The organism is Pseudomonas sp. EU05-FHT14B02 (assembly GCF_058791055.1).
The window spans coordinates 1-56,914 of the sequence record NZ_JBYTDD010000030.1 but is presented as its reverse complement, the minus strand read 5'-3'; the positions used below and the strand labels follow the sequence as shown (position 1 = coordinate 56,914).

General features: G+C 59.9%; 52 protein-coding genes (1 of these 52 cut by a window edge). 22 read left to right on the top strand and 30 right to left on the bottom strand.

Features of this window, described 5'->3' with window-relative positions; all coding sequences use genetic code 11:
- Positions 1-535: the end of a putative porin gene (locus AC3WTM_RS23730; protein ID WP_102671262.1), read on the top strand. Its footprint begins 797 nt before the window's first position; only the last 535 of its 1,332 coding nucleotides appear in the window; its start codon lies beyond the left edge, outside the window; the stop codon is at positions 533-535.
- Between the two features lie 175 nt (positions 536-710).
- Here AC3WTM_RS23730 and AC3WTM_RS23725 read toward each other — a convergent pair whose 3' ends face one another.
- From AC3WTM_RS23725 to aceK, 3 genes are all read right to left on the bottom strand, one after another.
- Positions 711-1,832, bottom strand: coding sequence for a beta-ketoacyl-ACP synthase III (locus tag AC3WTM_RS23725; RefSeq protein ID WP_057715981.1), 1,122 nt, complete (start codon positions 1,830-1,832; stop codon positions 711-713).
- Positions 1,833-2,153: 321 nt separating this feature from the next.
- A complete protein-coding gene (hrpA, locus tag AC3WTM_RS23720; protein WP_102671263.1) occupies positions 2,154-6,065 on the bottom strand; it encodes an ATP-dependent RNA helicase HrpA in 3,912 nt (1,303 codons plus the stop codon).
- A 178-nt stretch (positions 6,066-6,243) separates the two neighbouring features.
- The gene (gene aceK, locus AC3WTM_RS23715) at positions 6,244-7,962 is read right to left on the bottom strand and encodes a bifunctional isocitrate dehydrogenase kinase/phosphatase (protein WP_102671264.1); all 1,719 of its coding nucleotides are present in this window, start codon (positions 7,960-7,962) and stop codon (positions 6,244-6,246) included.
- 159 nt (positions 7,963-8,121) lie between these two features.
- Here aceK and AC3WTM_RS23710 point away from each other — a divergent pair, with 159 nt between their 5' ends.
- Positions 8,122-9,030, top strand: a complete 909-nt coding sequence (locus tag AC3WTM_RS23710) for a DMT family transporter (protein WP_102671265.1) — start codon at positions 8,122-8,124, stop codon at positions 9,028-9,030.
- A 139-nt stretch (positions 9,031-9,169) separates the two neighbouring features.
- Here AC3WTM_RS23710 and AC3WTM_RS23705 read toward each other — a convergent pair whose 3' ends face one another.
- From AC3WTM_RS23705 to AC3WTM_RS23680, 6 genes are all read right to left on the bottom strand, one after another.
- Positions 9,170-10,750, bottom strand: coding sequence for an aldehyde dehydrogenase (NADP(+)) (locus AC3WTM_RS23705; RefSeq protein ID WP_102671266.1), 1,581 nt, complete (start codon positions 10,748-10,750; stop codon positions 9,170-9,172).
- Positions 10,751-10,824: 74 nt separating this feature from the next.
- The gene (araD1, locus tag AC3WTM_RS23700) at positions 10,825-11,820 is read right to left on the bottom strand and encodes an AraD1 family protein (RefSeq protein WP_102671267.1); all 996 of its coding nucleotides are present in this window, start codon (positions 11,818-11,820) and stop codon (positions 10,825-10,827) included.
- Positions 11,821-11,872: 52 nt separating this feature from the next.
- A complete protein-coding gene (locus AC3WTM_RS23695) occupies positions 11,873-13,048 on the bottom strand; it encodes an L-rhamnonate dehydratase (protein ID WP_007972458.1) in 1,176 nt (391 codons plus the stop codon).
- Between the two features lie 267 nt (positions 13,049-13,315).
- Complete coding sequence (locus tag AC3WTM_RS23690) at positions 13,316-14,320, bottom strand: 4-hydroxythreonine-4-phosphate dehydrogenase PdxA (protein ID WP_102671268.1); 1,005 nt, start codon at positions 14,318-14,320, stop codon at positions 13,316-13,318.
- The gene (locus AC3WTM_RS23685) at positions 14,317-15,276 is read right to left on the bottom strand and encodes an amidohydrolase family protein (protein WP_102671269.1); all 960 of its coding nucleotides are present in this window, start codon (positions 15,274-15,276) and stop codon (positions 14,317-14,319) included. Before AC3WTM_RS23685 ends, AC3WTM_RS23690 begins: the two co-directional genes overlap by 4 nt.
- The gene (locus AC3WTM_RS23680; protein WP_102671270.1) at positions 15,269-16,609 is read right to left on the bottom strand and encodes an MFS transporter; all 1,341 of its coding nucleotides are present in this window, start codon (positions 16,607-16,609) and stop codon (positions 15,269-15,271) included. Before AC3WTM_RS23680 ends, AC3WTM_RS23685 begins: the two co-directional genes overlap by 8 nt.
- Before the next feature lie 444 nt (positions 16,610-17,053).
- Between AC3WTM_RS23680 and AC3WTM_RS23675 the strand changes: the two genes are divergently transcribed.
- The 4 genes from AC3WTM_RS23675 (at position 17,054) to AC3WTM_RS23660 (ending at position 21,190) form a co-directional block, all read left to right on the top strand.
- Positions 17,054-18,067 carry a Bug family tripartite tricarboxylate transporter substrate binding protein gene (locus tag AC3WTM_RS23675; RefSeq protein WP_102671271.1) on the top strand — a complete coding sequence of 338 codons (1,014 nt, stop codon included), beginning with the start codon at positions 17,054-17,056 and terminating at the stop codon, positions 18,065-18,067.
- A gap of 52 nt (positions 18,068-18,119) precedes the next feature.
- On the top strand, positions 18,120-18,653 hold the full coding sequence (locus AC3WTM_RS23670; RefSeq protein WP_102671272.1) for a tripartite tricarboxylate transporter TctB family protein: 534 nt from the start codon (positions 18,120-18,122) through the stop codon (positions 18,651-18,653).
- A complete protein-coding gene (locus tag AC3WTM_RS23665; RefSeq protein ID WP_102671273.1) occupies positions 18,650-20,179 on the top strand; it encodes a tripartite tricarboxylate transporter permease in 1,530 nt (509 codons plus the stop codon). The genes AC3WTM_RS23670 and AC3WTM_RS23665 overlap by 4 nt, the downstream gene beginning before the upstream one ends.
- Positions 20,180-20,248: 69 nt before the next feature.
- Positions 20,249-21,190 (top strand): LysR family transcriptional regulator, encoded by a 942-nt coding sequence (locus tag AC3WTM_RS23660; RefSeq protein ID WP_102671274.1) that lies wholly within the window; start codon positions 20,249-20,251, stop codon positions 21,188-21,190.
- A 46-nt stretch (positions 21,191-21,236) separates the two neighbouring features.
- On the opposite strand, the gene AC3WTM_RS23655 is transcribed toward AC3WTM_RS23660, so the two are convergent.
- From AC3WTM_RS23655 to cysK, 4 genes are all read right to left on the bottom strand, one after another.
- Positions 21,237-22,100 (bottom strand): DMT family transporter, encoded by an 864-nt coding sequence (locus AC3WTM_RS23655; RefSeq protein WP_102671275.1) that lies wholly within the window; start codon positions 22,098-22,100, stop codon positions 21,237-21,239.
- A gap of 113 nt (positions 22,101-22,213) precedes the next feature.
- Positions 22,214-22,378, bottom strand: coding sequence for a hypothetical protein (locus AC3WTM_RS23650; protein WP_162842363.1), 165 nt, complete (start codon positions 22,376-22,378; stop codon positions 22,214-22,216).
- Positions 22,379-22,598: 220 nt separating this feature from the next.
- Positions 22,599-23,537 (bottom strand): aspartyl/asparaginyl beta-hydroxylase domain-containing protein, encoded by a 939-nt coding sequence (locus tag AC3WTM_RS23645; protein ID WP_102671276.1) that lies wholly within the window; start codon positions 23,535-23,537, stop codon positions 22,599-22,601.
- Positions 23,538-23,798: 261 nt separating this feature from the next.
- Entirely contained in the window at positions 23,799-24,773 is a 975-nt protein-coding gene (cysK, locus tag AC3WTM_RS23640) for a cysteine synthase A (RefSeq protein WP_102671277.1), read from the bottom strand.
- Between the two features lie 99 nt (positions 24,774-24,872).
- Here cysK and AC3WTM_RS23635 point away from each other — a divergent pair, with 99 nt between their 5' ends.
- The 3 genes from AC3WTM_RS23635 to AC3WTM_RS23625 all read left to right on the top strand — a co-directional run bounded on the left by AC3WTM_RS23635 (position 24,873) and on the right by AC3WTM_RS23625 (position 28,157).
- A complete protein-coding gene (locus AC3WTM_RS23635) occupies positions 24,873-25,976 on the top strand; it encodes a DUF748 domain-containing protein (RefSeq protein ID WP_492574092.1) in 1,104 nt (367 codons plus the stop codon).
- Positions 25,977-26,121: 145 nt separating this feature from the next.
- Positions 26,122-26,967 carry an AAA family ATPase gene (locus AC3WTM_RS23630; RefSeq protein WP_025110627.1) on the top strand — a complete coding sequence of 282 codons (846 nt, stop codon included), beginning with the start codon at positions 26,122-26,124 and terminating at the stop codon, positions 26,965-26,967.
- A gap of 11 nt (positions 26,968-26,978) precedes the next feature.
- Positions 26,979-28,157 (top strand): vWA domain-containing protein, encoded by a 1,179-nt coding sequence (locus tag AC3WTM_RS23625; RefSeq protein ID WP_008055445.1) that lies wholly within the window; start codon positions 26,979-26,981, stop codon positions 28,155-28,157.
- Between the two features lie 99 nt (positions 28,158-28,256).
- Here the strand turns inward: AC3WTM_RS23625 and AC3WTM_RS23620 are convergent, their stop codons facing one another.
- The 4 genes from AC3WTM_RS23620 to AC3WTM_RS23605 form a co-directional block, all read right to left on the bottom strand.
- Positions 28,257-29,183, bottom strand: coding sequence for a 5-oxoprolinase subunit C family protein (locus tag AC3WTM_RS23620; RefSeq protein ID WP_102671279.1), 927 nt, complete (start codon positions 29,181-29,183; stop codon positions 28,257-28,259).
- On the bottom strand, positions 29,180-29,884 hold the full coding sequence (locus AC3WTM_RS23615; protein ID WP_102671280.1) for a 5-oxoprolinase subunit B family protein: 705 nt from the start codon (positions 29,882-29,884) through the stop codon (positions 29,180-29,182). The genes AC3WTM_RS23620 and AC3WTM_RS23615 overlap by 4 nt, the downstream gene beginning before the upstream one ends.
- Positions 29,881-30,633 (bottom strand): 5-oxoprolinase subunit PxpA, encoded by a 753-nt coding sequence (locus tag AC3WTM_RS23610; RefSeq protein WP_102671281.1) that lies wholly within the window; start codon positions 30,631-30,633, stop codon positions 29,881-29,883. The genes AC3WTM_RS23615 and AC3WTM_RS23610 overlap by 4 nt, the downstream gene beginning before the upstream one ends.
- A 73-nt stretch (positions 30,634-30,706) precedes the next feature.
- On the bottom strand, positions 30,707-31,993 hold the full coding sequence (locus AC3WTM_RS23605) for an MFS transporter (protein ID WP_102671282.1): 1,287 nt from the start codon (positions 31,991-31,993) through the stop codon (positions 30,707-30,709).
- Positions 31,994-32,139: 146 nt separating this feature from the next.
- Between AC3WTM_RS23605 and AC3WTM_RS23600 the strand changes: the two genes are divergently transcribed.
- The 3 genes from AC3WTM_RS23600 (at position 32,140) to AC3WTM_RS23590 (ending at position 35,601) form a co-directional block, all read left to right on the top strand.
- Positions 32,140-33,069 carry a LysR family transcriptional regulator gene (locus AC3WTM_RS23600; RefSeq protein ID WP_102671283.1) on the top strand — a complete coding sequence of 310 codons (930 nt, stop codon included), beginning with the start codon at positions 32,140-32,142 and terminating at the stop codon, positions 33,067-33,069.
- Between the two features lie 114 nt (positions 33,070-33,183).
- Positions 33,184-33,321 carry a hypothetical protein gene (locus AC3WTM_RS23595; protein WP_158247454.1) on the top strand — a complete coding sequence of 46 codons (138 nt, stop codon included), beginning with the start codon at positions 33,184-33,186 and terminating at the stop codon, positions 33,319-33,321.
- Between the two features lie 168 nt (positions 33,322-33,489).
- Complete coding sequence (locus AC3WTM_RS23590) at positions 33,490-35,601, top strand: TonB-dependent receptor (protein WP_102671285.1); 2,112 nt, start codon at positions 33,490-33,492, stop codon at positions 35,599-35,601.
- Positions 35,602-35,645: 44 nt separating this feature from the next.
- Here AC3WTM_RS23590 and AC3WTM_RS23585 read toward each other — a convergent pair whose 3' ends face one another.
- From AC3WTM_RS23585 to AC3WTM_RS23575, 3 genes are read right to left on the bottom strand one after another with little or no spacing between them, the layout of a single operon-like run.
- On the bottom strand, positions 35,646-36,188 hold the full coding sequence (locus AC3WTM_RS23585; protein ID WP_102671286.1) for a DUF2937 family protein: 543 nt from the start codon (positions 36,186-36,188) through the stop codon (positions 35,646-35,648).
- A gap of 11 nt (positions 36,189-36,199) precedes the next feature.
- Positions 36,200-36,976: a class II glutamine amidotransferase gene (locus AC3WTM_RS23580; protein WP_090453698.1), complete on the bottom strand. Its 777-nt coding sequence runs from the start codon at positions 36,974-36,976 to the stop codon at positions 36,200-36,202.
- A 32-nt stretch (positions 36,977-37,008) separates the two neighbouring features.
- Positions 37,009-37,506 (bottom strand): MFS transporter, encoded by a 498-nt coding sequence (locus AC3WTM_RS23575; protein WP_102671287.1) that lies wholly within the window; start codon positions 37,504-37,506, stop codon positions 37,009-37,011.
- 213 nt (positions 37,507-37,719) lie between these two features.
- On the opposite strand from AC3WTM_RS23575, the gene AC3WTM_RS23570 reads away from it, so the two are divergent.
- Positions 37,720-39,774: a S9 family peptidase gene (locus AC3WTM_RS23570; RefSeq protein WP_102671288.1), complete on the top strand. Its 2,055-nt coding sequence runs from the start codon at positions 37,720-37,722 to the stop codon at positions 39,772-39,774.
- A 214-nt stretch (positions 39,775-39,988) separates the two neighbouring features.
- On the top strand, positions 39,989-40,462 hold the full coding sequence (locus AC3WTM_RS23565; RefSeq protein WP_102671289.1) for a cyclic nucleotide-binding domain-containing protein: 474 nt from the start codon (positions 39,989-39,991) through the stop codon (positions 40,460-40,462).
- Here the strand turns inward: AC3WTM_RS23565 and AC3WTM_RS23560 are convergent.
- Positions 40,459-40,749 (bottom strand): hypothetical protein, encoded by a 291-nt coding sequence (locus AC3WTM_RS23560; RefSeq protein ID WP_102671290.1) that lies wholly within the window; start codon positions 40,747-40,749, stop codon positions 40,459-40,461. The genes AC3WTM_RS23565 and AC3WTM_RS23560 overlap by 4 nt on opposite strands.
- A 95-nt stretch (positions 40,750-40,844) precedes the next feature.
- Between AC3WTM_RS23560 and AC3WTM_RS23555 the strand changes: the two genes are divergently transcribed.
- From AC3WTM_RS23555 to AC3WTM_RS23540, 4 genes are all read left to right on the top strand, one after another.
- Positions 40,845-41,531, top strand: coding sequence for a spermidine synthase (locus tag AC3WTM_RS23555; protein WP_102671291.1), 687 nt, complete (start codon positions 40,845-40,847; stop codon positions 41,529-41,531).
- Positions 41,532-41,581: 50 nt separating this feature from the next.
- Positions 41,582-41,953, top strand: a complete 372-nt coding sequence (locus tag AC3WTM_RS23550; RefSeq protein ID WP_007898702.1) for a YajD family HNH nuclease — start codon at positions 41,582-41,584, stop codon at positions 41,951-41,953.
- A gap of 193 nt (positions 41,954-42,146) precedes the next feature.
- Positions 42,147-42,617 (top strand): RNA methyltransferase, encoded by a 471-nt coding sequence (locus AC3WTM_RS23545; RefSeq protein ID WP_007993783.1) that lies wholly within the window; start codon positions 42,147-42,149, stop codon positions 42,615-42,617.
- 80 nt (positions 42,618-42,697) lie between these two features.
- On the top strand, positions 42,698-43,102 hold the full coding sequence (locus AC3WTM_RS23540) for a YgaP family membrane protein (RefSeq protein ID WP_102671292.1): 405 nt from the start codon (positions 42,698-42,700) through the stop codon (positions 43,100-43,102).
- A gap of 57 nt (positions 43,103-43,159) precedes the next feature.
- Here the strand turns inward: AC3WTM_RS23540 and AC3WTM_RS23535 are convergent, their stop codons facing one another.
- Together AC3WTM_RS23535 and AC3WTM_RS23530 are read right to left on the bottom strand one after the other, a co-directional pair.
- Complete coding sequence (locus tag AC3WTM_RS23535; protein WP_102671293.1) at positions 43,160-44,389, bottom strand: hypothetical protein; 1,230 nt, start codon at positions 44,387-44,389, stop codon at positions 43,160-43,162.
- A 35-nt stretch (positions 44,390-44,424) separates the two neighbouring features.
- Complete coding sequence (locus tag AC3WTM_RS23530; RefSeq protein WP_008015986.1) at positions 44,425-44,874, bottom strand: YcgN family cysteine cluster protein; 450 nt, start codon at positions 44,872-44,874, stop codon at positions 44,425-44,427.
- 164 nt (positions 44,875-45,038) lie between these two features.
- On the opposite strand from AC3WTM_RS23530, the gene AC3WTM_RS23525 reads away from it, so the two are divergent.
- Positions 45,039-45,632 (top strand): nitroreductase family protein, encoded by a 594-nt coding sequence (locus tag AC3WTM_RS23525; protein WP_102671294.1) that lies wholly within the window; start codon positions 45,039-45,041, stop codon positions 45,630-45,632.
- A gap of 126 nt (positions 45,633-45,758) precedes the next feature.
- Here AC3WTM_RS23525 and AC3WTM_RS23520 read toward each other — a convergent pair whose 3' ends face one another.
- From AC3WTM_RS23520 to AC3WTM_RS23500, 5 genes are all read right to left on the bottom strand, one after another.
- Positions 45,759-46,691: a D-2-hydroxyacid dehydrogenase gene (locus AC3WTM_RS23520; protein ID WP_102671295.1), complete on the bottom strand. Its 933-nt coding sequence runs from the start codon at positions 46,689-46,691 to the stop codon at positions 45,759-45,761.
- Positions 46,692-46,810: 119 nt separating this feature from the next.
- On the bottom strand, positions 46,811-47,104 hold the full coding sequence (locus AC3WTM_RS23515) for a YcgL domain-containing protein (RefSeq protein ID WP_057716006.1): 294 nt from the start codon (positions 47,102-47,104) through the stop codon (positions 46,811-46,813).
- Positions 47,101-48,234 carry a ribonuclease D gene (rnd, locus tag AC3WTM_RS23510; protein WP_102671296.1) on the bottom strand — a complete coding sequence of 378 codons (1,134 nt, stop codon included), beginning with the start codon at positions 48,232-48,234 and terminating at the stop codon, positions 47,101-47,103. Before rnd ends, AC3WTM_RS23515 begins: the two co-directional genes overlap by 4 nt.
- A 232-nt stretch (positions 48,235-48,466) precedes the next feature.
- The gene (locus tag AC3WTM_RS23505) at positions 48,467-50,116 is read right to left on the bottom strand and encodes a phosphoethanolamine transferase (RefSeq protein WP_102671297.1); all 1,650 of its coding nucleotides are present in this window, start codon (positions 50,114-50,116) and stop codon (positions 48,467-48,469) included.
- 190 nt (positions 50,117-50,306) lie between these two features.
- The gene (locus AC3WTM_RS23500; protein WP_102671298.1) at positions 50,307-51,689 is read right to left on the bottom strand and encodes a glutamine synthetase family protein; all 1,383 of its coding nucleotides are present in this window, start codon (positions 51,687-51,689) and stop codon (positions 50,307-50,309) included.
- Between the two features lie 498 nt (positions 51,690-52,187).
- On the opposite strand from AC3WTM_RS23500, the gene AC3WTM_RS23495 reads away from it, so the two are divergent.
- From AC3WTM_RS23495 to AC3WTM_RS23485, 3 genes are all read left to right on the top strand, one after another.
- Positions 52,188-53,372 (top strand): cyanate transporter, encoded by a 1,185-nt coding sequence (locus tag AC3WTM_RS23495; protein WP_102671299.1) that lies wholly within the window; start codon positions 52,188-52,190, stop codon positions 53,370-53,372.
- A 13-nt stretch (positions 53,373-53,385) separates the two neighbouring features.
- Positions 53,386-54,303 carry a DMT family transporter gene (locus AC3WTM_RS23490; RefSeq protein WP_102671300.1) on the top strand — a complete coding sequence of 306 codons (918 nt, stop codon included), beginning with the start codon at positions 53,386-53,388 and terminating at the stop codon, positions 54,301-54,303.
- Positions 54,304-54,415: 112 nt separating this feature from the next.
- Entirely contained in the window at positions 54,416-55,345 is a 930-nt protein-coding gene (locus AC3WTM_RS23485) for a LysR family transcriptional regulator (RefSeq protein WP_102671304.1), read from the top strand.
- Between the two features lie 12 nt (positions 55,346-55,357).
- Here the strand turns inward: AC3WTM_RS23485 and AC3WTM_RS23480 are convergent, their stop codons facing one another.
- Both AC3WTM_RS23480 and AC3WTM_RS23475 read right to left on the bottom strand, forming a co-directional pair.
- Entirely contained in the window at positions 55,358-55,723 is a 366-nt protein-coding gene (locus tag AC3WTM_RS23480; protein ID WP_102671301.1) for a 5-carboxymethyl-2-hydroxymuconate Delta-isomerase, read from the bottom strand.
- A gap of 57 nt (positions 55,724-55,780) precedes the next feature.
- Complete coding sequence (locus AC3WTM_RS23475; RefSeq protein ID WP_102671302.1) at positions 55,781-56,707, bottom strand: LysR substrate-binding domain-containing protein; 927 nt, start codon at positions 56,705-56,707, stop codon at positions 55,781-55,783.
- Positions 56,708-56,914: the final 207 nt, after the last annotated feature.

Below are 56,914 nucleotides of genomic sequence, written 5' to 3'. Positions count from 1 at the left end.
CATCACCGACAGTATGAAAATGACCTTGGGCGGCAGTCTCTACGCCTACGACAACGATGACAGCAGCGCCTGTCCTACCAGCGGCACCGTCACCACGCCGTGCGCACTGGCCGTCAACGGCAACAGCCCAGGCGAGCAGTTCAAACTGTACGAAGGCTTTGGTCAGCTGGACTTCAGCAACCTCCCAGTTCCGCTGTCGATCTACGGTCAATACGTCAACAACGCCGATGCCAGCAACGACCAGGACACTGGCTGGTTGGCCGGTGTGAAGTCCAAGCTCTACGGCTTCAACGTGGACTACAACTACCGCGACGTACAGCGTAACGCCGTGGTGGGTGCCTTCACCGACTCCGACTTCGCCAACGGCTTCACCGGTTCGCGCGGCAGCAAGCTGAAAGTGAGCTACGACCTGGACAAGAACTTTGCCCTGGGCGCGACCTACTTCATGGCGACCTCGGACCAGACCAACGCCAACATCAAGAAAACCGATTCGGACATCAACACCCTGCAACTGGATGCCGAAGCCAAGTTCTGATTCACCCTGCTACACGACTTGGGCAAGGAAGCCCGGGACGCTTTTACAGCCTGTCGTTGTTATCTCGGTCCCCATCATCCTCCGATATAACAACGCCAGGCTGTTTCTATTTTCTCGTTGTACTTGCGCAAAAAAAATCGCAGCCATTGGCTGCGATTCCTTTACGCGAACAATTTCAGCGCTTGCGCAGCAATACGCTACCAATCGAATAACCGGCACCGAACGAGCTGAGCACGGCCAGCGAACCGGCGGCCAGATCGTCCTGGTTCTTGTGGAACGCAATCACCGAACCGGCGGAACTGGTGTTGGCGTAGGTGTCGAGAATCACCGGGGCTTCCTGTTCGGTGGCGTCGCGGCCCAGCAGTTTCTTGACGATCAGGTGGTTCATGCTGAGGTTGGCCTGGTGCAGCCAGAAGCGCTTCACGTCACTGACGTTGAGCTGGTTCTCCTGCAGATGCTCACCGATCAGCTCGGCAACCAACGGGCAGACTTCCTTGAACACCTTGCGGCCTTCCTGCACGAACAGCTTGTCCTTGGCACCGATGCCCTCCTCCGCCGCGCGGTTGAGGAAGCCGAAGTTGTTGCGGATGTTGTTGGAGAACTTGGTGAGCAGCTTGGTGCTGACGATGTCGAACTGGTACTTGGACGTCGCCAGGTCAGCACGCTCGATGATCACCGCGGTGGCAGCGTCACCGAAGATGAAGTGGCTGTCGCGGTCACGGAAGTTCAGGTGGCCGGTGCAGACTTCAGGGTTGACCATCAGGACCGCCCGAGCCTGGCCCAGTTGCACGCTGTTGGCGGCGGTCTGGATACCGAAGGTCGCCGAGGAACACGCCACGTTCATGTCGAAACCAAAACCCTGGATGCCCAGCGCTTCCTGGACTTCGATGGCTATGGCTGGATAGGCGCGCTGCAGATTGGAACAGGCGACGATCACGCCGTCGATATCCGCAGCGGTCTTGCCGGCGCGCTGCAAGGCTTGTTCGGCCGCGCCGATGGCCATCTGGCACAGCACCGACCACTCGTCGTTGGAGCGCTCCGGCAGGCGCGGGGCCATGCGCTGCGGGTCGAGGATGCCATCCTTGTCCATGACAAAGCGGCTCTTGATGCCCGAGGCTTTTTCGATGAACGCGGCGCTGGATTCGGTCAATGCCTCCACTTCACCGCGCGCAATGGCATCGGCGTTGTCGGCGTTGAATTGCGCGACGTAAGTATTGAAAGACTGCACCAGCTCTTCGTTGGAAATGCTATTGGCCGGGGTGTACAGGCCGGTGCCGCTGATGACGACGTTATGCATGGTCGTGTCTCTAATCTGTTCAGGCAGAAAGTATTGGCACCGTCGTACCAACACGTAAAGGGTCTATTCCCGTCCGGGGGACGCAAACCTGGCATCGCTTTATTCCTGCTCGCAACCGGTCGAAGGCTCTAGGTCGCGAAACTGGCGTTTATGGCCGCGAAGTTTGCCATAAACCTCGGGTTTTGGCGCCTTTTGCGAGAGTAACGCAATACTTGTAGGAGCGAGCTCGCTCGCGATGGACTAGGGAACTCCGTGGGGTGTCAGGTTCCCAGCGTTATCGTTGACGACCATCGCGAGCAAGCTCGCTCCTACAGGAGTGTGTCAGGGCTCTACCTGACTCCACTGCTTGTTCAGCCGCTTGTCGGAGATCGGCACCTTGGTTCCCAGTTGCTGGGCAAACAACGAAACCCGGTATTCCTCCAGCCACCAGCGATACAACTCCAGCTGCGGATCGCGTTTGCCTTCCTGGGCGTGTTTGCTGGCGCGGGTCTGGTATTGCGTCCACAGGCCGCTCAGTTCGCCGCTCCAGACCCGGTCGCGCTGCACCTGGGCACCGATTTTTTCAAAGCGCTGTTCGATCGCCTTGAGGTAACGCGGTAACTCCTTGAGCCACTGCATCGGCGTTTCCCGGACAAATCCCGGATAGACCAGGTAGCTGAGCTGCTGCTTGATGTCGTTCAGGGCCACGGCTTGGGCGAGATCAATCTTGCCCTTGAAGCGCTTTTGCAGGCCATGCCAGAGCTTGAGGATTTCCAGGGTCAGCTTCGCCACACGTTCGGCGTGCTCGGTCCAGGCGCCACGCTTGCGCTCGGCCAGGGACGCCAGAGCGGCGCCGTCACGGGGCAGCGGGTCTTCGCCCTCAAGAATGCAGCTGTCGAGACTGGCCAGCAGAATGTCTTCCACCAGCGCATCGACGCGCCCCATGTCGCGGTACAGCAGGCCCAGCTCGGTCAGGCCCGGCAACTTGCCGCGCAGGAACTTCGCAGGCTCAGCCAGTTGCTGCATCAGCAAGCGTTGCAGGGCACGGCGATGCTGGAACTCGGCTTCGGCCGGGGTGGAGAAACGCCCTTCCTTGACCGTCCCGGCTTCCTCCACCAGCGCCGGGTAGACCGTCATCGATAGCCCGGCGATCTTCTGTTGGGTTTTCTCGGCCACGGCGGCGAACACTTTCGGCTCTACCGGCTGCTGGCTTTTCGCGGTCTGCGGCACCGCCAACGCTGCCTGGCTGGCCTCGGCGAAACGCGCGGTGAGCTCGGCCAGATCGCGACCTTCGCCGAGGAACTTGCCCTGGGCGTCGACGATTTCCAGGTTCATCCGCAGATGACTTTCGACCTGCTGCGCGGCCTCGCTCCAGGCTTCGTCGCTGACCCGCGCACCGGTCATGCGCAGCAGTTCGCGACCCAAGGCCTGAGGCAGCGAGCCCTCGGCAAAGGTCATGCGCTGCAAGGCCGCCTTGACGAAGTCCGGCACCGGTACGAAATTCTTGCGCAAGGCCTTGGGCAGGTTGCGCACCAGGGCAATGCACTTGGCTTCGATGACGCCCGGCACCAACCATTCCAGGCGTTCCGGTGGCAGCATCGGCAACAGCGGTGCCGGCACGCGCAGGGTCACGCCGTCGCGCGGGTGATTCGGTTCGAAGTGGTAGCTGAGGGCTAATTCCAGATCGCCGATATGCAGCGTATCCGGGTAATGCTGGGCGGTGACTTCACTGGCTTCGCGGGCCAGCACGTCTTCTTCGCGCATGATCAGCAGCTGCGGGTCTTTCTGGCTGTTGATCCGGTACCAGCTGTCGAAGGTCGCGGTCTGATGGATCTCCGCCGGCAGCCGTGCGTCGTAGAAGGCATACAGGGTTTCTTCGTCGGCGAGAATATCGCGACGGCGGGCCTTGGCTTCCAGTTCGTCGAGTTGTTCCAGCAGCTGTTTGTTGGCGGTCAGGCACTTGGCTTTCGACTGGATCTCGCCGCGCACCAGTGCTTCGCGGATAAACAACTCGCGTGAAACCACCGGATCCACCGGGCCGTAATGCACCGGCCTGCGCCCGACCACGATCAACCCGAACAGGGTGATCTGCTCGAACGCCACGACCTGACCGCGCTTCTTCTCCCAGTGGGGCTCGAAGTGGTTCTTCTTGATCAAGTGCCCGGCCAGCGGCTCGATCCAGTCGGCATCGATCTTGGCGACCATACGCGCGTAGAGCTTGGTGGTTTCCACCAGTTCGGCGGTCATCAACCATTGCGGGCGTTTTTTGCCGATTCCCGACGACGGGTGAATCCAGAAGCGCCGCTGACGGGCGCCAAGGTAATCGCCCTCTTCGGTTTTCTGGCCGATCTGGCTCAGCAACCCCACCAGCACCGCTTTGTGCAGTTTCGGATAGTCCGCCGGCTCTTTATTGAGGCTCAGCTGCATGTCGCGGCAAATCAGGCTCAATTGGCGATGGGAGTCGCGCCACTCGCGCAGGCGCAGGTAATTGAGGAAATTCTTGCGGCACCAGTTACGCAGCGGACTGGCCGTCAGCGCCTGGCGCTGCTCTTCGAAACCACGCCATAGATTGACCAGCCCGGCGAAGTCCGAGTCGGCGTCTTTCCACTGGGCGTGGGCCTGATCCGCCGCTTGCTGACGCTCCGGCGGACGCTCGCGCGGGTCCTGGATCGACATGGCGCTGGCGACGATCAGCACTTCCTGCAGGCTGCCGAGCTTCGCCGCTTCCAGCAGCATGCGGCCCATGCGCGGGTCCACCGGCAGCCGCGCCAGTTGGCGACCGAGCGGAGTCAGCTGGCTGTTGCGGTCCACCGCCGACAGTTCTTGCAGCAGGTTGTAACCGTCGCTGATGGCCTTGCCATCCGGTGGTTCGATGAACGGGAATGCGGTGACCTCGCCGAGGCGCAGATGCAGCATCTGCAAGATGACCGCCGCGAGGTTGGTGCGCAGGATTTCCGGATCGGTAAATTCCGGACGTCCGAGGAAGTCTTCCTCGCTGTAGAGGCGGATGCAGATACCCGGTTCGACCCGCCCGCATCGTCCTTTACGTTGGTTGGCGCTGGCTTGGGAAACCGCTTCAATCGGCAGGCGCTGGACCTTGGCGCGGTAGCTGTAGCGGCTGATGCGCGCGGTGCCACTGTCGATCACGTAGCGAATGCCCGGCACGGTCAGCGAGGTTTCCGCGACGTTGGTCGCCAGAACCACGCGACGGCCTGGGTGAGACTGGAAAATCCGCTGTTGCTCGGCCGGCGACAACCGCGCGTACAACGGCAGGATCTCGGTGTGCTTGAGCTGAGCCTTGCGCAGCATGTCGGCGGCGTCGCGAATCTCGCGCTCACCGGGCAGGAACACCAGCACGTCACCGGGGCTGCGGCGTTCGCTGCGCTCGTAGGCGGCGATTTCGTCGAGGGTGGCGAGGATCGCCTGATCCACCGTCAGGTCGTCCTCGACGCGGTTGCCCTCTTCGTCCTGCTCAAGCGTCAGCGGGCGATACCAGGTGTCCACCGGATAGGTGCGGCCGGATACCTCGACAATCGGCGCGTCATCGAAGTGCTTGGAGAAACGCTCCAGGTCGATGGTTGCCGAAGTGATGATGACTTTCAGGTCGGGACGGCGCGGCAGCAGTGTTTTCAGGTAGCCGAGCAGGAAGTCGATGTTGAGGCTGCGTTCGTGGGCTTCGTCGACGATGATCGTGTCGTAGCGTTCCAGATAACGATCATTCTGGGTTTCCGCCAGCAGGATGCCGTCGGTCATCAGTTTGATCAGAGTGCTGGAATCGCTCTGATCCTCGAATCGCACCTGATAGCCGACCAACGTGCCCAGCGGTGTACCGAGTTCTTCGGCGACCCGGCTGGCGACGCTGCGCGCAGCGATCCGGCGGGGCTGGGTGTGGCCGATCAGGCCGTGCTGGCCGCGGCCGATTTCCAGGCAGATCTTCGGCAGCTGGGTGGTTTTACCCGAGCCGGTCTCACCGGCGATGATCAGCACCTGATGCTTTTCCAGCGCCTTTTTGATTTCGTCGCGCTTGGCGGCGATCGGCAGGCTGTCGTCGTAACGGATCACCGGCAGGCTGGCCTTGCGCGCCAGTACCTGCTCACAGGACGCCTGCATCCGCGTCACCCACTGGCCCAGCCTGGCCTCGTCGGGTTTCTTGCGCAGCTCAAGCAACTGCCGCCGCAGCCGGTGGCGGTCGGCGAGCATGGCGTGATCGAGGTTTTTCAGCAGTTTGTCGATGGAGGGCGATTCGTCGGTCATCGGGTACGCAATTCAGTCGTCTAGTGGCGCAGGGTGGCGATTGTCGCAGATTTTACGACCGCTGCGCGGCCGATCGCGAGCAAGCTCGCTCCCACACTGGATGTATAGCGACCACAAAATCAGGGCACACTGCAGTCAAATGTGGGAGCGAGCTTGCTCGCGATGGCGTCAGTGAGAACTACTCGTTGTCCAAGCCTTTACGCCGATACGGAAACACATCAATCACCTTCCCCGCCCGAATCGCTTCCTGCAGGCTCTTCCAGTAATCGGCGTTGTACAACTCGCCATGCAACTGATCGAACAACTTGCGTTGTCCCGAATCGGCAAACAGGAACGGTGGAAACTCTTCCGGGAACACGTCCAGTGGCCCGATCGAGTACCACGGTTCGGACGCCATTTCATCTTCGGGTGTACGTGGCAGCGGGATGTGGCGGAAATTGGCCTCGGTGAGGAAGCAGATCTCGTCGTAGTCGTAGAACACCACCCGACCGTGACGGGTCACCCCGAAGTTCTTCAGCAGCATGTCGCCGGGAAAGATGTTGGCCGCCGCCAGTTGCTTGATCGCCAGCCCATAGTCTTCCAGGGCCTCGCGCACCTGCGCCTCGTTGGCGTTCTCCAGGTAGAGGTTCAGCGGGGTCATGCGGCGCTCGGTCCAGCAGTGGCGGATCAGCACCGTATCGTCTTCCACCGACACTGTGGACGGTGCGACTTCCAGCAGTTCCTCCAGACACGCCGGATCGAACTTGCTCAGGGGGAAACGGAAGTCGGCGAACTCCTGGGTATCGGCCATGCGCCCGACCCGGTCGACGCTTTTCACCAGACGGTACTTTTCGATCACCGTGGCGCGGTCGACGTTTTTCGAGGGCGAGAAACGGTCCTTGATGATTTTGAACACGGTGTTGAAACCCGGCAGGGTGAACACGCTCATGACCATGCCGCGCACGCCGGGGGCCATGATGAACTGATCGTCGGTATTGGCCAGGTGATTGATCAGTGCCCGGTAGAACTCCGACTTGCCGTGCTTGTAGAAGCCGATCGAGGTGTACAGTTCAGCAATGTGCTTGCCCGGCAGGATGCGCCGCAGAAAGCCGATGAACTCCGCCGGCACCGGCACATCCACCATGAAATACGAGCGGGTGAACGAGAAGATGATCGACACGTCTGCTTCATCGGTGATCAGCGCATCAATCTGGATGCCGCGACCCTCCAGGTGCAGTAATGGAATTGCCAGCGGCCATTGCTCGTCGGCGGTGTAGATGCGCCCCACCAGGTACGCGCCTTTATTGCGGTACAGCACCGAGGAAAACAGCTCGACGCTCAGCTCCGGATCCTTGCACACCCAATCCGGCAGGTTATCGCGCAACTGTGCTTCGAGGCGCTTCAGGTCACCGGCCAGGTCGGCGTAATCCTCACTGAAGCGGTAGTCGGCGAAGATGCTGGCGAGCATCGCCGACAATTGGCCTTGCGGCTTGTAGGTGCGGGTTTGCGCGGCCCGGGCACGGCGCAGGCTCGGCCGGGTGGTGTGGATGAACATGCAGCCGTCACTGATCAGGTCATGGCTGAACAGTCCGCAGAAGATCGAGTTGTACCAGGTCTCGGACAGTTCATCGTCGAAGCGCAGGTCGATCAGGCTGATGTAGGCGTTTTTGACCAGCGGCCAGCAGCTGACGTCCAGGGTGTCGGCGTCAAACGCGGTGCGCAGTCGCTCCACCGTTTCACCGACCTTGTCTTCATACAGATTGATCCGTGCCGCCGACGCCGTCTGCGTTTCCTGCCACTTGGCCTGTTCGAAGCGGGCCCGGGCGCCGTCGGTGATCTGGCGAAAATGCTCGCGGTAATCGTCAAAGCCATCGAGGATCAAGCGGGCGATGTCGGCGGCTGGCCATTGCTGCGGCATGTTGAGACCTCTGCGGGAATTCGGAAGGCTTGAGCTTAGCCAGTGAACCGGGTGCAGGAGAAGCGTAATTTTGCGGGTGAATTAAATGCCCGGTTTTCGGTTGCCATCGATCACACACTCAGCAACACTTTCGCCCCTCCCCCAAGGAAGGACTGCTCTGTGAACCCCGTCGATATTTTCCGTTTACTGTCCCTGGCGGCCATTTGGGGGGCCAGTTTTCTGTTCATGCGCATCATCGCCCCGGTGATCGGCAGCATTCCTACCGCTTTTTTCCGTGTATCGATCGCCGCTGCCGGACTGCTGGTGATTCTCGGCCTGATGCGCATCAGTTGGGACTTCAAGGGCAAACTCAAGACCGTGATGCTGCTCGGGGTGATCAACTCCGGAATTCCGGCGACGCTCTATTCGGTGGCTGCGCAGGTGCTACCAGCCGGTTACTCGTCGATTTTCAATGCCACGACACCCTTGATGGGCGTGCTGATCGGCGGCCTGTTTTTCCATGAAAGGCTCACTGGCGCCAAACTCGGCGGCGTGTTCCTCGGGCTGTTCGGCGTGGGCGTACTGACCCGTGCCGGTCCCGTGGCGTTCGATTTGGAACTGCTGATGGGTGCCGTCGCTTGCCTGCTCGCGACCACCTGCTATGGATTTGCGGGGTTTCTGGCCCGCCGCTGGCTCGATCAGGCCGGTGGTCTCGACAGCCGTTTGTCGGCAGTGGGCAGCATGCTTGGCGCGACGTTGTTCCTGCTGCCGCTGTTCGGCTACAGCGTGATCAGCCAACCACCCGCGACCTGGGGCGGCTGGAGTGTATGGCTCTCGTTGCTGGGGTTGGGTCTTGGATGCACGGCGTTTGCGTACATTATTTACTTCCGCCTCCTGAGCTCGATTGGCCCGGTGAAATCGATGACTACGACCTTTTTGATCCCGCTGTTCGGCGTGCTGTGGGGGGCGTTGTTTCTCGATGAGCCACTGTCGATGGCGCATATCTATGGCGGGTTGTTGATTGCACTGGCGTTGTGGTTGGTGTTGAAGCCGGCTGCGGTGAAACCGGGTTTAGTGGCTGGCCGGTAGTGTTGTGGCGTTGCGGATGACGCCTTCGCGGGCAAGCCCGCTCCCACATTTGATCAGAGTGTTCACAAATTATGCGTTCACAACAGATCCAGTGTGGGAGCGAGCTTGCTCGCGATGGCGTCAGCCCAGGCACCGACAATCACAAGGCCGAAGCACTCACCTCCCCATCCACCAACCGCCGAATCCCCAGTGGATTGCCGTTCTGCAACGCCTCGGGCAGCAATGCATCCGGATAATTCTGGAAGCACACCGGCCGCAGGAAGCGGTCGATAGCCAGGGTGCCCACCGAGGTGCCCCGCGAGTCGGATGTCGCCGGATACGGCCCGCCATGCACCATGGCCTCGCAGACTTCAACCCCGGTCGGATAGCCGTTGAGCAAGATCCGTCCGACCTTTTCTTGCAGCAATTCAGCCAGCCAGCGGTGCTCCAGTAATTCGTTCGCCTCACCAATCAGCGTCGCCGTCAATTGCCCGCGCAGGCCCTGTAACGCTGCCGCCAACTGTGCCTGGTCCTCGAGCTCAATGACGATGGTAGTGGGCCCGAACACTTCCTCCTGCAGCAACTCATCGCCCTTGAGCAACAGGCTGACATCGGCCTTGAACACCTGCGGCTGCGCCTGATTACCCTGTTGCGGCCGGCCCGCCAGGTGGGTCAGGCCCGGATGCTCGTGCAGCTCACCAAGGCCTCGACTGTAGCTGGCCAGTGCACCGGCGTTGAGCATGGTTTGCGCCGGTTGTTGGCTCATGTGAGCGCAGAATGTCTCAAGAAAAGCACTGAACTGCGGCGAGCGCACAGCAATGACCAAGCCCGGATTGGTGCAGAACTGCCCGCCGCCCAAGGTCACCGAACCGGCCAATTGCGCCGCGATCTGCTCGCCGCGCACCTTGAGGGCTTCGGGCAGCAGGAAGACCGGATTGATACTCGACATCTCGGCGAACACCGGGATCGGTTGTGGCCGGGTCGCCGCCATGTGGCTCAGGGCATTGCCGCCCTTGAGCGAACCGGTGAAGCCCACCGCCTGAATCGCCGGATGCTTGACCAGCCATTCGCCGACACCGCCACCATAAATCATGTTGAACACACCGGCCGGCATAGCGGTTTTTTCCGCCGCGCGGATGATCGCGTCAGCCACCCACTCGGCGGTTGCCATGTGCCCGCTATGGGCCTTGAACACCACCGGGCAACCGGCGGCCAGTGCCGAGGCGGTATCGCCACCGGCGGTGGAAAACGCCAGCGGGAAGTTGCTGGCACCGAACACCGCTACCGGTCCGATGGCGATGCGGTACTGGCGCAGATCCGGACGCGGCAACGGCTGACGATCCGGCAATGCCCGGTCAATGCGCGCACCATGGAAATCGCCGCGACGCAGCACCTTGGCGAACAGGCGTAACTGGCCGCTGGTGCGTCCGCGCTCCCCTTGAATACGCCCGGCCGGCAACGCGGTTTCGCGGCACACGGTGGCGATGAACTCATCACCCAGCCCGTCGATTTCATCGGCAATGGCATCGAGAAACCGGGCACGTTTTTCCACACTCAGGTTGCGATAGACCGGGTACGCCGCAGCCGCAGCCTTTACCGCTGCATCCACTTCGGCTTCGCTGGCCTGGAAGAAGGTTTGGGGCAACGGCTCGCCAGTGGTGGCGTCGAGGCTTTGCAGCTGCAGCGTACCGTTGGCACTGCGGCGACCGCCGATGTAGTTGTGTCCAGATAATGTGGTCATGAGTGATTCCTTGATCGTCTGGCTAGCCGAAGATTTGTGCGGCGCTCTTGAGTCCATCGCGAGCAAGCTCGCTCCTACAGCGTGCGCACCTGACCGATGCCAAGCGGCTGGGCGCTTTCTCCAATGCCGTTGACCAACGGCTCACCAAACTCATCGAGACTGATCTGGAAGCGATCCCCGGGTTGGGTTTTCACTCCGTCGGCAAACGACAGCGTGGCGGTGCCGAAGTAGTGCACGTGGACATCGCCGGGGCGCAGAAACTGCGCGTATTTGAAGTGGTGGAATTCCAGGTTCGCCAGGCTGTGGCACATGTTGTCTTCGCCGCTGAGAAACTCCTTTTCCCAGATCGTTTGCCCGTTACGCTTGATGCGGCTGGTGCCCACCAGATGCCTGGGCAATTCACCGACACGCAGCGCCGGACCGTAGGAGCAACTGCGCAGTTTCGAATGGGCGAGGTACAGATAATTGCGCCGCTCCATGACGTGGTCGGAGAACTCGTTGCCCAGCGCAAAACCGACACGGTATGGCTGGCCGTCGTCGCCGATTACATACAGGCCGGTCAGCTCAGGTTCTTCACCGGCATCCTCGGCAAACGGCGGCACCGGGAAATCCGCACCGGGACGCACGACGATGCTGCCGTCGCCCTTGTAGAACCACTCCGGCTGCGCACCGACCTGCCCTGCCGCCGGTTTACCGCCTTCCAACCCCCACTTGAACATGCGCATGGTGTCGGTCATGCCGGCTTCGACTTCGCCGTTGTGCTGGTGCATCTTGTCCCGGGTCGCGGCACTGCCCAGATGGGTCAGACCGGTGCCGCTGATCAGGCAGTGAGCGGGGTCTTCGTGGTCCAGCGGTGGCAGTACTTTGCCCTGCTGCAACAGCGTCGCGTAATCCGGTCCCGGTTCGGTACCGCGCAAGGCGACTTCTTCTTGCAGATTGCGTTGCGCACGAATCGCCGCCAGCGCCAGTTCACGGGTGCTGCGAGTATCGCGCACCACCAGAATCTGCGCCCCGGCGACCAGGCCGACCTGGCGCTCGCGGTCAGTGTTTTCAAATTGAATCAGGTGCATGTTGTGTCTCCGATCGGTGATCCGAACGCCGCTCGAATGCGGCATTTGAAGGTCATTCGATGATGTTGAAATCGCTCAGGTACTCATCGGAGATTTCCAGGCCCAGGCCCGGCTTGTTGTCATCCAGCTGGATGTAGCCGTTGACCGGTTGCGGCTCGCCCTTGAATACGTAGTAGAAGAGTTCGTTGCCGACCTCGACGTCGAACACCGGGAAGAACTCGGCCATCGGCGAGGCGGTGGTGGACATGGTCAGGTGATAGTTGTGCATCTGCCCGGCATGGGGGATGACCGGCACCGACCAGGCTTCGGCCATGGCGTTGATCTTGCGCGCGGCGGTGATGCCGCCGACGCGGTTGGTGTCGTACTGGATGACGTCGACGGCGCGGCGTTCCAGCAGGTCCTTGAAACCGTAGGAGGTGAACTCGTGCTCGCCGCCGGAGATCGGCATGATCCCCATCTTCTTCAGCTCGATGTAGCCTTCGATGTCGTCGGCGATTACCGGTTCTTCGAGCCAGCGCGGTTCGAATTCGGCCAGTTTCGGCAACATGCGCCGGGCATATTCCAGGGTCCAGCCCATGTAGCATTCGAGCATGATGTCGACGTCGGGACCGGCCAGCTCACGCAGGGCGCGCACTTGTTCGATGTTGCGGCGCATACCTGCCGGACCGTCTTTCGGGCCGTAGCCGAAACGCATTTTCAGCGCGGTGAAACCCTGGTTCAGATAGCCCTGGGCTTCTTCGAGGAACAGGTCGAGATTGTCGTTGGCGTAGAGCTTGGAAGCGTAGGTCCAGATCTTTTCCTTGGTGCGCCCGCCGAGCAGTTTGAACACCGGCTTGTTCACCGCTTTGCCCATGATGTCCCAGATGGCGATGTCGATCGCCGAGATCGCCGCCATGCCGATGCCCTTGCGGCCCCAGGCGTGGCTCTGGCGGTACATTTTCTGCCAGATGTATTCGTTGTCGAAGGGGTCTTCGCCGATGGCGATCGGTGCCAGGTACGTGTCGATGATTTCCTTGGCCACACGCGGCGCCAGGGCGCAGTTACCGATGCCGACGAGGCCGGTGTCGGTCTCGACTTCCACCACCAGCCAGCCGTGGAAACGGAACGACCCCATGGCGTCGCCACGTTCGAACAGGATGTCGCTTGCGTTGGTGCAGAAGTGCGCCTGGGGTGGCACGACTTTGCCTTTCCACTCGAAAACGCGGGTACGGATCGCTTTGATTTTCATGAATACAGTTCCTTGGGCTGTCGGCTTCTTGTCATTGTTGGTCGTGTGCGCAGAGCCTTTTGATGGAGGGGCTCGGGCATTCGATGGGCCGACTTTAGCCAGTGCCCGGGGACTGCGGATAATCACTTATGCGTATCCGGCGATAACCTGGGGTGATAGCCATACCCAGTAAGTTGGCTGATCGGGTTATCAGCCATACACAAAACAAATGTGGGAGCGGGCTTGCTCGCTCCCACAGGGGATTTTTGTCGTTTTGGAAATCCGGGTTCAGTGGCGGTTGCGCCCCATCCGGCAGGCAATCTCGAACGCCTGCCGGATCGCGCCGACGTTGGCCGTGCCCTGCCCCGCGATATCAAACGCAGTGCCATGGGCCGGGGTGGTGATCGGGATCGGCAACCCGCCCTGCACCGTCACCCCACGGGAGAAGCCCATCAGCTTGATCGCGATCTGGCCCTGGTCGTGGTACATCGTCACCACCGCGTCGAAGGCACTGGCATCGCCCTGGACCTTGAGGAAAATTGTATCGGCCGGATAAGGTCCGTCCGCCGCGATTCCTAGCGCTTGGGCCGAGCGGACCGCCGGGCCGATGATGTCCAACTCCTCGCGACCGAACGAGCCGTTGTCGCCGTTGTGCGGGTTCAGGCCGCATACGCCGATCCGCGGTTTTTCCAGTCCGTTGCGCTTGAGCGCCGTGTCGATCAGTTGAATCGCCTCAACCACCCGTTGCTGGTTGAGCAGGCCCGGCACATCGGCCAGGGCCACGTGGGAGGTCACCCTTGAAGTCCAAAGGTTATCGAGCACGTTGAATTCGCAGAACGGCCCGTGGAAATCCAGCAGCTCGGCGAACCAGTGCAACTCGTCACTGTGGGCCATGCCAGCCATGTGCAACGAGGTTTTGTTCAACGGGCCGAACAGTACCGCATCAGTGGTGCCGGCCTCGGTCAGGCGCAGGGCTTTTTCCAGGGTGTCGAGGCTGTAGCGACCGCCGATCACACTGGCTTCGCTGCGAGGAAACTCACCGATGGTGTCGCCACGAAAGTCATAGAACAACGGCGTGTCATCGACGAATGCCAGATGCTCCAGGGACTCGACGCGACGATAGGGAAACTCCATTCCGGCGATGCGCATGCCTCGACGCATTTCCGCTTCGTCGGCAATCAGGATCACATTAGCCTGGCTGCGCACTTCGGGCTCGCCGAGCAGGCGGGCGATCAGCTCAGGGCCGATGCCCGCCGGGTCCCCAAGGACCATCGCGATGGTGGATTTGCTCATGCTTCACTCCTCAAGGGTTCAGGCTGCGCCCGGTCGATGGCGCAAGGTTCGCAGCGATAGACCCGCTGCGCGTTGCTGTAGAAAAGTCGCTCCTGATCGGCCGTCGGCAGATCGGCGACGATGGATTTGAAACCGCTGTAGATGTCATCGAACGAGCCGCAGAGGCTGTCCACGGGGAAGTTGCTGGCGAACATCGCCCGATGGCTGCCGAACATCGCGATCACTTCGCGCACGATCCAAGCGTTGTCCTTGGCGCGCCAGCGCTGGCCGCCCTGCCCCAGACCGGAAATCTTCACCTGCACATTTGGCCACTGGGCCAGTCGCGCCATCGCCAGACGCCATCCCGCCAGGCCTTCGGCACTGCGGTCGTTGGGCAATCCGGCATGGTTGAGAATCAGCGTGATACCGGGAAAATCCCGGGCCAGGCGCTCGGCCTCGTGCAGGTTCCACCAGGGTGTCTGCAAGTCGAAATGCAAGCTCAGCCCTTCGAGCGTGGCGTAACTGCGGCGCCAGCGTTCGTCGCTCATCAGGCTGCGCATATGCCCGACTTGTTGCGGTGTGGCCGGCCCGCCGGGTTTGTGCCGCACGCTGCGCACATGCTTGAAGCGCGCCTGTTCGGCCAGGACATCGATGGCGTCCGGGTGGTCGAGCCAGGCTTGCGCCACAATCGCATTGGGCACGCCGTAGCGAGCGGCCAGTTGTTCGATGAATCGGGTTTCGCCAATCGGGTCCTTGGGGTTCCATTCGGTCTCGACGTACACCGTTTGCACCACGCGATGCTCGCCGGCATCGGCGAAGTAATCCTCGGGAAAATAGCGACGCTTGATGGCGCTGTAGTCACCGTATCGAAACGGGATATTGGCCTGGGGCGCGAGCCAGGGGTGATCGTTGACGGTCGGGTCCCAGAAGTGATGATGGGCGTCGATGATCGGGCCGTTCCATAACGCATTAGTCATGACGCACCTCATCCAGGCTGATGAACAAGGTCGCCAGCACGAAGACTGCCGAGCACGCAGCAAAGAACCCGAGCACCGGAGCAAAGCCACCGGTCGCTTGCAGGATCACCCCCACCAGAATCGGTACCGCGATGCCGCCCGTGCTGCCGGCCATGTTCATCACGCCGCCGATCAGGCCGACCCGCGCCGGCGCCGCCAATAGCGCCGGGAAGCTCCAGTAGAGACTGCCCCACATCAGGAAAAACGCGGTCATGGCCAACAGCGCCACCGCCGCAAAAGGATGGCTCAAGGTCGGCAGCAACAGGAACGCGCCCAGAGCCACCAGGCCCGAAAACGCCAGCAGGCTCTTGACCGCCACACCGCGGCTGACGCCTTTGCGGATCAAGCCATCGCAGAGGAATCCACCGGTCAACGAGCCGAGCGCACCGCAGACGAAGATCACGAAGGTCGCCGCGCCAATGCCCTTGATATCAAAACCACGGGCCTGGGCCAGGTAACTCGGGCCCCAGGTCAGCAGGCCGAAATACACCATCGCCCAACTGGCCCGGCCGATCAGCAAACCGCTCAGGGAGCGGGCCGCGATGCCCAGGCCTTTGACCGCTACCCGCGCGGCTTCGGCAGCGGGAGTGGCGCGACCGGCGTTGATCTTCTCCAACTCCTCTTCATTGACTTGCGGATGACTGGCCGGGTCATCGCGCAGGTAACGCCGCGCCAGCCAAGCCAACACCAGGGTCGCAATACCGGCGATCACAAACGCCAGGCGCCAGGAGTCCAGGGAGGCAATAAGCCAGGCAATGATCAACCCACCAAGGGCCACGCCCAACGGGCTGCCACTGTCCATCAGCACTGCCCCGCGACTGCGCTCGCTCGGCGCCAGCCACAGGGAAATCAGTTTACCGCCCGAGGGGAACAGCGGTGCTTCGGCGGCCCCCAGCGCAACCCGGGCAAACAACAACGACAAGCCGCCGGTGGCGAACGCCGCCAGCACCTGAAACGTGCCCCACAACCCGGTGGACCAGCTGATGACCCGGTGCGGACCAAATCGATCAATCAACCAGCCGCCCGGAATCTGCAACAACGCATAGGCCCAGAAGAAGCTGCTGAGGATCAGCCCTTGCAGGCTCGGTGACAGGGAGAATTCATGGGCGATGGTCGGCATCGCGATGGACAGCGACACCCGGTCGATCAGGTTGACCATGGTCAGCGCGAAGATGATCGCGAAGATCCGCCAACGCACGTTGCTGGCCTTGGCGGTGGAGCTCTGCGCGGGTACCGCGGCCTGGGGCTGGATATCTGCACCGGCCAGATTCAGGGATGCACTGGAACGAGCCATGGTGCGTACCTCTTTTATTATTTTTGTGGAGACAGCAGCGCCGCTTCCTGGCGACGTTTGTGAGCACTATCGAAGGCTCGGTGATAACCGTCTAATCAAAACTTGAAATCAGGCGATAGCCTCGAGTTATGTCATGCCCTGCTTTCAATGCCCTTTCAACCATGCACGCCCTTCACTGTAGGAGCGAACCTGCTCGCGATGGACTTCAACAAAAACGCTTGTTTCCTGAGTTAACGCAGCGCCCTTGAGTACATCGCGAGCAGGCTCGCGCCTGCAGAAGTGCCTCTTCGTTTGCCGAGCTATAACCCCAGGCTATCGGTGTATGTATTGTTTTGACTAGACGCCGTGCCCGCACCTTCACACACTCAGCCCAGGCTTGCGGCTTCACGGCACAGTCAAGTCGCTCATAACAATTACAAGAACATAAAACGAGGCTCTTCCATCATGCGAAATGCATTCGTCCGTCGCACCTCCCGTCTGTTTCTCGGCTGCACCCTGATCGCCGCCAGCGCCCTTCCCGCTCTCGCTAACGCCTGGCAACCGGACAAGAACGTCGAAATAGTCGTCGCCGGTGGCCCCGGTGGTGGCACTGACCAGCTCGGTCGCCTGATCCAGTCAATCATCACCACCCACAAGCTGCTCGACGTGAACTCCATCGTCCTGAACAAGGGCGGCGGCAACGGTGCCGAAGCTTTCCTCGACATGAAAATGAACAAGGGCGATGCCGAGAAACTGGTGATCGGCACCAACAACATCTACCTGTTGCCTCTGGTGTCCAAGCTCGGTTACCAGTGGCAGGAGCTGACCCCGATTGCCGCCGTGGCCGAGGATGACTTCATTCTCTGGAGCTATAAGGGCGCGCCGTGGAAGGATGCGAAAAGCTTCTACGAAGCGGTCAAGGCTGACCCGTCGAACCTGCGCATGGGCGGCAGCCAGTCCAAGGACGTCGACCAGACCCTGACCCTCCTGCTGAACCAGACCAACAACAGCAAACTGGTGTACATCCCGTTCAAGAGCGGGAGCGAGGCCGCGACCCAATTGGCCGGAAAACACATCGCCGCCAACGTCAACAACCCCAGTGAAAGCATCAGCCAATGGCGTGGCGATCAGGTCCAGCCGCTCTGCGTGTTCAGCAAGGAGCGCATGAGCTACACCGACAAAGTCGCTGGCGACAAGTCCTGGGCGGACGTGCCGACTTGCCACGAACAAGGTCTGGGCATCGATCAGTATCGCTTCCCGCGCACCGTGTTCATGCCCGGCGAAGTCACCGCCGAACAGCGGGCGTTCTATGTCGAGCTAATGCGCAAAGTCACGGAAACTCCGGAGTTCAAGGCCTACGTCAAGCAGAACGCTCTGGTGCCGACCTTCCTCGAAGGCGAGCCACTGACCGCCTACATCGAAAAAGACACCGCCCGCGTCACCCCGGTGTTCAAAGAAGCCGGTTGGTTGAAAAACTAAAGTTGTCACGACCGCTCGCCCGCGGGCGGTCGTCATCTGCTGGAGGTGTTTCATGTCCCATTCTTCGGATTCACCGGCACGGGTCGGCACCCGTTGGGTCGAACTCGGCCTGGCGTTGTTCACCACCCTGATCGGGGTTGTGGTGATGTTCGGCAGCGTCGAGCAAGGCATCGGCTGGGGGGATTCCGGCCCCGAGCCGGGTTACTTCCCCTTCTACATCGGCCTGATGTTGAGCGCCGCGAGCATTGCCAACGGCGTGTTGACCGTGGTGCGCTGGCAAGCATTGAGCGTTGCGTTCGTCAGTTACAGTGCATTCAAACAAGTGATGTCGGTGTTCATCCCGATTGCGCTGTTCGTCGGCGCCATGCCCTTCACCGGCATCTATGTGTCCTCGGCGTGTTTCATTACCTGGTTCATGTGGCGTGACAAAGTGCGCGCCAAACCGTACAGCAAATGGATGATTGGCAGTGTGTCCCTGGGCGCGGTGCTCGCCAGTTACCTGATTTTCGCGTTGTGGTTCAAGGTGCCGCTGGACGCCGGCCCACTGGGCGACTGGATTGCCCTGGCCGGGAGAAATTTCAAATGAGCGAGTTCGATTCCCTGCTGCAAGGCATGAACCTGATCCTTACGCCGGGCCATATCGGCCTGATGGTAATCGGCGTGCTGCTGGGCATCCTGGTCGGCGTGTTGCCCGGCCTCGGTGCCCCCAATGGCGTGGCGCTGTTGCTGCCGCTGACCTTCACCATGTCACCGGTGTCGGCGATCATCCTGTTGTCGTGCATGTATTGGGGCGCGCTGTTCGGCGGCTCGATCACCTCGATACTGTTCAACATCCCCGGAGAGCCCTCATCGGTGGCGACCACCTTTGACGGATATCCGATGGCCCGCGAAGGCCGCGCCGCCGAAGCGCTGACCGCCGCGTTCAGCTCGGCCCTGATCGGCGCGCTGTGCGGTGTGTTGCTGCTGACTTTTGTGTCGACCCGGATTGCCGAATTCGCCATGTCCTTCAGTTCGCCGGAGTTCTTCGCGGTGTACCTGTTGGCGTTCTGCACCTTCATCGGCATGAGCAAGAACCCGCCGCTGAAAACCGTGGTGGCGATGATGATCGGTTTCGCCATGGCGGCGGTCGGCATGGACACCGTGTCCGGCAACCTGCGCCTGACATTCGACCAGCCGATCCTGATGACCGGCATCAGCTTCGAAGTCGCGGTGATCGGTCTGTTCGGCATCGGTGAAATCCTCTGCACCGTCGAGGAAGGCCTGGTATTCCGTGGTGAGCATGCGCGGATCACGCCGATGGTGATTTTACGCACCTGGGCGAAATTGCCGCGCTACTGGTGGACGATTGTGCGCAGCACTCTGGTCGGTTGCTGGATGGGCATCACCCCGGGCGGACCGACCGCCGCGTCATTCATGAGCTACAGCCTGGCCCGGCGTTTCTCGAAGAACCGCGAAAACTTCGGCAAGGGCGAAATCGAAGGGGTGATCGCCCCGGAAACCGCCGACCACGCCGCCGGCACCAGTGCCCTGCTGCCGATGCTGACACTGGGCATTCCCGGTTCCGCTACGGCCGCGGTGATGCTCGGTGGCTTGATGATCTGGGGCCTGCATCCGGGGCCGACGCTGTTCGTCGAGCAACACGATTTTGTCTGGGGCCTAATCGCCAGCATGTACCTGGGCAACGTAGTGAGCCTGATCGTGGTGCTGGCCACTGTGCCGTTGTTCGCTTCGATCCTGCGCATTCCGTTCTCGATCATCGCGCCGATCATCATCATGGTCTGCGCCATCGGTGCCTACTCGGTGCACAACTCGTTCTTCGACGTGGTGCTGATGCTCGGCTTCGGTGCGCTGGGTTATCTGTTCAAGAAACTCGGCTACCCGATTGCGCCGCTGGTGCTGGCGGCGGTGCTGGGGGACAAGGCAGAAGATGCGTTCCGCCAATCGATGCTGTTCTCCGACGGGCACCTGGGGATCTTCTGGTCCAACCCGTTGGTCGGCAGCCTGACCACGGCAGCGCTGCTGATGCTGTTCTGGCCGTTGATTTCCAAAGCGCTGCAAAGCCTGATGGGCCTGCGCAAATCTCACGTTGCCAAGGCAAAATCGGTGCTGTGACACAGCAATGCTGGCAACGCCTGGCATTTGTTGTCAGGCTTGCCGCAGTCCTTCTTTCGAGCACGGCCAATGACCCGAATTCCTGATGCCAATGTGATCCACAGTCGACTGCGCCTGCGCCAACTGCGGTTGATGCTGGCGCTGCAGGAATTCGGCTCGTTGCGCCGCGCCGCCGACCACATTGGCATGACCCAACCGGCTGCGACCAAAATGCTCCATGAAGCCGAGGACCTGTTGGGCGTCGAGCTGTTCGAGCGTCTGCCCCGAGGCATGCGCTCTACCCCGTTCGGGGAAACGGTCATCTACTACGCGCGTATGGTATTCGCCGAACTCAGTGGCATGCGTGAAGAACTGGTCGCCCTCGAATCCGGCAACCTTGGCCGGGTCGCGGTCGGGGCCATTCCGGCGCTGGCCTCGGGGCTACTGACCCGCACCATCGCCACCTTGAAACAAAGTCACCCGCGCTTGTCGATGAGCATTCAGGTCGACACCAGCGACGTACTGGTGCAGGCACTTTTACAGGATCAACTGGATATTGTGCTGGGGCGGATTCCGGCTGGTGCCCGGGCCGAAGAGTTGTTGTTCGACAGCCTTGGCGAGGAAGCGCTGTGCGTGATTTGCGGTGCACAGAATCCATTGGCGAAGGCCACGCAACTGAGTTGGGCCGAATTGCAGAACATGACCTGGGTGCTGCAACAGCAGCCCAGCCCGATGCGCGCGATCATCAACCAGGTGTTCCACAACGCGCGGGTCGACATCCCGAGCAGCATCGTCGAAACCACGTCGATCATGACCTTGCTGTCGTTGATCCAGCAAACCGACATGCTCGGCGTCACACCGCTGTCGGTGGTCGAGGATTATCCGGGGCGGGATTTGCTCGCGGTGCTTCCGATCAAGTTCGAGGCACGACTGCCGCCTTTCGGGCTGATTACCCGGCGTCATCGCATTCAATCGTCGGCGATGCAGGCTTTCATGAATTCGGTGCGGGCCGAGCACGCACTGACCAAATGAAAAAGGCCCGGAGCATTGCTCAAGGCCTTCTCGGGTTTACCCGCAATTACACGGTTTTACGGAAGACGAACACCAGACCGACAATGATCAGCAGCATGCCAAACAAGCTCAACATCGCCAGGCGATTGCCGAAGATCAGATAGTCCATCACCGCCGTTACCGCTGGCACCAGGTAAAACAGGCTGGTGACATTCACCAGATTGCCTCGAGCAATCAAGCGATACAGCAACAGCGTTGCCAGCACCGACACCACCAGCCCCATCCACAACACCGGCAGGATGAAACCGCTGCTGTGCTCGAAGTGAAACGGCTGGAAGGGTACGAAAATCCCGCACAACAGCAGTCCGGCCAGATACTGCACCGGCAGTGTGCCGAGGGGATTGTCGGTGATGCGTTTCTGCATGATCGAACCGAAGGTCATGCTCGCCAGCGCCAGCAGACCGAAAAGCATCCCGGCCAGCGACACCCCGGCCAACCCGATGCCCTGATAGACCACCATGACCAACCCGGTCAGCCCCAGGGCCAGACCGAACATCCGGCTCCAGGAACGCTGGCGTTCCATCAGCACCACGGTGAGGATCGGCTGCACGCCCATGATGGTCGCCATCACCCCGGGCGTGACTTTAAGGTCCAGGGCCAGCAGATAGAAAATCTGATACGCCCCCAACAACACCACGCCGGTGACCATCGCATACAGCATCGGTTTGCCGCCCTTGGGCAACTTCAGCTTGAGCAACGGCACCAGCAACATCAGGCCGCCCAGGGCGATGACGAAACGGAACATCAGGAAGGCAAAGGGCGACGCGTGGGCCAGCCCCCATTTGGAGAAGATCGCCCCGCTGCTCCACAGCAGAACGAACAGACTCGTGGACGCCGCCGCGAGCGCGGAGTTTTTCGAAAGGACAAACATGAATACCACCTGTAGTCAGGCAAAAAGCCAACTCAGCCAAAGCTGAAATTCAGTCGTTTTTTTTCAGGCGGGCGCTTTTTCAGACTTGCTTGGGAACAGCAGAGAGCAGCTGATCAGCCCGAAATGCCAACGCCTGGCGGTGAGACCACCGCGCACACTGGCGTGCGACTGACAGGAGGGGGGTAATGACTGATCTGCCCCGGCTGCTGATTCCCGCACGGCACGACGCCAGCGTTGACCGCTGAATCGACTACCGCGTTGATGAGGGATGCAGGCATTGGGCTGATCTTTGTTCGAGGGATAAAAAAGTGAGTCCGAAACTCACCTTGCGCCGACTATAACCAGCGTTCGACATGGAATGCAACGACTCGAACAAAAGGCCAGCTACGACAGTCGGTACAAAGTCTGCATTGTGCGGTTGGAGGGGCATTCAGGGACTGCGCGATAACCTGTAAAGAACCGCTCACAACGAGCGGTTCTTTTATTCTGTATCCGGCGTTATCCAAACAACCAATACCCCAACAACATCAGCACCAGCACCGCCAGTACCGGACGCAGTACACGGTAGGCCTTGGGATTGCGCCGCTTCCATTGCTTGACCACACCACTGAATTTATCGCTGGAGTTCTTGCTCCAGGCATAGACCCGGTTGATGCCTCCCACCCGCTCGTCATCAAGGTTCTGCGGTGCCGTCGCACGACCTAGCCAGGCGCTGATACTGCGATTGATGCGGGTCATGAAGCGATTGCTCAGCGGACGTTCAATATCGCAGAACAGGATGACACGGGTCTTTTGCGTTTCATTCTTGACCCAGTGCACGTATGTTTCGTCGAACATCACGTCCTCGCCATCGCGCCAGGCGTAAACCTGACCGTCGACAAAGATGCGGCAACCATCGGAATTGGGAGTGGACAGGCCCAAGTGATAACGCAGGGAACCGGCAAACGGATCGCGATGCGGATTGAGGTGGCTGCCGCCCGGCAGTAACGCGAACATGGCGCCTTTAACGCTGGGGATGCTGTTGACCAATTGCACGGTTTTCGGGCACAAGGCTTCGGCGGAAGTCAGCGGTTTGTCGTACCACTTGAGATAGAAACGCTTCCAGCCCTTCTTGAAGAACGAGCCAAAGCCGGCGTCGTTGTTCTTTGCCGCCGCGCGAATATACCCCTCGTCGAACAAGTGCATCGCTTCGTCGCGAATCACCTCCCAGTTGTCCTTGAGTACATCAAGTTCCGGGAACTTGCTGCGATCCAGATACGGTTTCGACGGCACACCGGAAAACAGGTACATCAGGGCATTATAGGGGGCGAACAGTGCCGAATGGTTAACGAACTGACGCAAAACCGGCAGGCGCGCCTTGCCGCGCAAATGCACATAGAGGGTGCTACCGAGAAACAGCAACAACAACGAGGCTTTCGTGGCAAACGACGGGATCATCGACAACTCCTTTGAAGATAAACGGCACCGCACCACGTCCATTGCCCGACGTGGCTACCAGCATGATAAACACTACCGCCCCGGTGAAAACCTGCACTTTTCAACATTCAATATTAATGAATGTGCAACAAACTTTATTAACATAAGGTGCCTGAACGCAGGCTGATGCAATCCATCATCAACCGGAACAGATCAATGGATCGCAACCAGCGATAACGCCTCAACCGTCAGCGCCAGCCACGATCCGCCAATATCTGGCACTTACTGGCGATTCTCCTGTTCGGTAAACAGATCACTGAACAGCATGCTCGACAGGTAACGCTCACCGGAATCCGGCAAGATCACGACAATGGTCTTGCCCTGCATTTCCGGGGTCTCCGCCAGCCGAACGGCGACTGCCATGGCGGCGCCGCAAGAGATCCCGCACAAAATCCCTTCTTCCTGCATCAGGCGCAAGGCCATGGCCTTGGACTCTTCGTCGCTGACCAGCTCCACCCGATCGACCATCGACAAATCGAGGTTCTTCGGAACAAAACCGGCACCGATGCCCTGGATCTTGTGCGGGCTCGGCTTGATTTCTTCACCGGCCAAGGCCTGGGTGATCACCGGCGACACCACTGGCTCCACCGCCACCGAAAGTATCGGTTTGCCCTGGGTATTCTTGATATACCGTGAAACCCCGGTGATGGTTCCACCGGTTCCGACGCCCGCCACCAGCACGTCGACCGCGCCGTCGGTATCGTTCCAGATCTCCGGGCCAGTGGTTTTTTCGTGGATGGCCGGGTTGGCCGGGTTGTCGAATTGCGCCGGCATGAAGTACTTCGACGGGTCGCCGGCAACGATTTCACCGGCTTTCTCGATGGCGCCTTTCATGCCTTTGGCCGGCTCGGTCAACACCAGTTCGGCACCCAGTGCCTTGAGTACCTTGCGGCGTTCGATACTCATGGACGCCGGCATGGTCAGTATCAGCTTGTAGCCACGGGCGGCGGCCACGAAGGCCAGGCCGATGCCGGTATTGCCGGAGGTGGGTTCTACGATGGTCATGCCCGGCTTGAGTTTGCCGCTGCCCTCGGCATCCCAGATCATGTTCGCACCGATCCGGCACTTGACCGAGTAACCGGGGTTGCGCCCTTCGATCTTGGCCAGGATGGTCACACCACGCGGCGCAATGCGATTGATCTGCACCAGCGGCGTATTACCGATGGAGTGGGCGTTGTCAGCGAAAATGCGGCTCATGGCTGGGTCCTTAACGACAGCATTGAAATAGGGCATCAAGGTAAGCCTCTTGCCCGCAGGCGTCCAGTCGGGTCGAACGTCCGCTTATCAGTGCAGTCAATGGCTTTAGACAGCCAGAGATTTGCCACCATGAAACGTCGATACAGCTGGCCCCTGTGGACCCTCGCCGGCCTCGGTCTGCTGCTGGTTGCCTTGCACATTGCCCTGCCCTACCTGGTGCGCGATTACCTCAACGAGAGATTGGCGAACATGGGGGAATACCGCGGCCAGATTACCGACGTGGACCTGGCCCTGTGGCGCGGCGCCTACAAAATCAATGGACTGAACATCGTCAAGGTCAATGGCAAGGTCCCCGTGCCTTTCGTCAATGCGCCATTGATTGACCTCTCCGTCAGCTGGCACTCGCTCTGGTATGACCACGCAGTGGTGGCCGAGGCGCAGTTCGACAAACCCGAGGTCAACTTCGTCGATGGCGCCAACAAGCAAAATTCCCAGACCGGCGAGGGTACCGACTGGCGAGCACAATTAGGCAAACTGCTGCCCATTACCCTGAACGAAGTGCGGATCAACGACGGAAAGATCAGTTTTCGCAACTTCAACTCCAAGCCACCCGTGAACATGAATGCCACAAAAGTGGATGCCAACATCTACAACCTGACCAACGAGGTCGACACCAAAGGCAAGCGTGATGCGCGCTTCGAAGGCAAAGCCCTGCTGCTGGGGCACGCACCACTGGAAACCACGGCCACTTTCGATCCCCTGAGCGACTTCGAAGACTTCGAGTTTCGCTTGCGCACCACGGATATCGAGCTCAAGCGCTTGAACGACTTCGCCGCGGCCTACGGCAAGTTCGACTTCAATGCCGGCCATGGCGACGTGGTGATCGAAGCCTCAGCCAGCAAGGGGCGACTGACCGGCTATATCAAGCCATTGCTGCGCGATGTTGACGTGTTCAACTGGCAGCAGGACGTGCAAAGCGAGGATAAAGGGCTATTCCGCTCGATTTGGGAAGCCCTCGTCGGCGGTACCGAGACCGTCTTGAAAAACCAGGGCAAAAACCAGTTTGCGACACGGGTCGAGCTCAAGGGTAATGTGCATCAGCAAGATGTCAGCGCATTCCAGGCTTTTTTACAGATTTTGCGTAATGGTTTCATCCAGGCATTCAATGCGCGGTATGAACGGCCAAAGCCGGATGCAGGCTGAGTCACCAAGTGACGCCCCATTCAGAGACTGAATAAGCCGTCTGCGTTCACAGTCGACCGGGCACCGCGTTATAGTCGGGGCTGACTCTTTTATTGCCCCCCGCCCTGCCTCGTACAGGTCGGCGTTACCGTTCGAGGATTAGCAGATGAAGTTCGAAGGCACCCAGGCCTACGTCGCCACCGATGACCTGAAGCTGGCGGTCAACGCCGCCATCACCCTGGAGCGGCCGTTGCTGGTCAAGGGCGAACCGGGCACCGGCAAGACCATGCTCGCCGAGCAACTGGCCGAATCCTTTGGCGCCAAGCTGATCACCTGGCACATCAAATCCACCACCAAGGCCCACCAGGGCCTGTACGAGTACGACGCGGTCAGCCGCCTGCGCGACTCGCAACTGGGCAACGAAAAAGTCCACGACGTACGCAACTACCTGAAAAAGGGCAAGCTCTGGGAAGCCTTCGAGTCCGAAGAGCGGGTGATCCTGCTGATCGACGAAATCGACAAGGCCGACATCGAATTCCCGAATGACCTGCTGCAAGAACTCGACAAGATGGAGTTCTACGTTTACGAGATCGACGAGACCATCAAGGCCAAAAAACGTCCGATCATCATTATTACCTCCAACAACGAAAAAGAGCTGCCGGACGCCTTCCTGCGCCGCTGTTTCTTCCACTACATCGCCTTCCCGGACCGCACCACCCTGCAAAAGATCGTCGACGTGCACTACCCGGACATCAAGAAAGACCTGGTCAGCGAAGCGCTGGACGTGTTCTTCGACGTACGCAAGGTGCCGGGCCTGAAGAAGAAGCCTTCGACCTCCGAGCTGGTGGACTGGCTGAAGCTGTTGATGGCCGACAACATCGGCGAAGCAGTGCTGCGCGAGCGTGATCCGACCAAGGCCATCCCGCCGCTGGCCGGTGCGCTGGTCAAGAACGAACAGGACGTGCAACTGCTGGAGCGTCTGGCGTTCATGAGCCGTCGCGGCAGCCGATAAGGGTCAACGCCATGTTGCTCAACCTGTTCAATGAAATGCGTGCAGCCAAGGTGCCGGTCTCGGTGCGTGAGCTGCTGGACCTGATCAACGCGCTGAAACAACGCGTGACCTTCGCCGACATGGATGAGTTCTATTACCTGTCCCGGGCGATCCTGGTGAAGGACGAAAAGCATTTCGACAAGTTCGACCGGGCGTTCGGTGCCTACTTCAATGGTCTTGAAAAACTCGACGACCACTTGCAGGCCTTGATTCCCGAAGACTGGCTGCGCAAGGAATTCGAGCGTTCGCTGACCGACGAAGAGCGGGCGGCGATCCAGTCCTTGGGTGGCCTGGACAAGCTGATCGAAGAGTTCAAGAAACGCCTGGAAGAACAGAAGGAACGCCACGCCGGTGGCAACAAGTGGATCGGCACCGGTGGCACCAGCCCGTTCGGTTCCGGCGGTTTCAACCCGGAAGGCATTCGGGTCGGCGATGCCGGCAAGCGCCAGGGCAAGGCGGTCAAGGTCTGGGACCAGCGCGAATACAAGAACCTCGACGATTCGGTCGAGCTGGGCACCCGCAACATCAAGGTCGCCCTGCGGCGCTTGCGCAAGTTTGCCCGACAGGGCGCGGCCGAAGAGCTGGACATCGACGGCACCATCGACCATACCGCCAAGGATGCCGGCCTGCTGAACATCCAGATGCGGCCGGAGCGGCGTAACACCGTCAAGCTGTTGCTGCTGTTCGACATCGGCGGCTCGATGGACGCCCATGTGAAGATTTGCGAGGAGCTGTTCTCGGCCTGCAAGACCGAGTTCAAGCATCTGGAGTACTTCTACTTCCACAACTTCATTTATGAATCGGTGTGGAAGAACAACATGCGCCGCACCTCCGAGCGTACTTCGACCATGGATCTGCTGCACAAGTACGGCGCCGACTACAAAGTGATCTTCATCGGTGACGCCGCCATGGCGCCCTATGAAATCACCCAGGCGGGCGGCAGCGTCGAGCACTGGAACGAAGAAGCCGGTTACGTGTGGATGCAGCGGTTCAAGGAGAAGTACAAGAAGCTCATCTGGATCAATCCGTATCCGAAGGACACGTGGGGCTATACCTCTTCGACCAACATCGTGCGGGATCTGATCGAAGACCAGATGTATCCGCTGACTCTTCGTGGGTTGGAAGAAGGGATGCGGTTTCTGTCCAAGTAGTTCTGTTGTCTGGACTGACGCCATCGCGAGCAAGCTCGCTCCCACAGGTCTTATGTACGGCAAAGACCCAATGTGGGAGCGAGCTTGCTCGCGATGCTTTTAAAGGCTAACAAACTGACGCAGATACTGAATCTGTTCTCGATGCGCCACTTCCTGCACCACTGGCCGCAACCGCACCTGCGCCCCCGGTAAACATTGCGCCAACCGCGCCAGCGCCAACGGCGTCAATGCCCCCAACCGCGGATAACCGCCAATGGTCTGCCGATCATTGAGCAACACGATAGGCTGCCCGTCCGGCGGCACCTGCACCGCGCCCAGCGGGATGCCTTCGGAAATCATAGGCTTGCCCTGGTACTGCAACGCCGGGCCCAACAGGCGAATACCCATTCGATCAGCACGACTGTCCAGGCTCCACACGCTGTTGAACGCATCGAACAGACTCTGCCCGCTGAAATCGCCAATCTGTGCACCAAGCACTAGATCCAGCAAAGGCTCGCCGGTGAAATCCGGCACACATTGGCTTGGCAACTCCCGCAGCAATACCAGCGAGTTCCCCGAGTAGCTCATGGACGCGCCTTCACCCAGCGCATGGCCCATTCCGTCCAGGCCACCCAGTTCTTCACGGACCACCGTCGCGCTGCTGCCCAGCACTTTCGGTGCATCAAACCCACCCGGCGCCGCCAGATAGGCCCGGGCGCCGAGTAGCGGCCGGGTGAATTTCAAACGCTGACCTTTGTGCAACCTGAAACTGCGCCACGGTGCCAGCGCTTCGCCGTCCACCTGCGCACCAAGATCCGCTCCGGCCAAGGCCAGCACGCAATCTTCCTCGGCCACGAGGGTGAATCCGCCAAGGGTAATTTCGATTACCGGCGCATCCAGCCCGTTGCCCAACAGCCAGTTGGCCCAGGACATCGAACGCCAATCGGCGGCTCCGCCCTGGGTCACGCCCAGATGCCGCACGCCGAATCGACCGGCATCCTGCAACAGGCACAGCGCCGTACTCGCTTCAATGATCAGACGGCTCATGCCTGGGCCTCCAGTGGCGTATCGTCACCGCCCAGGTTAATGAACTCGGCATGGCCGATCGCTTCGAACCGTACGGTGTCACCGGGTTGCATCAGGCTGTAGCCGTCACGGTTGCGATCGAACAATTTGGCCGGCGTGCGGCCGATCAGGTTCCAGCCCCCCGGCGACACTACCGGGTAGGCCGCCGTTTGCCGTTCGGCAATGCCGACACTGCCTGCGGCGACTTTTTTGCGTGGCGTGTTCAGACGCGGCGCGGCGAGCACCTCTTCCACCAGCCCCATGAACGCGAAGCCCGGCGCAAAGCCCAAGGCAAACACCTGATATTCACGCTCGCAGTGACGACGGATCACCTCCTCCACCGCCAACCCGCTACGTTGCGACAACAGGCTCAATTCCGGACCCACGCTCAAGTCGTACCACACCGGCAACACATGGCAGGTACCGCGCGTACGCGCATTGGGCGACAGATCGATCAGCGCCTGGGCAATCAACTCCCGGGCCTGCGCGGGACTCAGCGCGGTCAAGTCGTAATGCACCATCAAGGTGGTGTAGGACGGCACCAGATCAATCAGATGCCCGGCGAATGCCGTGCGCAGACTTTCACTGGCCGCCAGCATCCACGGCATGTTGGTTTCGGCAATTTCATCGAACAGGCGCACCATCAGGCAATCCAGCGCCACCACTTCCACCCGCAGCTTCATGACGCACTCTGCCGGTTCAAGGCTTCACGGATGCGTTGCACGGCAGCGACCGAGCTGGCGTTGTCGCCGTGCACGCACAGGGTATTGGCCTGCAAATGCAGGGCGCTGCCGTCGCTGGCGGTGAGCGGATCGCCACGGGCGATGGTCAGCGCCTGCTCGATGATTTTTTCCGGTTCGTGATGCACTGCTCCCGGCAGTTGTCGCGACACCAGCCTGCCAGCGCTGTCGTAGGCACGGTCGGCGAAGGCTTCGAACCACAAGGTCACGCCGTATTCATCGCCCATTTGTTGGGCGGCGCTGTTGTCTTTGGTCGCCATCAACATCAATGGCAGATTGCGGTCGTAGGACGCTACTGCTTGCAAAACGGCGCGCAATTGCACCGGGTTGGCCATCATGTCGTTGTACATCGCGCCGTGGGGTTTGACGTAACTGACACGACCGCCCTGGGCCCGGCAGATGCCGTCGAGGGCGCCGATCTGGTAATGCAGAATGTCTTGAAGTTCCTGGGGGGCATAGGCCATGGAGCGGCGGCCGAACCCCACCAGGTCCTGATAGGCCGGATGCGCGCCAACTTGCACACCGTGGCTGAGGGCCAGGCTGACGGTCTTGCGCATGATGCTCGGGTCGCCGGCGTGAAAACCGCAGGCGATGTTGGCGCAATCGATGAAGGGCATGATTTCCGCGTCCAGACCCATGGTCCAGCTGCCGAAACTCTCGCCGATGTCGCAGTTCAATAGCAGGCGGCTCACACTGAACACTCCTGTAGGCTTTATTCTTTTCAGCTGCGGGACATATCTGTAAGACAGCCCCGCAGATTATCAGTTACTGGGCGTCGAGTTGCTTGCCACGGGTTTCCGGCAAACTCAAGGCCGCGAGGATCACCACGCCGTAGGAAACCGCCGCAAAGGCACCGATGCCTACACTCAGCGGCACGGTCTGGCTGAGCAGGCCAATCAACAGTGGAAACAACGCCGCCAGCGCCCGTCCGATGTTGTAGCAAAAACCCTGGCCCGAACCGCGAATGCGCGTGGGGAACAATTCGGTCAGGAATGCACCCATGCCACTGAAGATCCCGGAGGCAAAGAAGCCCAGAGGAAAGCCCAGCCACAGCATCACGCCGTTGCTGACCGGCAGTTGCGTGTACAACAACACAATGGTGAAAGAGCCGACGGCGAACAGGATGAAGTTCTTTTTACGTCCGAGGATGTCGGTCAAATAGGCGCTGATGACATAACCCACGTAGGACCCGACGATCACCATCGCCAGATAACCGCTGGTATTGAGCACGCTCAAACCGCGTTCGTTCTTCAGGAAAGTCGGCAACCAGGACGTGATCGCGTAGTAGCCGCCCAGGGCGCCGGTAGTCAGCAACGAAGCGCGAATCGTGGTGAAGAGCATGCCGGGGGCGAAAATCTCGTAGAACTTCGACGGGTTGCTCGGCTCCTGCCTCGCTTTGGCTTCACGATAGATTTCCGGGTCCTTGACCAGGCGGCGGACGAATATCACGAAGATTGCCGGCACGATGCCGAGGATGAACAGCGCACGCCAGGCGTCTTCCGGTGGCAATACCGAGAACAGCAGCGCATACAGAATCGCCGTCAGCCCCCAGCCCAGCGCCCAGCCGGACTGCACCATGCCCACGGCCTTGCCACGGTCCTTGGCTCGAATGACTTCACCGATCAGCACCGCGCCGGCCGTCCACTCTCCGCCGAAACCGAAGCCCATCAGGGTCCGTGCAATCAGCAGTTGCTCGTAGTTCTGGGCAAAGCCGCAGAGGAAGGTGAAGAAGGCAAACCACAGCACCGTCAGCTGCAAGGTGCGAACACGACCGATGCGGTCGGAGAGAATTCCCGCTACCCAGCCGCCGATAGCCGAAGCGATCAGCGTGCTGGTGTGAATCAGCCCGGCCTGGCCGGTGGTGATGCCCCACATGGCAATCAGGGTTGGCACCACAAAGCTGAGCATCTGGGTGTCCATGCCGTCCAGGCCATAGCCGATCTTGCAGCTCCAGAAGGTGCGGCGTTCCTGCTGATTGATGTTGCGATACCAGTCGAAAGGTCCCGGACGGGCCGAGGCTTTCGGAATGGCGGTGGTGTCGGGCGCACTCATGGCAAATCTCCGCGCTGATTTTATTGGTATTGTTCTGAGCCCCGACGACGCCTATCGTGGGAACCGGATGCGCCGATTTTTGGACGCGCGCCCCTGCTGCGTCCAACTAATAAAAACCCGCCTTAGACATAAGAAATCTTTATCCCATGAACCTGAAGTTTCTCGAGACCTTTGTCTGGGTCGCCCGACTCAAGAGTTTCCGCCTGACCGCCGACAAGCTCTTCACCACTCAGGCCTCGATTTCCAGCCGCATCGCAGTGCTTGAAAGCGAGCTGGGGGTAAAGCTGTTTCTGCGGGATTCGCGCGGTGTGAGCCTGACGCCCGAAGGCCTCAAGGTGCTCGATTACGCCGAGCAGATGATGGACACCATGCAGGCGCTCAAGCAGTCGATCGAGACCCGCTCGAGCAAGGCCGGACGGGTGCGCATCGGCGTGATGGACACGGTGATCCATACCTGGCTCAGCCCGTTGGTGGCGCAGATGACCGATCACTACCCGCTGGTGGAAATCGAACTGGTGGCCGATACCTCGCTCAACCTCTGCGATCAGCTGCAAAAAGGCTTTCTCGATGTGATCCTGCAAACCGACCTGCTGCGCCAGGAAAGCGTGCGCAGCCTGGAACTGGCCAGCCACCCCATGGGCTGGATCGTTGCCAGCAACTCGATCTACAACCGCAATTACACGAACGTCGCCGAACTGGCGCGTGAGCGGATTATCACTTATTCGAAAAACTCCCATCCGCATCAGGAAGTGCTGGCGCTGATGCAGGCCAATGGCGTCATGACACCGCGACTGAACTGCGTGAATTCGGTGTCGGCCATCACCCGCTTGTTGCGCGACGGCTTCGGCATCGGCGCATTGCCACCGGTGCTGGTGGCCGAGGAACTGGAGCGGGGGGAATTGACCTTGCTGGCCATCGACCAACGCCCGCCCAATCTGCAAGTGGTGGTGTCATGGCGGGTCGGCGCGGAGTGGGTCGAGGAAATTGTGACGTTGTGTCAGCAGGTGTTGGAGGGGTATGCGCAGAAGGTGGGAGAACGCTACATGGTCTTGAGCAAACCCCTGGCCAGCCTCTGAAAAGAAACTCCCCACACCACAAGTAGCAATTACTATCATTTGCATTATTATTTTAGAAATGTATTCTCTGCGCGCATTCAGCTAAACCACTGTCCAGAAGGAATCGGACTCTTGATGCGCGCTTACACGCAAAAACAGCAACAATTGCTCTCGCACTGGAGCGAAGCCCTCGGCACTCCCGCCTTCCAGTCCCACCGCATCACCCTCGACCATTTGAGCAATGCCCTGGCGGGCGGCCACGGCACTGGCTAACGAAATCGTCAGCCGGTTGCTCTGGGTCATCTGGCAAGGCGCACTTCTCCCTGTTGCCTACGCACTGGCCGCCATCGGGATCCGCTGGGCGCGCTCATTCATCTCCACGCCAGCCCCCCCCGCCATCTTGTCTATCCGCACTCGTCACGACTAAAAAAAGACCACCTCATGACCCGAACCAAACTTACCTTGCTGATTCCGCTGCTCGGCTCCGTCAGCGCCCAGACCTGGGCCGAGGACACCGACAAGCAACCCGGCACATTGAACATGCAAGCCACCGTCGTTTCCGCGACCCGCAGCGAAGCGAGCATTGCCTCGATTCCAGGCTCGGTCCAGGTGATCGACGAGCAACAGATCCGCGAGCAGAGTGGTGCGGGGCGTCGGGTCTCCGACATTTTGGGGCAACTGGTTCCCGGCCTGGCGCCGTCCAGCGGCGGGATGAGCAACTTCGGCCAGACCCTGCGCGGGCGCAACATGCTGGTGTTGATCGACGGCGTGTCGCAGAACGCCACGCGTGACAACTTCCGCCAACTCAACAGCATCGCGCCGGCCAGTATCGAACGCATCGAGGTGGTTTCCGGCGCCAGCAGCATTTACGGTGCCGGTGCCTCAGGCGGCATCATCAACATCATCACCAAGCGCAATCAGGGTCAGGACCTTGCCTACAGCAGCAAACTGGGCCTGACCAGCGGCAACAACCTCAAGAGCAAGGGTTTCGCCTACGAGGCCTTTCAGAGTGCGACCGGGCGCAAGGATGCCCTGGACTGGTACGTGTCCGCCGACCTGACCCAGCGTAACGATCAGTACGACGGCAACGGCAACCGCATCCCTCAGGACACGTCCCAGGGCAGCAACATGGACACCGAAACCTATGACCTGCAAGGTCGTTTCGGTTACGAACTGGATGCAGACAAAAAACTCAGCCTGTCGCTGCAGGACTACAAGGACCAGCAAGACACCGGCTACACCAAAGACCCGAAAAACTCGCAGCAAGCCGTGGCGGTCCAAGGGCTGAAACTTGATGACCAACCCTATACCCATAACCAGGCGGCCAACCTCAACTACACCGACAACGACTTCTACGGCCAGGGCCTGCAACTGGAAAGCTACTGGCGCCGGGCCGACGCGCTGTTCTTCCCGGACTTGTCGCGAGGCAAGGCCGGGATCGCCGACAACAACAGCGTGCAGGATGTCTACGGCCTGCGTGCGGCCATCGACACCCCGTTGCCGGCCATTGGCAGCGCCACAGGCAACCTGGTCTGGGGCGCCGACTATGATCACGAACGCTCCCGCCAACGCGGTGACCAATACACCCTCAAAGGGCTGACCTACACCAAGACCGGCACCACCTACGAGATGGGCCCGGATATCGAAACCACCACCAAGGCGCTGTTCGGGCAGATGTCCTGGGACATCGGGGACTGGACCTTGCGTGGCGGTGTGCGCCGCGAATGGATCGAAAGCGAGGTCTCCGACAGCATCGCCTACGGTCAGATCGTACAGACCGGCGTACACGCCATCCTGCCCGGTGACACCCTCAAGTACGACGCTACGCTCTATAACCTGGGCGCGGTCTATCACCTGAGTGAGCATCAGGACGTCTTCGCCAATTACAGCCAAGGCTTTTCGCTGCCGGACATCCAGCGTTTCTTGCGTGACGTGAGCAGCACCTTCGACATCCAGAGCCTCAACGCCCAGGCCATCAAGGTCGACAGCTATGAGCTGGGCTGGCGCGGTGACTGGGACCGGTGGCAGGCCGACGTCACCGTCTATGAAAACACCTCGGACGTGACCCAGTTCTACGATGCCAATAGCCGTGTATTGCGTCTGATCAATCAGAAGGAGCGGGTTCGCGGCATCGAAAACAGCCTGACCTACCGCGCAACCGATCACTGGTCGGTGGGTGGTACCTATGCCTGGGCCAAGGGCGAGACCCAGCAGAACGGGAAATGGATCGATCTGCCGGCAACACGCATTTCACCGGCCAAAACCACGCTGTTCGTCGGCTACACCGAAGACGACTACAGCCTGCGCCTGCAAGGCATGCACCTGTCCAGTTACGACGCTGCGGCCAAGGACAACAACGGGCGCGACATCGAAGGCTATACGCTGGTGGACCTGCTCGGCTCCGTGTACTTGCCGGTCGGTCGCCTGGAAGGCGGGGTGTACAACCTGAGCAACCGCACGTACGTCAACCTGTTCGCCCAGGCCAACGCCAAAGCGCCATACCCCAACGCCGAAGGCCGTACCTTGAGCATGAGCTATTCGATAGATTGGTAATCAACCGAGGAGCCGGCTTGCCGGCTCCTCGACGCTCGACGGGGTTACAAACCGCGCAAATCCCGCTCTTCGATCGGCCTGCTCTGGCGCAGACGCTTGCCGCCCAGCACCACCCAGTCGATCAGTCGGAACAGGCACTCGATCCCGAACGACAGCAGCAAGGCGCCGCTCATGCCCCACACCATCGCTTCGGGCGTCAACAGGATCTGGTAGCTGTAACCATTCCAGGTTTCCTTGCGGATATCCGGATCGGCGGCCAGCACCACTTGCAGGAAGCGGATGTACCACGGGCCCTGCATCGCCTGGAATTGCTTGTCCAGAGCCACCTGACGGGTCAGCAGGTTGCCCAGGCTGTCGGCGTCACTGCGAAAGATCGGGTCTTCGCTGGCGCGGTAGTGCGCGACCAGAGCCTGCATGTCACCCTTGAAGAACTGATTGGCGGTGTTCTGGAAGCCGCTCAGACTGGTCTGCGCCTCGATCAGGTGCGCCTCGACCCGTTTGGCGTAATCGCTGATGAAGCCCGGGACCTGGACACCGATCAACAGGCCCGCCGCAAACAACACCAGCCGTAGATAACTGAGCAACATGCAAGGAGTCCTTATTCGGTCTGGCCCTGGCTGACACATTCGCCGCGTCGCCACAGGCTCCATTGACCCGGTTCGTAACGGGTCCAGGTTTCGTTTTCGGTCAGGGGTTCGGTGGCAATGACGGTCACCACATCGTTAGGTGTGGTTTCGGCCTGAAAGTCGACGATCACGTCGACATCTTTCAAGCGCGCCGGGCCAAACGGTGCACGACGGGTGATTTGCGCCAGCTTGGTCGAGCAATAGCAGAACAACCAGTCACCGTCGCTGAGCAGGCAGTTGAACACACCTTTGCTGCGGTATTCGGCGCACGCTGCCACCAGGTCAGGCAGCAGCTCTTCGACCTCGACCGGCTCGGGGAACGCTGCACGCACACGGTTGAGCAAATCACAGAAAGCCGCTTCGCTGTCGGTATCGCCGACCGGGCGATAGAAACTGGCCACTGGCTGGAAGTCCGCCAACTGGCCGTTATGGGCGAAACACCAGTTGCGTCCCCACAGCTCACGGACGAACGGATGCGTGTTGGATAGGGAGACCTTGCCGACGTTGGCCTGGCGGATGTGCCCGATCACCACTTCGCTCTTGATCGGATAGCGCTGCACCAGGTTCGCGACCTCCGACTCGCAGCTCGCCGCCGGGTCCTGGAACAGCCGTAGCCCGCGGCCTTCATAGAAGGCAATGCCCCAACCATCGCGGTGTGGGCCGGTGCGTCCGCCGCGCTGCATCAGCCCGGTAAAGCTGAACACGATATCGGTCGGGACATTGGCGCTCATGCCCAATAACTCACACATGCTCGGACTCTCGCTCAATCGCAGGGGCAAGGTTACAGACGGGGTTCGACTCGCATCCGCTGAGGACTGCTCGGCACGGGCGGACGACCGTAACGATCATCGCCGGCACCGCCGAACGGTTGATCGTCCTCGGGCTCGTCGGCACGGACGGCGGCTTTGGCGGCGGCAGCCTGTTCCCTGCGGGCATTGGAGGCACGCTCGATGGGGAAACGGATCGCCACCAGTACCAGATAGAAGCCGAACGCGATCATGCCGTACATGAACAGATCGGAAATCGCCCGCCAGGCGTTGTTGCCGACCTTGAACAGCAGGTCGAGCGCGGTAATGGCGAGAGCCGGTGCAACTTTGTCCTTGACCGGGTCGATGATGGTCGGGCTGAACAGCAGCACGACCATCGCCAGCCGTAGCGGCTCACGCAGCCAACGCCACATCCAGCGGGTCAAGCGCATCCACACCAACAGGCAGCCCAAAGCGGCGAAGGCGTAGAGGCCCCAAGCGATCAGATAGTCGTTCTCGGTCATGGTGTCCATGGCAAGGCAGGCAAAGAGGCGCTTATGATAACGGCTTTTCGCCCATCAGGCTGCATCAATGCCTTCGGTCAAGACACATAACCCTGTGGGAGCGAGCTTACTCGCGATGGCGCACTGACAGTCAACATTGATGTTGGATGTACTGACCTCATCGCGAGCAAGCTCGCTCCCACAGGTTCCAAACCTATTCCGTACACTGCTCGAGAATCCTTCATGCCCCTATCCGCCAACATTCACGACGCTCCGATTGCCCACAAGGCTGAAGGCTCCGACCCGTATGCCTGGCTGCAAGAGCGCGACACCGAGGCAGTGCTCGACTACCTGAAAGCCGAAAACAGCTATCAGCAAGCGCAAACCGCCGACCAGGCCGCATTGCGCGAAACCCTGTTCCAAGAGATCAAGGGGCGGATTCTCGAGACCGATCTGTCCCTGCCCTCGCCATGGGGCCCCTATCTGTATTACACCCGCACCACGGCAGGCGATGAGTACGCCAGGCACTACCGCTGCCCGCGTCCGGCCGATGACAGCCTGACCCTCGACGAAAACCGCGAACAACTGCTGCTTGACCCCAACGAACTGGCCAAGGGTGGTTTCTTTTCGCTCGGGGCGTTCAGCATCAGCCCGGACCACCAGCGTCTGGCCTACAGCATCGACTCCAGCGGCGAAGAGATTTACACGCTGTTCGTGAAGGAATTGTCCGACGGCCGTGTCAGCGAGCTGGAATTCCAGGACTGCGACGGCAGCATGACCTGGGCCAACGATAGCCTGACGCTTTTCTTTGGCGAACTGGATGACACCCATCGCCCGCACAAGCTGTATCGCTATCGACTGGACGGCACGGCGGCCGAAGAAGTGTTCCATGAGCCGGACGGGCGCTTCTTCATGCATTGCTACCGTTCAAGCTCCGAGCAGCAATTGCTGCTGTCCGTGGGCAGCAAGACTACCAGCGAAGTCTGGGTGCTCGACGCCAACCAACCGCAGCACGCCTTTACCTGCATCGCGCCACGGGTCGAGGAGCATGAGTACGACGTCGACCACGGCGTACTCAATGGTCAATGGACCTGGTTCATTCGCAGCAACCGTGACGGTATCAATTTCGCCCTGTACACGGCTGTCGATACCGGTGCCGCGCCGACCGAAGCCGACTGGCAGAACCTGATCCCCCACAGCGACACGGTGATGATCGACGGCATCAGCCTTAACACCGGGGCCATGACCCTGAGCCTGCGGGTTGGCAGCTTGCCGGTCATTGAAGTCCACCCACAAAGCCTGGCGCCTTATCGTGTGCAACTGCCGGATGCGGCCTATAGCCTGCACGTGCAAAACAGTCTGGAGTTCGAAAGCGACCGGATTCGCCTGCGCTACGAAGCGTTGAACCGTCCGGCGCAAATCCGCCAGCTTGAACTGGCGACCGGCGAGCAGAAAGTCCTCAAGCAAACCCCGGTGCTCGGCCCGTTCGATGCCGACGCCTACGTCAGCCAACGCCTGTGGGCCACTGCGCCGGACGGCACGCAAGTGCCCATCAGCCTGGTGATCAAACGCACAGACCTGGGCAAACCCGTGCCGCTATACCTCTACGGCTATGGTGCCTATGGCGAAAGCCTCGACCCGTGGTTTTCCCATGCGCGCCTGAGTCTGCTGGATCGCGGCATGGCGTTTGCCATTGCTCACGTGCGTGGCGGCGGCGAACTGGGGGAAGCCTGGTATCGCGCCGGCAAGCAGGAGCACAAGCACAACACCTTCAGCGACTTTATCGCCTGCGCCGAACACCTGATCGCCCAAGGCTTCACCACTGCACCGCAGTTGGCTATCAGTGGCGGCAGCGCCGGTGGCTTGCTGATCGGCGCGGTGCTCAACCAACGGCCGGAGCTGTTTGGCGCCGCCATCGCCGAAGTGCCGTTCGTCGACGTACTCAACACCATGCTCGACCCTGATCTGCCATTGACCGTGACGGAGTACGACGAGTGGGGCAACCCTGAAGAGCCGGACGTCCATGATCGGATCAAGGCCTACGCCCCGTATGAAAATGTCACCGCGCAGGCTTATCCGGCCACCCTGGTGATCGCCGGTTACAACGACAGCCGCGTGCAGTATTGGGAAGCAGCCAAGTGGGTGGCGAAATTGCGCGCGACCAAGACCGACAGCAATCCCCTGCTGCTCAAGACTGAGTTGGGTGCCGGGCATGGCGGGATGAGCGGTCGATATCAGGGATTGCGTGACGTAGCACTCGAATATGCATTTTTGTTCAAGGTTTTGGGCATGGCCTGAGGAACCTGGCGCGGCGTGCCGGTCTTAATTGCGTACACCGGCAGCCGATACAACACCTGTACCCTGCGGGAGCGAGCTTGCTCGCGATGGCGTCAGCACAATCAACATTACCGTTGCCTGTGAAGCCGCAATCGCGAGCAAGCTCGCTCCCACAAGGGATTTTCGGTGAATTTAAATACGAGTCAGCAACAATCACAAAAAAGACCGTGACGACATGTCTGAACCAACCTTTCTGAACAACGAAATTCGCGACTGGCTGATGGATTGCGGCCTGTTCAATCAACTGCAGCCAGCCGACTTCGCCACGGCTTCGGGCTACTTCAGTATCAGCACCATTGCCCAGGGTGAGGAGATCTTCCAGGAGGGCGATGCCGGCAGTTTCATGTGCATCATCCATACCGGTCAGGTGGCGGTGCAGAAAACCAACGCTGACGGGCAGCGAGTCACCATCGCCACGTTACGCAGCGGCCGCTCGTTCGGTGAAATGGCCGTGCTCGACGGCGAACGGCGCTCGGCCAGTTGCGTGGCCGCAAGCAACTGCCAGTTGCTCAACCTGGGCAAGGACTCGCTGGAAAAGATGCTCAACGATGCACCAAAAATCGCCGCCAAGATCATCCGCGCCCTCGCCGTGTCCCTCTCCAAACGCTTGCGCATGGCCGACGGTCAACTGCTTTCGCAGCAGGTCTAGCCGCCCGGCGATTTGGGTTTCGGCGGATTGGGCTCCAGGCCCGGTATCGGCTGGTCCTTCGTCGGCGGGCTGGGCATTTCAATCGGCACCAACGGCGGACCGCTACTGCCGGGGCCGACTTTAGGCAAAGGCGCCGGGCTGATTTGCGGGTACGGCGTGGGCGTCGCGGTGCCGGGCGAACCGGGTATCGGCGCGGGGCTGACGGGAATCGATTGCAGCTGTTGCGCCTGCACTGCAGTTATCGAGAGCGCGGCCAGGGCAATGACCGTTAGAATGGTGCGCTTCATCAATGGCTCCGTTGACCTTGTCGTCATAAACAGGCTACTCCCAACTGCGCCTGTTTGCCCTCCCGAGTTCTGCCAATTTTCTTCAAGTGAGCCCCATGAAACGTTTTGTTCTGCTGGACACCACTCCCATCCCTGAAAACGGCGGAGCCCTGTGCCTGTTCGAATACGGCGAGGATTTTGTCATCAAGATCCAGGGCGGCGACGGCGGACAATTGATGAACACGCGCATGCACGGTTCCGAAGATGCCCTGGCCGAGATCCCGTGTCGCAAGGTCGCCGGCCGACCGGGTTCAAGGGTGCTCATCGGCGGCCTGGGCATGGGTTTCACCCTCGCTTCGGCGCTCAAGCACCTGGGCAAGACTGCCGAAGTGGTGGTCGCTGAATTAGTGCCTGGCGTTGTGGAGTGGAATCGCGGGCCACTCGGCGAGAAAGCCGGAAACCCGCTTCAAGACCCGCGAACCGTGATTCGCATGGAAGACGTGGCCAAAGTCCTGCAGACCGAGCCCCAGGGTTTCGATGCCATCATGCTCGACGTCGACAACGGTCCCGAAGGTCTGACCCAGAAAGCCAACAGCTGGCTCTACTCCGCCGCAGGCCTCAGTGCCTGCGCCAAGGCCCTGAGACCAAAAGGCGTGTTGGCCGTCTGGTCGGCCAGCGCTGACCGGCAGTTTTCCGACAAACTGAAGAAGGCGGGTTTCAAGGCCGAGGAAGTGCAGGTCTTCGCCCACGGCAACAAGGGCACCCGCCACACCATCTGGATTGCCGAGAAGCTCAAGGGCTAGGCTAAACTTCACCCTATAACCGTCATTAGTCTTTCTACAAAGGTGAACCCATGAGTTCGTCCACCCCGACCAACACATCGAAGCTGGATCGCATCCTCGCCGACAACCAGCGCGACAAGGAAATGGGCTACCGCGACAAGGCCCTGAAGATGTACCCGCACGTCTGTGGCCGCTGCGCCCGTGAGTTCTCCGGCAAGCGCCTGAGCGAACTGACCGTGCACCACCGCGACCACAACCACGACAACAACCCGCAGGACGGCTCGAACTGGGAGTTGTTGTGCCTGTACTGCCACGATAACGAGCACTCGCGGTATACCGACCAGCAGTATTTCGACGAAGGCTCGCTGAGCACGCCGAAAATTGCCAAGGCTACGCACAACCCGTTTGCGGCACTCGCCGGGTTGATGAAGAAAGAAGACTGAAGATTTTCAGCGCCTGATCCGACCTCATCGCGAGCAAGCTCGCTCCCACATTTGATTTTGTGAACGACACAGATCCACTGTGGGAACGAGCTTGCTCGCGATAGCAATAGCCCTGCCACCGCCAATCTCCAAACTGACCGTTGCCGCCCAATCCCCGTATAATCCCGCTTTTTTCCCAAAAGGCACCCCGCTCGTGGCAGACAAACGGTACAGCTGCATTGGTTTGTATAACCCCAAATCACCGGAGAACGTCGGTTCGGTGATGCGCGCCGCTGGCTGTTATGGCGTGGCGTCGGTGTTCTACACCGGCAAGCGCTATGAGCGCGCCGCCGACTTCGTCACCGATACCAAGCGCGTGCACTACGACATCCCGCTGATCGGCATCGACGACCTGAAGAAAATCCTGCCCCTCAATTGTGTGCCCGTCGCCGTGGAACTGGTCGAGGGCGCCCGCCCGTTGCCGGAATACACCCACCCGGATCGCGCGCTCTACATCTTCGGCCCGGAAGACGGATCGCTGGATAAAGAGATTCGCGACTGGTGCGAAGACGTGGTCTACATTCCGACCACCGGTTGCATGAACCTGGCCGCCACGGTCAACGTCGTGCTCTACGACCGCATGTCCAAGGGGCTCAATACCCGCTCCGGACCAAAATTCCGCTGAATCGCCACACATCCGATTGAACGAGCTGCCCGCCCAGGCTGTCAGTTTGACTATCGATCAATGAAGCCTGGAGACAGACCATGAGCGAACTCAAACCCGTCGAGCGTATCGAATCTACCCCGTTCCAGAGCTCTTCCGAGCAAAACGTGCAGGGCTGGGAACGCATTGGCTCCCTGGCCGGCGGCGTGGTGATGGTGGGCAAGGGACTGCGGCGTGGCGGGATCTTTGGCCTGGTCCAGGTGGCCATCGGCGGCGTGGCCCTGGCGCGCGGCATTACCGGTCACAGCTCAGCGAAAAGCCTGCTGGAGAAAAGCCGTCAGGACATGAACAACGTGCGGGCGAAAATCCAGCGGGCGGGTGAAGAGCTGAAGACGCTGAAGACGCTGAAGACGCTGAAGACGCTGAAGGCCAATGCCGAGGCGGCAACCAAAACCGCAACCGTTACCGGCAATGATTCCTTGAAGTCGCCGAAAGCCGGGGTTTGATCCAGGAATTGCGCCGAGGCTACCGGCCTTTTCGCGAGCAAGCTCGCGATGACGGACTCACTGAAGTAAACCGGTATCAAGGACTTTGGAAGAGTCGCCAATAACACTCTCCGACAGCTGCACAAAGTCCTTGGTATCAACGTTATCCAGCCGCATCGCCTCGCGCAGCACATCATCGAGCGAACGCTTGTTATGGGTTTTCAGGCGAATTTCACGATCCAGTTCCTGCAGCAACACCACTGCCCTGGCCAACTGCGCCGGGTTGATCCGCTCACCGCGCAGCGTGGTGACTTTCTGGCTGATCATGACCAGTTTGCCGTGCAGGTTCTCATAGCGCTCATCGCTCATTCCGCCGGCCCGACGCACCAGTTCGATGGCGTAATACTCAGCAAAGCCCTCACTAATCCAGTCACTGCGCCGGGTGCCTTTGACGCGCCCGAACACCTGGGCCAACTCACGGACCAAGGCACTGGTGCCGCTTTCGCTGACCACCGGCAGACGACTGTTGAGGTAGATCGACTCGTGCGCTGACTGGCTGCCGCGCCACATTGGATCATTGGCCCCGACGACCAGCAGTTTGCCCGGGTGTCGCGGATACAGCGCCTGCACTTGCGGCCAGACGAAGGTCAGCAGTGTCAGCACATCCATACGGCGCATGCCCTGCCCCAGCGGCGAGGCGACTGTGACTTCGGTCTCGCCCAGACGCGTGCGGCGACTGCCGAGCTCACCTGCGAGCATCCAGCCGGTAGGCCGGTCGAACAGTCGGGAAGGGTTATCGATACGGAATTTATTCGGGCCGATTCGTGGCCAAGCGGTTTCAACGCTTTTCCAGCCACCGGGCAGCTCGAACTCAAGGCGTGAAACCAGTTCGATGCCGTCCTGTTGATCGAGTCTGGCAGCCGGCACCAGATTGTCGCCGCGCATCAACGCCCAGCCTGGCGTCATGCGCGTGTCGAAGCTGCCGCTCTTACGCCCGTGGTTGATACTCACGCGGTAGGTCAGGCTGGCCTTGTCCGCAGCCGGATGCCAGACACCGCGCGCCCCTTTGCCGGGGGTCAGCTGCCATTGGCCGTCAGCCTTGAAATCGGTGTAGTGGCTGCCGTCGCCAAGGTCGAAATCCAGGCTGCGTACCGCCGAGCCCTGGGCGAGCGTCAGGCGCACTTCGGCCTGGTCGCTCTGCGGCAACAGGCGTACGTGGTAATCCAGATTTACCTTGTTTGCAGCCCATGCCGGCGAATTCACGGCCAGTAACCCAAGGATCCACGCCTGCCGCCATCCCACAGCCATACACACTCCTTCGTGAAACGTTGAAACTCAGGCAATCAGCCTGCGCGGAAAATCAGATGATCTTCCCAATCATCTTCCGGCACGCTGCCTTCGGCGAGCATGCGCCCGGACTGGGAAATCCGCTCGTGATGAACGGCATCGCGATCACCGCACACCAGGTGATGCCACAACGGCAGGTCCTTGCCCTCGCTGACCAGGCGATAGCCGCAGGTCGGTGGCAGCCATTTGAATTCGTCGGCCTTGCCCGGCGTGAGCTGGATACAGTCGGGCACCGAGTCACGGCGGTTGGGATAGTCCGTGCACTGGCAGGTTTTCAGATCCAGCAACTTGCAGGCGATGCGCGTGTAATAGACGCTGTTGTCGTCTTCGTCTTCAAGCTTTTGCAGGCAGCACAATCCACAGCCGTCGCACAGCGACTCCCATTCCTCCTGATCGAGTTGATCAAGGGTCTTGCGTATCCAGAACGGTTCTACTTTGGCGGCCATGGTTCGAGTATCGACATCAGGTGGTGAAAAGGCCGCCAGTCTAGTGCCCACAGCTCCGCGGGCCAAGCATTGGCGACTGTCGGTATGCCGGGCTTGTCAGTTTTTGCGCTGCCAAGTAGGGTTTTGTGTTGCTCCCACTTTCAAACGTAGCCAGGAATCTCTTGATGAGTGCCAACCCACGCGTTGCCGATTACGCCATTCACCCTCAGTTCACCGATCGCTGGTCGCCCCGCGCCTTTACCGGCGAAACGATCCCAGAGGAAACCCTGCTGAGCTTTTTCGAAGCCGCCCGCTGGGCACCCTCGGCCTATAACTCGCAGCCCTGGCGCTTCCTCTACGCACGTCGCGACACGCCGAACTGGGAGCGTTACTTGGGCCTGTTGAACGAATTCAACCGCAGCTGGGCGCAACATGCTTCGGCCCTGGTGATCGTGATTTCGAAAACCACCTTCGTTGCGCCTGGCGCAGCCGAAGAAACCCCGGCCCTATGGCACACCTTCGACACCGGCTCCGCCTGGGGCCACCTCGCCTTGCAAGCGAGCCTGAGCGGCTGGCACAGCCACGGCATGGCCGGCTTCGATCAGGAACTGACCCGCAAGGAGCTGAACATTCCTGAAGGCTACGCCCTGCACGCCGCCGTCGCGGTGGGCAAGCTGGGGGACAAGGCGAGCCTGGCGGATTATCTGCAAGCCCGTGAAGAACCCAGCCCGCGTCGTCCATTGAGCGAACTGGCGGCTGAAGGTGACTTCACCCTCTAAGCCATACTGAAAATCCCTGTGGGAGCGAACTTGCTCGCGATAGCGGTAGGACAGTCAATATTGATGTTGAATGTACCGGCCTCATCGCGAGCAAGCTCGCTCCCACATTAGTTTTTGAGGGTGTGTTCAATACCCGCGATCGAAATCCACTTCCCCGCGCAACGCCTCTCCCGCCTCATAAGCCCGCAGGTTCTCGACAAACAACTTCACCATCATTGAAGGCGAAGTCGGGGCCGAGCTGTGGCCGGTCAGCAGCAGGCCCCAAGCCGTCCAGAACGGATGACGCTGGGGCAAGGGTTCCTGACGGCACACATCGATCACTGCACCCGCCAGATGCCCTTCCTTCAGGGCATCCACCAGATCCGCATCGACCACCGCCACTCCGCGTCCGGCGTTGATGAACAACCCGGTCGGCTTGAATTGCTTGAACAGCGCCGCGTCGTAGACATCGTGGGTGTCCGGCGTGTTCGGCAGCAGATTGACCACGTAATCGACTTCACCGACCAGCCGCGGCAAATCCGCCATCGAACCAACTTCGATAAACGGTGCCTGCTCCCGTGCGCTGCTGGCAACGCCATACAGTTCAACGCCAAACGGCACGAGGAACTGCGCGACACTTTGACCGATATCACCGGTGCCGACGATCAACACCCTGCGCCCCGCCAGGCTCTGGACCTGACGACTGTCCCACTTGCGCTCGACCTGGCTGACCAGTCGCGCCAGCACTTCACGCTCGTGACCGAGCATGTACGTGAGCACGTACTCGGCCATGACCTGGCCAAAGATTCCGACTGCACGGGTCAGCCGATAGTGCCGCGGCAAGCCATCGGCCAGCAGCGGCGTGATGCCGGCCCAGGTCGATTGCAGCCATTGCGGTTGATGACCCTGGCGTAACAGGGTCGCCAGCAAATCAGGCTGGCCGAGCCAAACCGGGCAATCGGCGGCCTGGCTGGCCAGTTCGGCGGAGTCACCGCTGGTCAGCACCTCCAGGTCCGGTGCCGCCTCGCGCAACAGTTGGGCGTACACGGGGTGGTCGTGTTCAGCAATCAGGACGCGCATGCTTCAAACCTTTCAAAAACAGTGCAGACGGCCGCCGACAGAGCAGTGCTCCGTCGATGCTGCCATCGCTAAAATCAATCAGTGTTTCATAACCACTCTGAACAGAGTCTGTCTGCCGCTCACATCGGATCGTTGCGACGCAACAATTCTTCCGGCAAGTGCTCGATGTACTCGTCTTCGGCAGGCGGCATTTGCAGGTGATAACCCTGCTTCTCAAGGTTTTCCAGCACGACCGTGATGTCCTCGCGCGACAGCTTGCGCTCTGGGCTCAGCACCAGATCGAACGCGTGGATGGCCTTGCCGAAGGCTGCCATCAGGGTATCCGGTACGCGCTCCAGAGCATCGCTCTTGAGCACATACAGGTACATTTCGTTTCTTTTCGAGCTGCGGTAGATGGAGCAAATACGTTTCAAGGCTGTTCTCCGGCGGTGGCCAGGCTGTCGAGCAGCGCCTGGCCCATCAATTCGCGGCGCCAGCCACGCAGCGAATCAGGCAATTGGTAGGGACCATTGGGGAAGCCGCTCTTGAGCAGCGCTTCCAGGGTTTTCTTGCGCAGCATCAGTTCCGGCGCGATGTTCAGGCGCTCGGCTTCGGCCTGACCTATGGCCTTCATTTGTTTGAGCAGCGCAGCAGCATCCACCGGCAACGGCTCCGGCACGGCTGACGGCCACTGATCAGGCGACACACTGCCAGAGCGCTTGATCAGATCAAGCAGAAACTCGCCGTCCTGACGCACGGTACGTGGGTGCATGTCTTCGATTTTCGCCAGCGCGCCGAGGTTATCCGGTTGCGTACGCGCCAGTGGCCACAACGAATGCTCGCGGATGATCCGGTTGCGCGGCAGGTCGCGGGCCCGGGCTTCCTTTTCACGCCAGGCGCAGAGCTCACGCAAAACGGCAAGTTGGGCGCGAGACAGCTTCCAGGCCAGCTTGGCATCGCGATAGACCTCGTACGGATCGATCTCGCGGCGCAGGTTGGCCACCAGTTCGGCGCCATCTTCCAGGACCCAGGCGTATTTCTCGTCGGACAGCTTTGGACGCAGTTTTACGAAAACTTCAGCCAAATGCACGGCATCTTCGGCGGCATAGCTGATCTGGGTTTCGGAAAGCGGGCGTTGCAGCCAGTCGGAACGGGTTTCCCCCTTGGGCAGGTCGATGCCGAGCACTTCCTGCACCAGCCGCGAATAGCCCATGGAAAAACCAAGGTTCAGATAAGCGGCAGCCAGTTGCGTATCGAACAGCGGCGCTGGCAGGCTGCCGGTCAGGCGTAGCAGGACTTCAAGGTCTTCGCTGCACGCGTGGACAACTTTGACCACCGCAGGGTTTTCCAGCAAAGCGGCCAATGGCTGCCAGTTGTCGATGGTCAGCGGGTCGATCAGATAGGCGCGAACGCCATCACCGATCTGCAGCAGGCCGGCGATTGGGTAGAAGGTGTCGACCCGCATGAATTCGGTGTCGAGGGCAACGAATGGCAACTGTTGCCAGTCGGCACACAACCGTCCGAGGCTATCGTTGTCGCGAATCCAGTGAATATCGATGGCCACACGGCTCTCCCTTGAAGAATGGCGCGCAGTATATATCGCCCCCGGCGATTTCCGCGCATCCACTGAACAAGAGCATTAGCGAAAATTACTGCATGACATAAAGAATAGTCCTACAAGGCCGAGCTAGCTGGTCTTACCCAGCACCCGGAACCGTCGAGAGAATCACCGTGCCCGGCCAACACTGGTCAAAAACCAGGTCGGCAGCCACCGCGTGAAACAGAGTCAGAGGCGATCAATCCTTGGCCAACACGCCGTCTATCACTGGGCGACGACATCCGGCAAACATGTCCAGATCCTGGTGGTAGACCTTGCTGTCGACCTCCAGCAGCCCAAGCATCGAATGGAACAGGTTGTCCTGGCTGAGGGACTTTTCACGACTTTGTTGCAAGCAGCGGGTATCTAGTGCAAACGACTTTTTATAGCTGTCAGAGAACCAGGCAAACATGGCGACATGCTTTTGCTGCTCCGGTGCCAGCATGTAGGGCGTGCCGTGGAGGAACAAGTTGTATTCACCCAGGGACTCGCCATGATCCGACAGATACAGCATCGCTGTATCCACTTTGTCCTGGTTGCTGCGCAGCAGATCGATCAAGGTCGACAGTACATGGTCGGTATAGACAAGGGTGTTGTCGTAGCCATTGACGATACTTTCGCGGCTGCAATTGTTCAGGGCATTACTCTCGCAAACCGGGGTGAAGCGCTCGAACTCTTTCGGATAACGCTTGAAGTACTCAGGGCCGTGGCTGCCCATCTGGTGCAATACCAATACCGTGTCCTTGTCCAGGGTATCGATGAAATGCTGCAGCCCTTGCAGCAGGATTTCATCGCGGCATTCACTGTTGGCGCACAGCACCGGGTCCTTCAGATTGCTGACGTCCTGAAGGGTGACGCGATCGCACGTACCTTTGCAGCCTGACTGGTTGTCACGCCAGATCACGTCGATACCCGCATGCTTGAGCACGTCCAACAGGCCTTCTTCGTTCTTTGCCTTGCTGGCGTTGTAGTCCTTACGCCCCATGTTGGAGAACATGCAAGGCACCGATACGGCGGTTTCAGTACCGCAGGAGTGCACATCGGTGAAAGCGATCAGGCCATCTTCCTTACTCAGCTTCGGATTGGTGTCGCGGCTATAACCAAGGATGCCGAAGTTCTCCGCCCGGGCACTTTCACCCACAACAAGTACCGTCAGGGATTTGCGCCCGTGAGTTTGCCAGGCTGGATTGCGCCGGGCATCTTCACCGAGCTTCACAAAAGGTTGATGTGCAGACGCAACCTGCTCGCGCAAGAAGCCAGCCGAGGCACCAATATAGTTGCTTGGCACCACCATCAAGCGTAATTCGTGATGATTGCGAAACAGCGAAGACAGGCCTTGATAATTAACCAGTGCAACTCCACCGATGACTGTTGCCGAGGCAAAAGTCACCACAGCCTTACTGAGCAGTTCACGGTACCAACGACGATAATTAATTGGTGTTTTCCATAACAGCCAGGACGGCAAAACACCGAGCAGTAAAATATAAACAAACAACTTGAGCGACAGTAAGTCACGCACTTCCGTTGCATTGGTCTCGGCGAAGTTACGCAACATGCCGGTATCGATCAAAACACCATACTGGTTCATGAAATAAACCACGCCTGCGCTGGTCATGAACAGCAGAGTCAGGAGCGGCTTGAGCACCGGCCGGAATGCCAGGAGAGTCAGCACAATGTTGAAGGCCGCGAAGATCATCACCCCGAAGGCCGCGCGCATGACGATGCCTTTGCCGTCGGATGCGGTGATTTCGAACAGGTGTTGCCAAAGCACGTAATTGAAGCCTACTAACAAAAACGTGCTGGCAATCAGTGTCACCCATTCAGGGCGCACGGCTTTAATCTTTAGCATGATATTTGGCGGACCCTGAAAATAAGTATCTTTGGCAAATGTGAAAATTTCATTTGCCGAGACAGCTGTAATTTTAGGTAGCCAACAATCAATTTTTTGTGAAAAATAAGCCAACAATTAGTTGGCTTGTTAAGTCTTCCTGACACTTTAAGACTATTTGAGAATGGTTCAGCCCCGATTCAGGTCCGACTCAAGCCTGATGCAAATACCAGCGCCAGTCCTGTTCACCGACCTCCCCCATGAATTGACGATACTCAGCGCGCTTCACTGCCAGGTAGACGCCGAGGAACTCACCGCCGAAGGCTTCCCTGGCCCAACTCGAACCTTCCAGTGATCGCAAGGTGGTCAGCCAGTCTGTCGGCAACAGTTTCGTGGTCTGGGCGTAGCCATTGCCTTCCACCGGCGCACCAGGATCGAGTTGTTCGCGGATACCGCGATGAATACCGGCCAGAATCGCCGCAGCCGCCAGATAGGGATTGGCATCTGCGCCACAAATTCGGTGCTCAATGTGCCGGGAATACGCAGGCCCACCAGGTACGCGCAGGCTCACGGTGCGATTGTCCACGCCCCAGGTGGCCGCCAGGGGCGCATAGCTGTTGGCCTGGAATCGACGGTAGGAGTTGGCGTTGGGGCAGAACAGCAATAGCGAATCGAGCAAGGTACTGAGCATGCCGGCGACGGCCTGCTTGAGCAGCGGCGTTCCATCCGCAGCTTCGCTGGCGAAGAAGTTGTTGCCGTCCTTGTCCGCCAGGCTCACGTGCATGTGCATCCCGGTGCCGGCAAGGTCATCGAAAGGCTTGGCCATGAAACAGGCTGTCATGCCGTGCTTGTGCGCCACGCCTTTGACCAGACGCTTGTAGCGCACCGCTTCATCCATCGCCTGTAGTGCATCGGTGCGGTGTTCGAGGGTGATCTCCACTTGCCCCGGCGCGTATTCGGAAATGGCCGTGCGCGCCGGAATCCCCTGGAGTTTGCAGGCACTGTAGAGATCGGCCAGGAACGGCTCGATCTGTTCAAGCTCGCGTAAACCATAGACCTGGGTGCCGTACGGACGCCCGCCATCGACATCCCGTGCCGGTTGCGGCCGGCCATTGCTGTCGCGTTGCTGATCCAGCAGGTAGAACTCCAATTCCGCCGCCATGACCGGGTAATAACCGTCGGCCTGCAAACCCTCGATGACTTTCGCCAGCAAATGACGGGGATCGGCAATAGTGGCTGGCATTCCCTCCGTTGGGTGCATGCTGACCTGCACGGCCGCGGTCGGTATCAGACGCCAGGGCATACGCGTGAGGCTGCCGCTGATCGGGTAGGCACGGCAGTCGATATCACCGACATCCCAGACCAGCCCGGAGTTTTCCACGTCATCACCGTTGATGGTCAGGCCGAGGATGGTGCTCGGCAATGGTCGCCCGCTTTCATACACCGCCAGCAACTCGTCACGATGCAGCAACTTGCCCCGCGGCACACCGTTGTTGTCGAGGATGAACAGCTCGAACATTTCAATATCCGGGTTCTGCTCCAGAAAGGTCAGGGCTTCTTGCCGGGTGGCAAACGAGGTCTTGGCACAACTCATGGGAACTCTCTTTTTCCGTGTCAGACGGGTATGCAAAAGCACCCGCACTTTAATCCCGCCATCAAGCGGAACAGGTAGGAACAATCAGCGGAAAAAGCAGGAATCCGGCGGGCGCGCATGGCGGCAATGCCACAGCGCCCAAAAAGCCAGTTCAGAAGGAAGTGCAGAGAGGTTTGGCGCGGTGGCAGGCATGAATCGACGACCAAGGCTCGACGCTCGAACGCCGTTGGATGCCTTGCAGTGGATTGCGACTGGCCAACCGTCCATAGAGAGAACCGCAGAAAACAGATGACCCGCAGCGTCACACGATGGCTTAAGTCGTTAAATCAGGATTTGAAGAACCTTGGATGTCGTCTGGCTAAACATTTGGCTGTTTTGTGCTGCCTTCAGTGGGGAGATGGCCTGTATTTGATTTCTAAATACCACCCCGGACTTTCTGATTTGCGCCCTTCGGGCCTCGCGCGCCTTAATCGCCCGCCTATTCATCAAGGTCCGATCATGGAAAACACCCGAGCCACTTCCCGCCCTGCCCTCTGGCTCATGTTCAGCATTGTCCTGGTTGCCCTGAACCTGCGCCCTTCCATGGCCGCTGTCGGGCCGCTGCTCTCAGCGATTCGCGACGACATTGCGCTGAGCTTCAGCCAGGCTTCACTGCTGACAATGTTGCCGGTGACGGCCATGGGGCTGGCGATGTTTGTCGGCGTGCGCGTCAGTCAGCGATTCGGCGATCAACGCACGGTAGTCTTCTCGTTGCTGATCATCGGCGTGGCCACGCTTTCGCGGTTGTTCCTTGATTCAGCCGCGCAGTTGCTCCTCAGCGCGGTGCTGGCCGGCGTCGGGATCGCCCTGATCCAGGCCCTGATGCCAGCGCTGATCAAATCCCGCTTCAGCGACCACGTAGCCCTGTGCATGGGGCTCTACGTCACATCGATCATGGGCGGTGCGGCCATGGGTGCTTCCTTTGCGCCAGTGGTGATGGAGCGTACTGGCAGCTGGCGTATGGGCCTGGCGATCTGGGCCGTTCTCGCTGTGCTGGCATTGCTCTACTGGCGCAGCCAAAGCGCGGGGATGGCAACACTGGATTCGAGGGCATCCGGCAAAGGTTCGTACTTTGCCAATTCCCGCGCGTGGTTACTCGCGATTTTCTTTGGCTTGGGCACTGCGTCCTACACCTGTGTTCTGGCCTGGCTGGCGCCTTACTACGTAGAAAAGGGCTGGAGCGAGCAGCACGCCGGATTGCTGCTCGGTTTTCTGACCGCCATGGAAGTGCTGTCGGGTCTGTTGACGCCCGTCATCGCCAACCGCAGCCGCGACCGCCGCGTCGTGCTGATGGTATTGCTGACACTGATCATCGCCGGTTTCTGCGGATTGATTCTGAGCCCACGGCATTTGAGCCTGCTGTGGCCATGCCTGCTGGGGCTGGGCATTGGCGGCCTGTTCCCGGTGAGCCTGATCGTATCGCTGGATCACCTGGATAATCCATTGCGTGCTGGCGGCCTGACCGCATTCGTGCAAGGCATCGGCTACTTGATCGCAGGCCTGTCGCCGCTGCTGGCGGGGATCATCCGCGACCAGCTCGGCAGCTTTGAATGGGCCTGGTGGTCGCTCACGGCGGTCATGGCGCTGATGATGCTGATGGTTTTGCGCTTCAACCCAAGGCACTACGCCCGCCACATCCATTGACCCGGAGCCTGCCATGAAAACCACCGTTTTCGCCGTCGCTCACGCCAGCATGCTGCTTTGGGCCTTGTTGATCGCCGCATCGTTTTCCGCGGCGGCGCAAGTCAGCCAGGCCATCGACCCGATCCTGCTGACGGGTTTACGCCTGCTGTTTTGCGCTTTGGTGTTTCTGCCGTTGTTGCTGCTCAGAGGCGATGCCGTCTTGCCCCCCCGCGCACTGTTTGGTCACGCGGTGCTCGGCCTGCTGCTGGCGCTGTACTTCGGTTCGCTGTTCGAAGCGTTGCGCTACACCTCGGCCGTCAACACCGGGACGATGTTCACGCTGGTGCCGCTGATGACCCTGGGTTTCGAAGCCGTGCTCACACCTGACAGCCGTCTGAAACAACGGATTATGCCGATGCTGCTCGCCGCTGTCGGGGCGGTGTTGTTGATCATGAAAGGCACCCGCCCCGGCGAGTTGCCATCGCCCTATGCATTGACGGTGTACGGCATCGGTTGCTTGGCGATGGCGCTCTACGCCCCCCTCAGCCAGCGTCTGAAAGACAATAGCCTCAAGGGACGCGAACCGGTGCCCATGACGTTCTGGAACATGTTGTTCGGTGCGCTGTTTCTGCTGGTGTTCTGTGGATTGAGTGGCGGTTGGCGTTCGGCATCATTACTAACGCTCAACGACTTCTATTGGCTGATGTACCTGGCAGTGTTCGCCACCCTGGCGACGTTCTGGCTCCTGCACCGGGCCATCGGCGTGATCGCGCCGTCCTCGGTGATTTCCTACATCTACCTGAGTACGCTGTTCATCACCTTGTTCCACTGGCTATGGGGACACCAGACGCCGCTGCCGCTGGAAATGACCGGCGCGGTGCTGGTGGGCCTCGGCATGTTCGCGCTATTGATGTCCAGCCGCCGTGCCGTGTCGGCGATGGTCCAGGGCTGACCGGTCTTGGGCGAAACGTCCTGCAAGATATTCTCCCTGCTCGCCCATTCCGCTAGGATAATTCACCACCCTTGCACACGGTCAGCGCAAGGGACGCAGCGAGATGGAATGGATGCTGAACAGTAATTCGCTTAGAAAGCTCGACATGCAGGACCTCATGGTGTTCGTCGCCGTGTATGAGCAGAACAGCGTCACCGACGTATCCGAGACGCTTTGCGTCAGCCAGTCCACCGTGAGTTACTGCCTGAAAAAATTGCGCACCAGTTTCGAGGACGAACTGTTCATCAATACTCGCACCGGCGGCATGCAGCCCACCGGCAAGGCCAGCGCGATGTACCCTCATGTGCTGAAAATCCTCGAAAGCATCAACCTGTGTCACGCAGGCTCACCCACGTTCGACCCTGGCCTGCAGCCCGTGACCTTCAACATCTGCGCACCGGAATATTTCGAGCAACTGATCCTTCCGCGCCTGTTGAAAACCTTCGACCTCGCCGATCTTCCGGTGATGGTCAATGTGTTCAAACTCCAGGCCGATATCCCTGCCCAAGCGTTGCGCAAAGGCAGCCTCGACCTGGTGATGTGCTTCGGCCCGAACTTTCATCGCAGTCACGTCGATTTCAAATCGCAGACGCTGCTCGAAGATGACCTGGTGTGTGTTTTCGACAAACGCGCCACGCCGGCAGAACCACGCTTGAGCCTGCAAACCTATGTCGAACGTCGACACGTGTTCCCGACACCCTGGACGTCCGCCACCAACATGGTCGACGGCTGGCTCGCGCAGCAGGCTCATCAGCGCCAGATCGTCGCACGCGCCAACAGCTACAGCGCAGCATTGAAGCTGATTACCGGCACCGACTATGCCCTGACCCTGCCCCGACGCATTCAGCGACTGCTGGCCAGTGCAGACACCTTCAATCACTGTGAAGCGCCCGAAGGCTTGCCGGGTTTTACCCTGGACATGCAGTGGGACCAGGGTGTAGATCAGGACAGCGCCAACATCTGGCTGCGAGAGCAGGTAATCCAGGCCTGTGTCGAGCAGTAAACGGCCTGAAACTCAGTGGCTGATGGCGGTCTTGCTGTAGGAATCGCGATCGATGTCGAGAATTTCCACGCACAGCTGGACTTCAATGTCACTCGGCCATTCACACAAGTCCTGAACCACTGCCAGCAGGCTTTCAGACAGTTGTTTCTTGATCTGTGCGGAACGACCGCTCAACAGCGCCAGCTTCACATGCACGAACGCCCGCTCAGCCAGTGCCGTGCCAACCTTGAACGTCTCGACCTTGACTGCGCGGCTCTTGATATCGAATTCGGCAGCAAACTGACCGGAACCCACCAGCGTATTGTTCAACCGCATCAATGCCACATCGGCATTCAGATCAGTCAGGTTGGCGGTGTATTCCATGTGCAGGTGAGGCATGAGTTGCTTCCTTCAGTGGGGTGGAAAGGTCGTACATATAACACAGCGACACCCTGTTCATTCGGGCAGCGGCAAAACGGCACGTTCACTCATGAACGCCTCCAGGCGCGAACGCAGCCAGCGTTCGGCAGGGTCGCTATCGACATGGCTGAGCCAGACCATGGATAGATCCAGGGTCGGTGTCTTGAAGGGAAAGGGTTCCTTGAACAGCATTCCCGATGCAGCCATCGCCTCAGCGGTGTAGTCCGGCAGGCTGGCAATCAGGTCGGTGCCGGCAAGCAGGGCCGGCAATGCACTGTACTGCGGCACCGAAAGCACCACCTGGCGTGTGCGACCGATATCCGCCAGCCACTCGTCGGCATAGCCACTGACGTTGGCGGTATGGGACACCAGCACGTGCGGTCGTGCGCAATACTCATCGAGGGTCAGCGGTGTATCAGAGGCATCGGCGCGCAAAATGCTGGGCTGGATGTGTCGCAACAACTTGCGCTTGGCATTGGCCGGCAAGCCACGGGTCTGGCTGATACCTACTGTGATATCGCCAGCTGCCAGCAAGTCGGGAATCCGCCAGTAATCGACATGTTGCACCACAAACACCACGTTGGGCGCTTCCTGGCGCAGCGCTCGTAGCAATGGCGGCAATAGCCCGAACTCCACATCGTCGGACAACCCGATGCGGAAAGACATCGTACTGCTGGCCGGGTCAAAATCATGGGTCAGGCTCAAGGCCACGGACAAGGAATCCAGTGCCGGCGACAGGTACCTGATGATCTCCTCGGCCCGTGCCGTCGGCTCCATACGATGGCCAACGCGTATGAACAGCGGATCATTGAACATCGCACGCAAGCGGTTGAGCGCGGAGCTGATGGTTGGCTGACCGAGAAACAACTTCTCCGCCACCCGAGTGACATTGCGTTCGAGCATCAGCGTTTCGAATACCACCATCAGGTTGATATCCGCCTTGCGAAGTTCATTGCGATTCATTCACTGCCCCGATCCCAAAAATCTGCTGACAGTTTAGGTAGCTGGTGCGACTGCCGTCTATCCAACACAGGTCCAACAGCGTGACGCAGGCTGTCAGGGGATATTTCGCACTGAAGCCCATCGCGAGCAAGCTCGCGCCTGCAGGGACGCCAAAAACAAAACCCCTACCTGCATACGCAGATAGGGGTTTCGGAATTTAATCTTGAC

Excerpts from the sequence above, each read along its gene's own strand:
- AC3WTM_RS23725 (WP_057715981.1), bottom strand. The coding sequence starts at position 1,832 with ATGCATAACGTCGTCATCAGCGGCACCGGCCTGTACACCCCGGCCAAT.
- hrpA (WP_102671263.1), bottom strand. The coding sequence starts at position 6,065 with ATGACCGACGAATCGCCCTCCATCGACAAACTGCTGAAAAACCTCGAT.
- aceK (WP_102671264.1), bottom strand. The coding sequence starts at position 7,962 with ATGCCGCAGCAATGGCCAGCCGCCGACATCGCCCGCTTGATCCTCGAT.
- AC3WTM_RS23705 (WP_102671266.1), bottom strand. The coding sequence starts at position 10,750 with ATGACCACATTATCTGGACACAACTACATCGGCGGTCGCCGCAGTGCC.
- araD1 (WP_102671267.1), bottom strand. The coding sequence starts at position 11,820 with ATGCACCTGATTCAATTTGAAAACACTGACCGCGAGCGCCAGGTCGGC.
- AC3WTM_RS23695 (WP_007972458.1), bottom strand. The coding sequence starts at position 13,048 with ATGAAAATCAAAGCGATCCGTACCCGCGTTTTCGAGTGGAAAGGCAAA.
- AC3WTM_RS23690 (WP_102671268.1), bottom strand. The coding sequence starts at position 14,320 with ATGAGCAAATCCACCATCGCGATGGTCCTTGGGGACCCGGCGGGCATC.
- AC3WTM_RS23685 (WP_102671269.1), bottom strand. The coding sequence starts at position 15,276 with ATGACTAATGCGTTATGGAACGGCCCGATCATCGACGCCCATCATCAC.
- AC3WTM_RS23680 (WP_102671270.1), bottom strand. The coding sequence starts at position 16,609 with ATGGCTCGTTCCAGTGCATCCCTGAATCTGGCCGGTGCAGATATCCAG.
- AC3WTM_RS23675 (WP_102671271.1), top strand. The coding sequence starts at position 17,054 with ATGCGAAATGCATTCGTCCGTCGCACCTCCCGTCTGTTTCTCGGCTGC.
- AC3WTM_RS23670 (WP_102671272.1), top strand. The coding sequence starts at position 18,120 with ATGTCCCATTCTTCGGATTCACCGGCACGGGTCGGCACCCGTTGGGTC.
- AC3WTM_RS23665 (WP_102671273.1), top strand. The coding sequence starts at position 18,650 with ATGAGCGAGTTCGATTCCCTGCTGCAAGGCATGAACCTGATCCTTACG.
- AC3WTM_RS23660 (WP_102671274.1), top strand. The coding sequence starts at position 20,249 with ATGACCCGAATTCCTGATGCCAATGTGATCCACAGTCGACTGCGCCTG.
- AC3WTM_RS23655 (WP_102671275.1), bottom strand. The coding sequence starts at position 22,100 with ATGTTTGTCCTTTCGAAAAACTCCGCGCTCGCGGCGGCGTCCACGAGT.
- AC3WTM_RS23650 (WP_162842363.1), bottom strand. The coding sequence starts at position 22,378 with ATGCCTGCATCCCTCATCAACGCGGTAGTCGATTCAGCGGTCAACGCT.
- AC3WTM_RS23645 (WP_102671276.1), bottom strand. The coding sequence starts at position 23,537 with ATGATCCCGTCGTTTGCCACGAAAGCCTCGTTGTTGTTGCTGTTTCTC.
- cysK (WP_102671277.1), bottom strand. The coding sequence starts at position 24,773 with ATGAGCCGCATTTTCGCTGACAACGCCCACTCCATCGGTAATACGCCG.
- AC3WTM_RS23635 (WP_492574092.1), top strand. The coding sequence starts at position 24,873 with ATGGCTTTAGACAGCCAGAGATTTGCCACCATGAAACGTCGATACAGC.
- AC3WTM_RS23630 (WP_025110627.1), top strand. The coding sequence starts at position 26,122 with ATGAAGTTCGAAGGCACCCAGGCCTACGTCGCCACCGATGACCTGAAG.
- AC3WTM_RS23625 (WP_008055445.1), top strand. The coding sequence starts at position 26,979 with ATGTTGCTCAACCTGTTCAATGAAATGCGTGCAGCCAAGGTGCCGGTC.
- AC3WTM_RS23620 (WP_102671279.1), bottom strand. The coding sequence starts at position 29,183 with ATGAGCCGTCTGATCATTGAAGCGAGTACGGCGCTGTGCCTGTTGCAG.
- AC3WTM_RS23615 (WP_102671280.1), bottom strand. The coding sequence starts at position 29,884 with ATGAAGCTGCGGGTGGAAGTGGTGGCGCTGGATTGCCTGATGGTGCGC.
- AC3WTM_RS23605 (WP_102671282.1), bottom strand. The coding sequence starts at position 31,993 with ATGAGTGCGCCCGACACCACCGCCATTCCGAAAGCCTCGGCCCGTCCG.
- AC3WTM_RS23600 (WP_102671283.1), top strand. The coding sequence starts at position 32,140 with ATGAACCTGAAGTTTCTCGAGACCTTTGTCTGGGTCGCCCGACTCAAG.
- AC3WTM_RS23595 (WP_158247454.1), top strand. The coding sequence starts at position 33,184 with ATGCGCGCTTACACGCAAAAACAGCAACAATTGCTCTCGCACTGGAGC.
- AC3WTM_RS23590 (WP_102671285.1), top strand. The coding sequence starts at position 33,490 with ATGACCCGAACCAAACTTACCTTGCTGATTCCGCTGCTCGGCTCCGTC.
- AC3WTM_RS23585 (WP_102671286.1), bottom strand. The coding sequence starts at position 36,188 with ATGTTGCTCAGTTATCTACGGCTGGTGTTGTTTGCGGCGGGCCTGTTG.
- AC3WTM_RS23580 (WP_090453698.1), bottom strand. The coding sequence starts at position 36,976 with ATGTGTGAGTTATTGGGCATGAGCGCCAATGTCCCGACCGATATCGTG.
- AC3WTM_RS23575 (WP_102671287.1), bottom strand. The coding sequence starts at position 37,506 with ATGGACACCATGACCGAGAACGACTATCTGATCGCTTGGGGCCTCTAC.
- AC3WTM_RS23570 (WP_102671288.1), top strand. The coding sequence starts at position 37,720 with ATGCCCCTATCCGCCAACATTCACGACGCTCCGATTGCCCACAAGGCT.
- AC3WTM_RS23565 (WP_102671289.1), top strand. The coding sequence starts at position 39,989 with ATGTCTGAACCAACCTTTCTGAACAACGAAATTCGCGACTGGCTGATG.
- AC3WTM_RS23560 (WP_102671290.1), bottom strand. The coding sequence starts at position 40,749 with ATGAAGCGCACCATTCTAACGGTCATTGCCCTGGCCGCGCTCTCGATA.
- AC3WTM_RS23555 (WP_102671291.1), top strand. The coding sequence starts at position 40,845 with ATGAAACGTTTTGTTCTGCTGGACACCACTCCCATCCCTGAAAACGGC.
- AC3WTM_RS23550 (WP_007898702.1), top strand. The coding sequence starts at position 41,582 with ATGAGTTCGTCCACCCCGACCAACACATCGAAGCTGGATCGCATCCTC.
- AC3WTM_RS23540 (WP_102671292.1), top strand. The coding sequence starts at position 42,698 with ATGAGCGAACTCAAACCCGTCGAGCGTATCGAATCTACCCCGTTCCAG.
- AC3WTM_RS23535 (WP_102671293.1), bottom strand. The coding sequence starts at position 44,389 with ATGGCTGTGGGATGGCGGCAGGCGTGGATCCTTGGGTTACTGGCCGTG.
- AC3WTM_RS23530 (WP_008015986.1), bottom strand. The coding sequence starts at position 44,874 with ATGGCCGCCAAAGTAGAACCGTTCTGGATACGCAAGACCCTTGATCAA.
- AC3WTM_RS23525 (WP_102671294.1), top strand. The coding sequence starts at position 45,039 with ATGAGTGCCAACCCACGCGTTGCCGATTACGCCATTCACCCTCAGTTC.
- AC3WTM_RS23520 (WP_102671295.1), bottom strand. The coding sequence starts at position 46,691 with ATGCGCGTCCTGATTGCTGAACACGACCACCCCGTGTACGCCCAACTG.
- AC3WTM_RS23505 (WP_102671297.1), bottom strand. The coding sequence starts at position 50,116 with ATGCTAAAGATTAAAGCCGTGCGCCCTGAATGGGTGACACTGATTGCC.
- AC3WTM_RS23500 (WP_102671298.1), bottom strand. The coding sequence starts at position 51,689 with ATGAGTTGTGCCAAGACCTCGTTTGCCACCCGGCAAGAAGCCCTGACC.
- AC3WTM_RS23495 (WP_102671299.1), top strand. The coding sequence starts at position 52,188 with ATGGAAAACACCCGAGCCACTTCCCGCCCTGCCCTCTGGCTCATGTTC.
- AC3WTM_RS23490 (WP_102671300.1), top strand. The coding sequence starts at position 53,386 with ATGAAAACCACCGTTTTCGCCGTCGCTCACGCCAGCATGCTGCTTTGG.
- AC3WTM_RS23485 (WP_102671304.1), top strand. The coding sequence starts at position 54,416 with ATGCTGAACAGTAATTCGCTTAGAAAGCTCGACATGCAGGACCTCATG.
- AC3WTM_RS23480 (WP_102671301.1), bottom strand. The coding sequence starts at position 55,723 with ATGCCTCACCTGCACATGGAATACACCGCCAACCTGACTGATCTGAAT.
- AC3WTM_RS23475 (WP_102671302.1), bottom strand. The coding sequence starts at position 56,707 with ATGAATCGCAATGAACTTCGCAAGGCGGATATCAACCTGATGGTGGTA.